Here is a 57,671-nt window from a genome sequence, read left to right as displayed (position 1 = left end):
CTTCAATGTGGACAAGGCGGGCTGCATCGAGATTGCTACCCAGGCAACTCGGGAGATCAAGCAGCACATGGACGCGAACCCCGATACGCAGTGGACGTTCCAGTATTCCCCGGAAACCTTTTGCTTCACCGAGCTGGATTTTGCATTGCAGGTGTGTGAAGCGGTGACGGATACGTTCGGGCCGACCCCGAGCAACAAGATGATCCTGAATCTGCCCACCACCGTGGAGGTGTCTACCGCCAATGTCTTCGCCGACCAGATCGAATGGTTCTGCCGGCACTTCAGTCGCCGTGACAGTGTGGTCATCAGCGTGCATCCGCACAATGATCGGGGCACTGGAGTTTCCACCGCGGAGCAGGCGTGCCTGGCCGGTGCCGAGCGTGTCGAGGGCACGTTGTTCGGTAACGGTGAGCGTACCGGCAACGTCGATATCCTCACATTGGCGATGAACCTCTACACCAGCGGCATCGATCCGCAGTTGGATTTCTCCGACATCCTGCACGTCCAGCGTGAGGTGGAGTTCTGCAATCAGTTGCCGACCCATCCTCGTCACCCTTACGCCGGTGAGTTGGTGTTTACCGCGTTCTCCGGCTCGCACCAGGACGCGATCAAAAAAGGCTTTGCGGCGCGCCAGGCCAATCCGCAAGGCATGTGGGAAGTGCCGTATCTGCCTATCGATCCTGCCGATATGGGCCGTAGCTATGAAGCGGTGATTCGCGTGAACAGCCAGTCGGGCAAGGGGGGCGTGGCCTATCTGTTGGAGCAGCACGGCATTGTGATGCCGCGTCGCTTGCAGATGGAGTTCAGCAGCCTGGTACAACAGGAAGCCGATGGCTCCGGCCAGGAAATCAGTGGCGAGATGATCCTTGCCTGCTTCACCCGGCATTACCTGGAGCAGGGCAAGCCGTACGCGTTACGAGCCCCCAAACTGGTGAGCGAGGGCGATGTGACTTACCTGGAGGCCACCCTTGAACAAGGTACACAGCGCATCGACTTGAGTGGCGAGGGCAACGGCCCGCTGGCGGCGCTGGTCGATGCGTTTGCCCAGCGTGGCATTCATTTTGATATCGCCGATTACCACGAACATGCCACCCGTGACGGTGCCCAGGCTGAGGCGTTGGCCTATGTGGAAATTCGCGTGGGTAACCAGTTGCTGTTCGGCGCCGCTCGCGATGGCAGTAGCCTGCTCGCTTCCCTCAAAGCGGTCACCAGTGCGGTCAATCGTGCATCGCGCCTGGGCCTGCTCAGCGTGGTGAATGCTGCGGTGCCGTCCTGAGATGAACGCGCATACCGCATTGGCGGCACTTGCCGGTAATTATGGCCACGGTGACATCGTGGCCTCGCATCGACATGACGAAGGCCAACTGGTCTACGCCATCAACGGCGTGATGCTTGTGTCGGTGGAGGAGACCACCTGGGTGGTACCTTCCGGGCATGCCCTGTGGGTGCCTTCAGGTTTGGAACATCAGATCCGCATGACCGGCGAAGTGCGCATGCGCACTTTGTTGATCTCGCCGGGAGCGCACCGTCGTTTGACGGAGGAGTGCGAGGTCATCAGGGTTTCACCCTTGCTGCGCGAGCTGATTGTGGCCGCCGGCGATGAGCCTGACAGCCACCCGGTGTCGTTGCGTCATGTACAGATTGTCGAGCTGATTTTCTCGGAACTTGACCGTGCGCAAAGGGTGCTGGCTCACGTGCCGATACCGGACGAGCCGAGGCTCAAGTCTCTGTGTGCGGACTTTATCGACAACCCTTCTCAGGAGTCGAAACTGGAGAGTTGGGCGGTGCAACTCAATATGAGTTCACGCACCTTGGCTCGGCTGTTCCAGAAAGAGTTGGGCATGAGTTACGGAGAGTGGCGCAAGCGCACGCGGCTGCTGCTCAGCATGCAGCGGCTGGCCAGTGGTGCCTCCATCCTTGAAGTGGCATTGGAGCATGGTTATCAGAGTCCGAGTGCATTTACCGCGATGTTCAAACGCACCATGGGCTACACCCCGAGTAACTGTCGCTTGGTCTGAATCTGACTGGCGATAGCACCACCTCCTTTTGAACATGGCCCCGCCTCCAGGCAGGGCCATGTTTACCTGTGCCTGGTGTATGGAGCCTGCGGCGCAGAGGGCGCGCCGGCACATTGTCCCAATCGAAACGATGGTTGTCTGGAACGCGGGAGATGCGCAACCCGTTGCTCTCTTACCCTGCGTCTCTACTTGGCATTCTGGATTTCTTCGATGGGTTCGCCTTCTCTTTTCCCACGGCATTGCCGTCTTTCGCTGCTTGGCATGGCGGTGGCGTTGTTGGCGGGTTGTTCGTCCTGGGTCGCCCATACACCGGCACAGCCACATCCGGAACGCATCAATGCCCTGAGCCACCTGCCCCAAGGTGTCTCGGACCAAGCGTTACCTGAGCGCTGGTGGCAGTTGTATAACGATCCGCAACTCGATGCGCTGGTGCAACAGGCGTTGCTGCACAACCGCGACCTGGCGGCGGCCCAGGCCCATGTGCAAGCGATGCTGGCCGGGATCCAGCAGGCCGATGCCGAGCGCTGGCCGTCCACCCAGGCGTCGCTGGGGGCCGCTTATGGCAAGACGGCCGATGACCAGACGCTGGCCAAGGCCACCGATAGCCATGCGCCGTCAGAGTGGGCATTCAACCCAGGCTTCGAGCTGGCTTATCAAGTGGATGTGTGGGGCCAGGTTCAGCGCAGCATTGAACGTGCCCAAGTGCAAACCGCAGCGGCGCAGGATGCCGAGGACTTGCTGCGCATCACGGTCGTGGCGCAAACCACTCGCGCCTATGTGAATGCCTGCGCCCTGGGGGCGCGTGCCAAGGTACAGCGCCATTCGTTGGACGTGGTCGGGCATAGCCTGGCGTTGACCGATCGCCAGCGCCAGGCCGGTGTGGTGACTGACCTTGAGTACAACCGCATGCAAGCCCTGCAAGGCGAAACCCAGGCCCTGTTGCCGATGCTGGAGGCGCGCCGACAAGCCGCGCTCTACGAATTGGCCATGCTGACCGGCGTCGCTGAACTGGACCAAGGCTCTGGCGCCGCAACGTGTGAAGTGGTGCCCCAACTCAATGCCGAGTTGCCGGTGGGTGATGGCTGGCAACTATTGGTGCGCCGCCCCGACATACGTCAGGCCGAGCGCGCGTTGCAGGCGGCTACGCTGCAAGTGGATATCGTCCAGGCCGACCTGTACCCCAAGGTGACCTTCGGCGCTTCAGTGTCCTCCTCGGCCAACAAACCCCATGAGCTGGGGGACAGCAGTGCGGTGATGTTCGGCATCGGCCCACTGATTACCTGGCAGTTCCCTAATTGGCAGGCCAACCGCGCGCGGGTCAAGCAGGCACGGGCACTCGAGCAGGTGGAGGTCGCGCAGTTCGAGGCCAGCGTCCTCAAGGCCCTCAAGGAGGTGCGCCAGGCCCTGGCGTTGTACGACGGCGAACGGCAGCGCCACGCGGCCTTGAGCCGGGCGCTGGACAGCAGCCGCCAAGCCTACAAGTTGGCCCAATTCAACTACGACGCCGGTTCTATCGACTTTCTCGACGTGCTGGACAGTGAGCGTGAACTGATCCGCTTGCAGGCCACGCGCGCCGACGCCGATGGCCAGTTACTGCAACGCCAGATCGGCCTATTCCGTGCCCTTGGCGGCGGTTGGCAGTCCGGCGCCGTCGATACCCCGGCCGCTGCGCCCACCCACGCGTCTATCCCTTCTTCCGGTACCCAGCCATGAATATCGCCGTTGATGAAAAAACTGCTGTCCAGGACGAGCAGGAGAATGTGCTCGAGCAACTCATGCATGCGCGTAAGCAACGGCGCAAAAGAAACCTGATCCTGCTGGGCGGCGCCGGGTTGTTGATCGCGGCGGTGGTGTTCGGCGTGTACTGGATGACCGTCGGCCGCTACCTGGAGCAGACCGATGATGCGTATGTGCGGGCCGACTGGATCCCCATCAGCCCGAAAGTCTCAGGCTACGTGGCCCAGGTTATGGTAGAGGACGATCAGCCGGTCAAGGCGGGGGACGTGCTGGTACGCATCGAGGACCGTGACTACCAGGCCCGCTTGGCACAAGCCCGCGCAGAACTGGCCGAGACCCAGGCCTCGGTGGCAGCGCAAGAGGCTAACTTGAAAGTCACGGACAGCCTGATCGCCCAGCAAAAGGCCGGGGTTGCCCAGGCTGAGGCCCATGCTCGCAGTGTGGCCGCTGAGTTACGCCGCGCAAGCCTCGACCAGCGTCGCTACGAAGGCTTGGTGCGCGAACATGCTGCCAGCGCGCAGCGTCTGGAAACGGCCGCCGCCAGTTACACCCAGGCCAATGCTGCGGTGGAAATTGCCAAGGCGATGCAACGCCAGCAGGAAACCCGCTTGACCGTGGCCATCACCCGCCGTCAACTGGCCCAGGCTTCGCTCCAGCAGCAGATAGCCCGGCGCAGCCAGGCCGAGGCGCAGTTGAACCTGGCGACGCATGCGTTGGAGGACACCTTGATCCGCTCACCCATCGACGGCGTGGTGGGACAGCGCAAAGTTCGTACCCGCCAATACGTCGCGCCAGGGTTGCCACTGCTGGCGGTGGTGCCTTTGCAGCAGGCTTACGTCGTGGCCAACTACAAAGAAACTCAATTGCGCGATATGCGTGCCGGCCAACCGGTGGATATCAGCGTCGACAGTTATTCGGGGCGCAAGCTCAAAGGCCATGTGGTGAGCTTCTCGCCAGGCTCCGGGGCGGTGTTTGCACTGTTGCCGTCGGACAACGCCACCGGCAACTTCACCAAGATCGTGCAACGCTTTCCAGTCAAGATCGTCATTGATGAGCATGACGAAGGCGGGCCCATCCTGCCGGGCATGTCGGTGATCACCACGGTGGACACCCGCCCGGCTGAGCAGGGCGCTGCACATGACTGAAGCGGCTGAAAAGAGCGTCTCCTTTCGCGCCTGGGTGGCGGTGATCGGGGGGCTGTTCGGCTGTTTCATGGCCGGCATGAACGTGCACGTGACCAGCGCCGCGCTGCCGGAGATCGAAGGCTCCCTGGGGGCGACGTTCGAAGAAGGCTCGTGGATTTCCACCGCCTACCTGGTCGCGGAAATCGTGATGATCCCGCTGACCGCCTGGTTGGTGCAGGTGTTCTCCCTGCGGCGAGTGATGCTCGTGGGCTCGTTTGTATTTTTGGTGGCGTCCATTGCCTGCTCCTGGGCGCCCAACCTGGAAGTGATGATCATCATTCGGGTAATCCAGGGCGCTGCCGGCGCAGTGCTGATTCCCTTGTCATTCCAGCTGATCATCACTGAACTGCCGCCCAGCAAGATCGCGATGGGCATGGCCCTGTTCGCGTTGTCCAACAGCGTCGCCCAGGCCGCCGGGCCGTCCATTGGCGGCTGGCTGACCGATGCCTATTCCTGGCGCTGGATCTTCTACCTGCAACTGGCCCCCGGCATTCTCTTGCTGCTGGCGGTAGCATGGTCGATCGATGCCAAGCCCATGCAGCTAAGCCTGCTCAAGCGCGGCGACTGGGGCGGGATCATCGCCATGATCGTCGGCCTGGGTGGCTTGCAGATCGTGCTCGAAGAAGGTGGCCGCAAGGACTGGTTCGGCTCCGATTTCATTGTATGGATGTCACTGATTGCCGGCGTTGCCTTGGTGTACTTCGTGCTGTCGCAGTTGTATGGCAGTCGCTCCTTCATCAACCTGCGCCTGCTCAAGAGCTACAACTTCGGCGTGGCCAGCGCAGCGATGTTCATCTTTGGCGCGGCCACCTTCGGCCTGGTGTTCCTGGTGCCTAATTACCTGTCTCAGTTGCAGGGCTACAACGCCCGGGAGATTGGCATCAGCCTGATCGCCTACGGCATGGTGCAACTGGTACTGGCGCCGTTCATGCCGCGCCTGATGAAGTGGCTCAACCCGAAACTGATGGTCGCCAGTGGCTTTTTCATCATGGCCCTGGGGTGCTACCTCGGCGCGCACCTGGACGTGGACAGCGCCGCCAACGTGATTATTCCGTCCACCGTGGTACGGGGCATCGGGCAGCCGCTGATCATGGTGGCGCTTTCCGTACTGGCGGTGTCTGGCCTGGCCAAAGATGAAGCCGGCTCGGCCTCGGCCTTGTTCTCCATGCTGCGCAACCTGGGTGGTGCCGTGGGCACTGCGGGCCTGACGCAGATCGTGGCCATGCGCGAGCGTTTTCACTCTGAGCGGGTAGGGGAGTCGATCACCCTGTTTTCCCCGTCCTTTCAGGAGCGCCTGCGCGCCAGCATGGCCGACAGCGAGGCTTTTATCTTCAACCAGCTATTACCCGCTCAGCAGCAGGTCCTTGAGGGCTTGATCCACACCGTGCGTCGTGAGGCGTACCTGATGGCCTACAGCGATGCGTTCTATGTGTCCTGTATTGCTTTGATCTTGTGCGGTGTGGCGGCCCTGGCATTGCGCCAATCAGCAAAGAACTGAACTCGTTACTGCCCGCAGGTAATACGCGGGCGCTTATCAGCGCTAGAGGGAACTTGAATGGTAAAAAGGCGAATGGCCGCGTTCATAGACTAGTTAATTGCTAACTTAGCAATTCCGTACAGTTTGTTTGCACTCCCTTGAGGGGTGTTAGCCAACTATTGCCTGGCGAAGTTGATCTTATTAACTTCGGTCGGGCTTCTGTTGTTGTAGGTTTTATAACTTTGAAATAAATTGTATTAATTTTCCAAAAAACACTTGCTGATCATCATGAACTTCCTCTAAGTTTCGTCTTGCTTCGACGGCTGACCTTCGGGTCACGGAAGCATAACCGTACAACTTAATTGAATAAGACTCTAGCACTGGCCAAGAACGGCGAGACAGGCCTGCTTATGCCTGAAAAAAGGTAAGCGGGTATCTCTCGAGTGGTCAGCGTTAACTAAAGCCTGATAAGGAGCGCAACATGGAAGATAAAAAGACGCTGTTGAACGCCAAGAAAGTAGAGCTGGGCAATCATCGGATCTTTGCTGAAATCAATTCGCTGCCGGTCCTGCGCGCCTTTATGGAAACCCATGTGTTTGCGGTGTGGGATTTCATGTCCCTGGCCAAGCGCCTGCAACAGGACCTCACCTGTACTCGCCTGCCTTGGCTGCCCCCCGTGGACCCGGCGGCCGCGCACCTGATCAACGAAATCATCCTGGGCGAAGAGTCCGACCAGAACTTGCAAGGCGGTCACTACAGCCACTTCGAACTCTACCTGCATGCCATGCGCGAAGTCGGCGCCAGCACCGACAAGATCGAACACTTTGTCAAATTGATGCGCGAAGGCGTCGATCTGAAAACGGCCTTGAGCCGTTGCGGTGCAGGCCTGGCAGCGTCGGCTTTCGTCACTGACACCATCGAAACCGCCATCAACGCTTCCACCCACAGTGTGGCTGCTGCGTTTTTGCATGGCCGTGAAAGTGTCATCCCGCAGATGTTCCAGCGCATTCTGGACGATTGGGATATCACCGCAGACGACGCGCCAACCTTTCGCTATTACCTGCAGCGCCACATCGAAGTCGACTCGGAAGACCACGGCCCGGCGGCAGAAAGCCTGTTGGCGCGCCTGGTCAATGGCGATGCGCAGCGTCAGGAAGAGGTCTACGTATCGGCTATCGCGGCGGTACAAAGCCGCCTGGCGTTGTGGGACAACCTGCGCGTGGCCATGGGCGAAACGGTCAGTGAGTGCGTGGCATGAACTTCGAAGTGATCGAGGCCGACCAGGCCCAATGGTTTGAGGTGACCTCTGAACGCGGTATCACGCTGACCGTCTTCAAAGACACATTGGACCCTGTTACGAAAACCGGAGTGCGTACACGTCTGGTACGTTTTCACCCTGGGGGCGGCACCCGTGAAATCTATACCCATGATTATCACGAAGAAGTGTATTTGATTGAAGGCGACCAGACAGAGCAGGCCAGTGAGGGGCGCCCGGAGAAAACTTACCGCGACGGTAGTTACTTCTTCAGGGCCGCACACACGGAGCACGGGCCGTTTAATTCGAAAGACGGATGCCTGTTGTTTGAAGTGCACTACTACTGAGTATCATGAATAAAGGAAGTAGTCATGAGAGCTGAAGCATATCAATCGTTTTCCGAGTCGTGGGAGGAAAGGGCGACCATTCGGACGCGCCCGAGACGACGCTTGGAAGATGACGAAAAGTTAATATTTCCGGCCAGTCGTCAACCATTGGTCATGAGCGCTACCTTTATGCAGGAGTGTAGTCACTTACAGCATTTTGTTCTCGTTCAGAGCTTGTATAAGTTCATTAATGATGTGGTGATTTTCGAAACCGAAATTGTCGACAAGACCGCCAGGAGCATTGCGAAAGATAACTTCGCTATCCGCTTTCCGTTTGCGTGCCGTTACGACGCGATGACCGTGGTCGTCGATGAGGACTATCACGCGCTAGTGGCGATGGACTACATGCAACAGACCATCGAGTTGACGGGCATCGAACCCATCACCTTGCCAGCGGAAATCGAGCTCAGCCGTTCAATCCCCAAGGCATTGGCCATGGCGCCCGCGCACCTCAAGGCTGCTGTGGAGCTGATCTGCGTGGCCATTGCGGAAAACACCCTGACCAACGATGTTGCCGCGTTTGCCCGCGACGACTCGGTCAAGGCATCGGTCAAGGGGTTGATGGCCGATCACTTGGCGGATGAGGGTCGACATTCGGGCTTTTGGGCCAAGTTGACGCGCATTTACTGGAATACCGCGAGCGAAGAGGACAAGCGTGTGCTGGCCTCGATCATGCCGGTGTTCCTGGGTGAGTACCTGACCAACGAGATCCAGCAGGGGTTTGATTTCGCGCTGATCGAGCAACTGCCGGTGAGCCCCAGCGTCAAGGCGGCGTTGCGTGAAGAGGTCGAAGGCATGAGTTTTCCGATCACGCCGTCTCACCCGCTGGTAGGCAACATCGTCCGATTCTTCAAACACAGCGGCCTGCTCGACGCTCCCTGCATGCAGGAAGCGCTCGCCGATTATCTGCGCTAGAGGACAACTTCGATGAGACATCTTGATATCGTTTTGTGCGGGCGCAGCCATGCGCTCGCCTGCCTTACGCAAGAGTTGGAACAGATGGGGCACACCGCCCGCTTGTTGACCAGCGATAACGCCGTTGAGCTTTGCCAGTTGTCGGCGCCGGACGTGCTGATAGACGACGCCAGCACGGCGCAACTCCCGCACTATCCGTCGTGTCATCGCCTATCTTTGCGGGCGCAGGCTGACGATGACAGTGATGTTCTCGCGCCACTGCGGGTGGACTGCCTGTGGCGTCCTGGCGATGGCGACTGGATGCTGCTGGGGCGTCGTGAAGTCAGCGCCTCCCTCGCCGGCAACGGTGCCGACCGGGCACGTGAAGCGATCGCGCAAGTGGTAGAGATGGCCAGTGTGCACATCGGGCGTTTCTCACGCAGTGCTGACTATCTTGAGGCGCCCCGTGAGCCGGTGCAGGCGATTGATCGCTTGTCGAGCCTGACCCTGTTGGATGGCCTGGCCTGGCGTCATCGCCACAATGCGAGCGCTAATACCGGCATTCTGGAGGAGGCCAGGCGCCCCTTTGTGCAGCGCTTGGCCGATAGCCTGTTGGCCAACGCCGAGCGCAACGCTCTGAAAGTGCAAGGGCGGGGTATGTCCTATGCGCAACTGCACGCTTATAGCGTTGCGATCCAGGAACGCTTGCAACCCTTGCTTGAAACCTCGACCCCAGGGTTGACGGTGGTCGGCATCTCGTTGCCCAAAGGCACTGCGCTCTATGCAGCGATCCTGGCGGTGATTGGTTGCGGTGCGGTGTACCTGCCGTTGGACCCGAACCATCCTGTCGACCGCCGTGCGGCCATCCTCAAGCATGCCGGTGCCAGCCTGCTGATCCAGGACACCGAGGCAGACAACCCGCTACCGGGCCTGGCTACCCTGGATATTGGCCATCTGGACTTCTTCCACCACGGCGCCAAGGGCTACAGCCGTGTCGCCCTGGCCCCGGATCAGAGCCTGTTGCGCGTAGCGCTGCACGGTTCGGCACCCTGTGTGGCGATCTACACGTCCGGTACCACCGGCCAACCCAAAGGCGTGTTGCTCACAGTCGACAACTTGAGCCACTTCTGTGCGTGGTATGCCCGTTACGTGGAACTGGACCGCCATAGCCGCGCCCTGCAGTTCTCGACCATCAATTTCGATGCATCGCTGCTGGATATCTTCCCGACGCTGATCCAGGGGGGCGAGTTGATCGTGCCCACCGAAGACCAGCGCCGCGACCCGGTGGCGCTTGCTGAATTGATCCAACAGGAGCAGGTCACCCACGCCTTTTTGCCGCCGGCTTTGCTCAGCATCATCCAGCTTGAATCGCTGTACGGCATGCAGCACTTGGTGACGGGCGGCGATGTGTGCGAACCCCACGTGATCGAACAACTGGTGGGCCATTGTGCACTGCACAACATCTATGGCCCCACCGAGACCACGGTGCTCGCCACCTGCCGTACCTTCCAACGGGGGGACAACAATCGCAACCTGGGCGTACCGATTGCCAATACCGCGATTTACCTGCTGGATGAGCACGGCCAACCGGTAGGCGAAAATGACAGCGGTGAAATCCACATCGCCGGGCCAGGGGTAGGCGCCGGTTACCTGGGCGCCTTGCAAATGACGGCCGAACGCTATCGGCTGCACGAGTTACCCGATGGCCAGTGGGTGCGCCTCTACCGTACCGGTGACCTGGCGCGTTGGACCGAGGAGGGCATCCAGATCATCGGGCGCCTGGATAACCAGGTGAAGATCCGCGGTTTTCGGGTGGAGCCGGAAGAGATCGAACACCTGCTGCAATCGAGCCAGTTGTTCCGGCAACTGGCGGTGGTCATCGATCACCAGCGCCGCATCCTGGCGTTTTTCTCTCAGCCTCAAGAGGGCGAGGGCCAGGCGGCCAGTGAGCAGTTGCAGGCCTATGCGCTCAAACATTTGCCCGACTACATGCGCCCCAGCGCCTATTGCCTGCTGGACCGGTTGCCGGCCACGGCCAATGGCAAGGTCGACCGCAAGGCCCTGAGAGACCTGCCGGTCAACTACAAGACCCAAGGGCCGCGCCTGGCGCCCCAGAACGCCACCCAGGTGCAGTTGCTGGAGCTGTGGTCCAGGCTGCTCGACTTGCCAGGGCCGGACATTTCCGTAGATGACAGTTTCTTCAATCTGGGTGGCCATTCGATCCTGTTGTCGCAGATGCTCATGGGGATTCGCGAGGCGTTCGGCAAAGGAGTCTCGATCAACCGCTTTATTGAGCAACCCACCTTGGTCAACCTCGCCAACCTGATCGAGCAGGACGTCGAGGCCACTGCTACGGTCAGTCCGCAGGCGCTGCAAGACGCCATGATCCGGCCTGAGCTGGAGGTACTGCCCATCAGTCGATTGGGCAACGTACATAAAGTCATCGTGACCGGCTCCAACGGGTTCCTGGGTGTGCATATCGTCGAGGCCCTGCTGGAACTGGGCAGCACCGAAGTGGCGTGCCTGGTGCGCGAGTCCGGCGGCATGAGCGCGCAACAGCGCTTCGAGGATGCGCTGATCCAGAACCGCCTCGAACATCTGGACCTGAGCCGGGTCAAGGTCCTGGCGGCGGATATCAGTAAGCCGCGCCTGGGGTTGTCCGAGCAGGACTATGAATGGCTGGATCGTGAATACGGCGTGTTGATCTACAACGCGGCCAACGTCAACCACGTGCTCGACTACGAGTCGCTGGTCAAGGACAACGTCACGCCGGTGCTGGAATGCCTGCAATTGTGTGAAGGGCGCAGCAAGAAAATTTTCAACTTCATTTCCACCCTGTCGGCCTCCAGCACGGTGGACGAGCAGGGCCGGGTATTGGAAGAACCGCCTGCCTTCACGCCGCCCATCTACATCCGCAATGGTTACAACCTCTCCAAATGGGTGGCTGAGCGCATCTTGTGGAACGCCAGTGAGTCGGGGGTGTGGGTCAATCTCTATCGCCCTGGAAACATCGCGTTCAATACGCGAACCGGCGTGTGCCAGCCTCATCAGAACCGTTTGATGCTGATGCTCAAAGGCTCTTTGCAGCTTAAGCAAGTGCCCGAACTGGCGCTCAACTTCGACCTGATGCCGGTGGACTTCCTCGCACGCTTCATTGCGTTTCACGCCAGCCGTCATAACCGCACCAAAGCGGTGTTCAACTTGCACAACCCGCTGCCTTTGACATGGGCTCACTATCTGGAGGCGTTCCGCGCGGCCGGTCACGATTTCCAGATGGTCCCGGTGACACAATGGCAGCAACGCCTGTCGGCCATCGACAGTGATAACGCGTTGTTCGGCGTGGTCGGTTTTTACCTCAATGGGTTTGAAGAAGACATTGGCGATATCTCGATGATCGAGTACCGCAATGCACTCTCAGGCATCCAGAGCATGGGCGAAGACTACCCAGCCAAGAACAGTGAGTTGCTGCAAAAAGGCTGTGACTACCTCAAGCAAATCGATTTCATCTGAACAAAAAAAGGAGCTTACCCATGCAACATTTTGAACCCGATACCCTGGTCCGTAATCCAGTCGGCAACCCTGTCGTCGCCCGCGTCAGCGTGAATGGCGATGCTCGCAGTGTGTGGAATGTCGTCGGAGATTTCGCCGGTTTCGCGAAGTTTATTCCGGCCTTGTCCCATATCGAGATGACGGGCGAGGGCGTGCGCTCGGTACGCAAGAAGCTGTTCAAGGACGGCAATGTCGTGATTGAGCAACTCAACAGCCATGACGATCAAGCCATGACCATGACCTGGTCGCTGATCTACACCTCGCTGAACATCGGTAACCTGTGGGCGCTGATGGAGGTGGTGCCACAAGGCCCGAACCAGAGCCTGGCGACCTGGACCATCATTGGCCAGCCCTACACGGGCGGCAAGGAAGACGTACCGGCGTTTGAAGCTTTCCTGCAAGGCTTTGCCGATGACGCGATGAAGAACGTACAGGCGCTCTTCAACTGACATAGAAAGAGCAGGCGGAGGCTGATTCCGTGGCGAGGGAGCTTGCTCCCGTTGGGGCGCGAAGCGACCCTGAGAATAGGACTGCTGCGCAGTCCAGCGGGAGCAAGCTCCCTCGCCACAGAAGCATTCTGCTGTTTTAAGCGTTAGTTGATGGCCTGATCAATCCCCGCCTGCAAGGCCTGGCTTTCACTGTGCCCACCCGCTCGCAGCGGGCCCAGGTTGAAGGCTTGGTCCTTGCGCGTGGCGTCGTCGTGTTTCTGGGTCAGTTCGTCCTTGGCACCCAGGACCAGGTTGACCGGCGACTTCGAAACGTTCAGCCCGACATCGGCGCGGTAGTCGCTGCCGGCCAGTGTGGTTGCCGTCACCTTGGAGCCACCCAGCTCAACCTTGCCATTGGTTGCACTGATCCGCGCGCCCGTGAGCTGCGTATGCCCCTTTACCTGCACGTTGACGCCATGGCTGCTGCGAATACCTGACGCCTGGGCGACGCTGTCCTTGGCCACATGGCTGACATCCAGATACAGAGTCGGGGTGTAGCTGGTGTTGCCGCTCTTGTCGCCGAACAACACGCTTTCGGCGGTATTGGCCACCTTGCTGCCGGTGGTGTCTTTGCCACTGACGGTGTAGCTGTCGCTGGTTTTTGGCCAGACCTTATCCTTGAAGCCAGACAAGCGCGTGCCCAGGGCATCGGTCTTGTCTGCCAGGTATGCCTTGGCCTTGTCCACGCGGGTACCGAAGGCGCCACGGGGTTCCGGGTTCACATCGTAGCTGCCACTGCAAGTGAGTTTTTCGCCCAAGCGTTCCTTGGCATTGACCACGCTGTTGACCACGCTGTCCTTGGCCGAAGCCAGGTGCCCGGTGCCTTTGTCGACGACGTTCTCCAGCTTGTCGCGATGCTTGTCGAACGCGCCTTCAGCCTTGGCTTGTACCTTGTCCTTCAATGGGCCGCTGGCTTTGGCCAGCTTATCCACCACCCCCGGCTGGTTTTTCTCGACATCCAGCCTGGCGTCGACATTCACCTGGGTGCTGTTGACCTGGTCCTTGCGGCTTTCGACGACGAGGTCGCCGCCCACCGTGCCGTACACCTGATCGGCGTCGATACGTGCACCGGCCAGATGGGTATCGCCAGCACTGTTGAGGGTGACGTTACCCGCCGTGATTACGCTGTTGTGCTGGGTGGTGCCTTGCAAGTGATCCACATCGACCTTGACCCGCGCATTGATGCCGCGCTGGGTCTTGGGTGTCTCATGTTCACCGGCGTCAGCCAAGGTGGTTTTGCCGACGCTGCCCCCTGCGCCCAGGGTGACGCCCCAGTTGCCACGGGCCTGGCTCGATTGCGCAGACTCTTGCAGGATGCCGCCGTTTTGCGCATCCAGGCTAACGCTGGCTGCGCTGACCTGAGTGCCCTGCAAGTGGATGGCATCGGTTGCCTCAGCGCCGCTGGCGAGGCTGACCTTGCCCGTGCTGTGCAACTGCCCGACGACGGCGCTCTGGTCGTTTTCCGCTACTTTGCCAATGTTGAAGTTGGCGCTGAGGCTGCCGGTCTTGCTGCTGCTTTCGGCGCTGCTGGTCTTGCCGGCACCGAGGGTCAGGCCACCGCCCAGGTTACTGCCGTTGCTGACGTGGCTATCGGAGGCGGCTTGCAGGTTTAGCTTGCCGCCGGCATTGAGGCTGATATCGCCAGCCTTCGCGCCCGTGCTGCCGATCTGCGTGCCTTGCAGGGTCATGTCAGCGCCGCTGCTGAGCTGCACGGGGCCGCTGCCCTGGATGGTCGCGACCTGGGCCTGGCTGTCCTGGGTGTCCAAGCGTTTGTTATCCAACTGCACGCCGACACCGAGGTTGACGTTGCTGCCATTGGCGCCGGGTGCGGTGCCCACCGTCAGTGAGCCATTGCCGCGCAGCGTGCTGCTGTTTTTGCTCTGGGTGTTGGTGGCATGGTTGAGCGCCAGCTCACCGCCGGTCTTGAGGTTGACCCCAGCCTGGCCGCCGTCGAACTGGCTGCCTTCATAACGGGCATCCCCCTTGGCCTCGATGCTCACGCCTTGGCTGGCCACATAGCTGCCGACCACCGCCGTGCTGGTGGATTCGCGCACATCGCTGCTGCCGCCCAGGCCGCTGCCGCGTACATTCAGGTCTTCACCGGTGGTGGTATAAACCCGCACGCCAGCCTTGGCGTCCACGCCTTGCTTGCTGCTGCTGTGGGTGTTGGCCGCTGCGGTAGCAACCTGCTCGCCCGCCTTGATGTTCAGCCCGCCCTCGGTGGCGCGGTACTGGGTGCCCTCGTCCTGCAAGGTGCCGGCTGCATTGATCTGCACCGTGGCGCCGCTGAACTGGCTGACCACGGCGGTGCTGTCCTGCGTTGTGCCGGTTTTGTTCGTGTGGCCGACTTCCACATCCAGGCCGACATTGGGTTGCTCGAACGCGTCCAGCAAACCGGGCTGATGGAACTTGGCCTGGGCCACGCCCTCGACGGCTTTTTCGATCGGGCGGGTAATGCCTTTGTATTCCACATTGGCGCCGACATCGGCGGTCCAGCCGTTTTCCTTGTGGGTGCTGGTCTCGGTGGAATGGGCAGCCTGGTTGTCGATCTGGCCAGCGTTGACCTGCAGCCCGGCGCTGGCCTTGGCCTGTGCACCCTCGCTGGTGAAGGTGTTGCCAGCGTTGATGGTCAGCTTGCCGGCCGCGGCCACGGTGCTGGTTTGCGCAGTGGTTTTTTCAGCGGTGTCTTGGCTGCTTTGGTGGCTGAACTGAGCGCCACTGCCTGCCCGATCAATGCCGCCGGTGTAGTAGAAACTGCCGCCGGTGGTGGTTTTGTCGACGGCTTCGGTGCGCTTGTCGTGGGCGGCCAACAGTTCGACGTTTTTGCCGCTCAGGGTGGCATCGCCTTCGGTGGCCTGGAGGTTGGATCCGGTGATGCTGACATCGCCTGCGGCGTTAACCGTCACACTGGCGCCTTTAAGGCTGGAAGCCTGTTGTTGCGTGGTGTCGGTCTGGCGGGTTTGCTGCTGGTCTTCATAACTCAGGCCCGCACGGTACTGGCGGCTGACACCCTCGGTTTCCTTGGCGTAGCCATCGAAGCCACGGCTATGGGTGCGGGTGGTGTCGTGAGTGGTGTTCTCGGCGGCAACGACCTTGATATCGCCCTTGGCATCCGCTTGCAGTTCACCCGCGGCGGACACCTGGGAGCCACTGACGGTGATGTCCTTGGCACTTTGCAGCTTGAGGTTGCTGTCCGAGCGCAGGTTGCTGGCAACCACGGTGCTGTCCTTGAGGTTCTTGCGGCTTTCATCCTTGGAGATGCCGAAGAACTTGCTGTCATTGCTGTAGCGGTTGTCGTGGGAGGTGTCCTGGACGCCGTCGATCACCAGCGAGCCTTTGTCGCTGATGACACTGGCCTGTTTGCCGCCACGGGCCTGGCTGCCGCTGATGCGCACGTCGTCGGCCTTGACGATCAGCTTGCCGTCGGCGTTGACCTTGCTACCGGTGTTCGACGTCTTGCCCTGGTTACCGTCGCCTTGCTTGCCGAAGAAGCTGCCACCGGTGAGGTCGCCGGAGTAGGCATTGTCGCGGCTGCTTTGGGTACGGCTGGCGCTGGCGATTTCCACGTGCCGGGCGGCCAGTTGAATATCGCCTGGGGTTTTCAGCTCGGCGCCTTGCAATTGCAGCTTCTGTTGGCTGGTCAGCTCCAGTGTCTTTCCGGCCTTGAGGCTGCTGGTGATGCTGCGTTGTTCGCTGCTGGATTTATCCCAGTTGGCTTTCCACAGGTGTTTGCGATGGTTGCCCTGGTCGCGGGTTTCATGGGTTTCGGTGGCGGCGTTAACGTGCAGGTCGGCACCGCTGTCGACGCGCAGAGTGTTGCCCGCTTCCACATGGCTGGCTTTGATCTCGGTGTTGGCGCCGGAAGACAGCGCCGCATCCTGTTGCGCCACAACCTTGTTGCCGTGCTGGCGCGAGTCTTTGTCGGTGGTGGTGCGGTCGTAGGTTTCGTAGGTGAACAGGAAGTTGCTGTTGTCCCACTGTTCACGCTTTTCCTGGAGCTTGCGGCTTTCCAGGCTGCTGAGGGTCAGGTTGCGGCTGGCGTCGAGTTTGACGTTGCGCCCGCTCACGTCGGTGGCGGCCAGGTTCAGGTCCTTGGCGCTGTGCAAGTCGACATCGCCCTGGCGGCTGTGCACGCCAGCGCGAGTGGCGTCGAGGCTGTCGGCACGCACCTGGCCGCTGATGTCGAGGTCGCCGGCCGAACTGATCTTCACCCCGTCAGTGCCTTGCACCTCTACGCCGCCCACGCGTACACCGGCGCCTTCGGCGGTGCTGATGATGTTGATGCGCCCGGCCTGCATTGCGCCGAACAGGCGTGCGTCGATGCGTTGGTCCTGGGTCTTGCTGGCCGGGTCCACCTGGCGTACCTGCCCGCTGGCGAAATCGACCTGGTTGCGGCCGACGGTGAGGTTCAATTGATCGCGGGCACTGAGGCGACCTTCGCTGTCGATGCGTGGCGCGATCAGGTTGATGGAGCCTTCACGGTTTTGCAGGCCTTGGCCCTGGATCGTCAGTTGGCCGTTGGCATCGCGGGTGCTCAAGGCTTGCAGCTTGCCGTCGTTGAGTTCAGGGCGGCCCACCACCAGGTTGGCATTGGGCGTGTTGATGAAACTGCCGCCATTTACCGAGATACCGTTAGGGTTGGCCAGCACGTAATCGGCCGCCTGGCCAAAAATCTCCTGGGCGCCGTTGAGGGTCGAGGCGTTGCGGCTGATCACTTCGTTGAGGATCACGCTCGCCGCCTGGCCCTGGAACTGCGGGTTGGCCGCCAGCTGCCCGGCAAGTTGGGACTGGCCGGCCTGCAAGGCGTTGTTCAACACCAGGCCCTGGCGGTCGACGTTGTAATCCAGGAACTGGTTATGGGACAGGCCACCGGCGTTCGGCGCGACGATATTGACGATGGGGACGCCGCTCTGGTTTTGCAGTTGCGGCGTACCGCCAGGACCTTCGACGACGGTCAAGCCTGCGGCGAGCGCAAGCTGCGGTAGCAGAAACAGGCTGGCGATGGCCCAGCGCAGTTTGCCCTGGGGTGAAAGGTGGAAGCTATGTGAAGTAGTCGGCATAAATAATCTCGCTCTGTGTTGGCTGATCCACGACGCGCGTTGTTCGTTGCAACGCTGCTGGGGTGGTCAGGTACGGCGGTGACTCAGGCTAAAAACAGGTGTTGACTCATCGGTGCACATTCATATCTGCACGCTAAGGCGCGTCAGCCAGACCTCCGGCTCCTGGCGAAAACCTGTGGGGGTGTTGAGGTTGCGTTGGTAGTCGATGTCGAGCTGTACGTTCTTCCAGCTCAGGTTGAGCCCCGCGCTGGCGCCGCTCAGGCGTTGGCTCTGGGCGCCGTGTTCGTGCTTGACCCAGCCGTTGTCCAGGCCCAGGCGCGGGGTGAGCTTCACCGGCAAGTCCGTGTTGAGCGGCAGGCGCAAGGTATTGCGCCATACCGCGCCAATGGCACCGGAACTACTGTTTTCGCGGTAGCCGCGCACGGCCGAGTCGTCGGTGATCAGCAGCTGTTCGATGGCGGGCAATGCATCCGGGCTGTACTGCACCGACAACTGGCTCTGCCACTGCCATGGCTGCGCTGCCCATTGGCCGTTGCGCCATTGGGTGAGGTTGGCGCGGTACTTTTGAAACTGCGCCTTGGGCCGGTTTTTCTGCACCTGGTCGGCATCGCGATCGGCGCCGAACCAGGTCAGGCCCTGGGCGTAATTGACGTCCAGGTTCCACACCGCGCTGTTGAGCCAGAACAGGTTCAGGCCCGCTTCGGCTACGGTCAGCGTCGGGCTCTGGATGTCCAGGTGTACCTTCTGTAGGTAGCTGTCGACGTCTTTGTAGGCCAGTTGCAGGTTGGCGCTGAGTTGGTGGCCCTGGTCGCGCCACAACACACGGTCGCTACGCAGGCTGACCTGATCGGTGCGGCCACTGTTGTAAAACGTGGTGCGGCTGAGTTTGAACGGCGAGCGGTATTCGGCATGGCTGGCGAACAGGCTGTAGGTCCAGTAACCGTAGGGGATCGAGTAGAACAGGCTGTGGCTGCGGCTGTAGCGCGGCCCATGGTTGAGCGTGTCGCTGAAGCTCAGGTTGAGCGAGTCGTTGATTTGCAGCGGGCTGTCCAGGCTCAAGTTGATCGCATTGCGATCACGCCCGGTGCCGGCGCTGCCGAGGTTATCCACCCCCAGGCCCAGGGCCCAGCGCGAGGCACTGCTGCGCGAGCGCAGGATGATGCGCGACGCGCCCGCTGTGCTGCCTGGGGCGACGTCGGCGGTGAGGTCCACCGAGCGCAGGCGGTTGAGCTGGTCCAGGCCCTGCTCCAGGTCTCGCAGGTTCAGTGGTTTGCCGAGCATCCCGGGGAATGCCCCGCCCAATGACACCGGCAGGCTCTGGTCGGCCAGTTCGATAGCCTCCAGGTAGCCTTCTTCGACGTGAATATCCAGCGGTTGCCCGGCGGCGGGCGCGCTGATCAGGTAGGGGCGGCTGGCGATATAACCGGCCTCGACATACAGCCGCGTAATCTCGGCCAGCAGGCGGTTGATCTGGGTGACGCCCATGCAAGGCGCCACGTAGGGCTCGATGTGTTTATCCAACTCGGCACGGCTGAACAGCGTGACCCCGGCCAGGCGCGTACCGCTCAAGGGCCAGCAGCGTTCGTCCTTGGCGATGTCTGTTGGCAAGGCCGGTGTGGCCGCTGGCGTACCGAAACTGCCACGTTGCATCTGGCGTTGGCGTTGCTCCAATTGTAATTGCTGCAGGTCGCGTTGCTGTTGCTGCTGCAAGCGCAGGGCTTCCTGGCCTGGCTGCGGCGCCTCGGCGCCAGCCACGGGCAGCGCCCACAGGCAGAGCAGGGCGATGCCCAGGTTCCGGGTACAACTCAAGTGTCCGGTTGAGAGCTGATTTGGCACTCGACATCCTTAACGTAGAAATACACACGATCCACACCGCACGAGCTAAACCTTGAACTCAGCGCAGACTTGCCCCACTTGAGTGAGTGCTGAACGGTTTGTTACATCGCCGTAGGATTTATTGCACATTCTGTAAGAAAAATCGTGTGATGCAGTGCTCAAATGCACAAATTCAGTGCGCGAATGGGCATCTCAGCCCAAGAATCCTGATTTTTAAGGAGGCGGGAGGGGGCGGCGCGGTTTTGATTGTTGTTTGGGCTTCACCTAATCGGCGTGCCGCGGCGAGGAACTGAACACCTTGCCCGGTTGCCAGATTAGGCTTTTGAATCCATTGGATATTCTGTAGCCTTGCGCAGCTTTAAGCTGTACCCGTGCTTGATGAACAAAAACACTTCGTCCGGCGGTGCCCGAAGGGCTCCTGAGCCGGTGGTACACTCGACTTTCGCGCTACTGCGCCTGCAGGTCTTGCGAACATGACGCACATTTCCGAACGCCTACTGGTTCAAGCTCACCTCGACGCCAAGCAGCCCAAGGTCCTCAGCGCTGCCGAAGAGGCGAGCCTGCGAACCGCCATCGCCGCCGAGCTCAAGGCTCAGGACGCGGTGCTGGTTGCCCACTTTTATTGCGACCCGGTGATTCAGGCCCTGGCCGAAGAAACCGGTGGCTGTGTGTCCGATTCCCTAGAGATGGCGCGCTTCGGCGCCGCTCACCCGGCCAAAACCGTACTGGTGGCTGGCGTGCGCTTCATGGGCGAGACCGCCAAGATCCTTACGCCTGAAAAACGCATCCTGATGCCTACCCTGGAAGCCACGTGCTCCCTGGACCTGGGTTGCCCGGTGGATGAGTTTTCCGCGTTCTGCGATCAGCACCCCGAGCGCACCGTGGTGGTCTATGCCAACACCTCGGCGGCGGTCAAAGCTCGGGCCGATTGGGTGGTGACTTCCAGCTGCGCGCTGGAAATCGTCGAAAGCCTGATGGATAACGGCGAGACCATTATCTGGGGGCCGGACAAACACCTGGGCACCTACATCCAGCGCCAGACCGGTGCCGATATGCTGCTGTGGGACGGTGCCTGCATCGTCCACGAAGAATTCAAGTCCAAGCAGCTCGAAGACATGAAGGCGCTGTACCCGGATGCGGCAATCCTGGTGCACCCGGAGTCACCGACTTCGGTGATCGAATTGGCTGACGCGGTGGGTTCCACCAGCCAACTGATCGCTGCGGCGCAACGCTTGCCGAACAAGACCTTTATCGTCGCGACCGACCGCGGCATCTTCTACAAGATGCAGCAGTTGTGCCCGGACAAAGTCTTTGTCGAAGCGCCTACCGCCGGTAACGGTGCAGCCTGCCGCAGTTGCGCGCACTGCCCGTGGATGGCAATGAACACACTGGAGCGTACGTTGCAGTGTTTGCGTGAGGGCAGTAATGAGATCTTCGTGGAGCCGGCGGTGATTCCGCAGGCGGTACGACCGCTCAAGCGTATGCTCGACTTTACCCAGGCAGCACGGTTGAAACTGGCCGGCAACGCCTGAACACAAATCAAAATGTGGGAGCTGGCTTGCCTGCGATAGCGGTGTAACAGTCACAGGTGTTTTGACTGCAACACCGCTATCGCAGGCAAGCCAGCTCCCACACTCGAGTTACTTCTTTTGCTTCGGGATCCGCACCAACTGCGTATCCGAATAGATGTCATGCCAGCTGCGTTTGTGTTTATCGAACAACGACCAGATAAATCCCAACCCCACGCACAGCCATGACGCAATCGACACCACAAAACGCAGCAGTGCCTGCCACAGGCTGATGCGCGAGCCGTCAGCGTTCTGCACGCGCACGCCCCACACCTGCATGCCCAGGGTTTGCCCCGAATGGGTCCAGAACTTGGCGAAGAACCCGAACAGCACGAACAGCAGGATCGTGGACAGCAACGGGTCACCGTCCAGCGCGCCGGATTCGGTGAGCGTGCGCATCTTCGCTTCGCCCACGAAGGCGATCCACACCAGCTTGTAGATAAACGCGGTGACGATCAGCAGGGCAGTGCACAACAGGAAATCGTAGAACATCGCTGCCAGGCGGCGGCCCAGGCCAACGGCGGGGAATTCGCCCTGGGGGCTCAACAGGGGTTTGGACATGGCAGGGCTCTCTGGAGAAAGCACGCAGTTTACGCAATGGCGCCCATAAAAAAGCCCCTGATGTCATATCAGGGGCTTTTTGTCGCAGGTATGGATCAGGCTTCTGCTAGGACTTCGTCAGCCTGCATGCCTTTCTGGCCTTGCACGGCAACGAAAGTCACTTTCTGGCCTTCCTTCAGGCTCTTGAAACCATTGCCCTGAATTGCGCGGAAATGCACGAACAGATCCGGACCGCTTTCAGGAGTGATAAAACCAAAGCCTTTTTCGTCGTTGAACCACTTGACGGTACCGCTCTGACGCTCAGCCATTTTCTTCTTTCCTTTGACGCTAAAAATTAATGACAGCCCCTTTCACGCGAAAGAGTACTGGGCTGGGTTGCAGGAAAGTAAGAGACGTCGAACGGGTTGTAGCAAACTACTTGAGCTACTGCCCAGGTCCAGGTTCCAAGCGACCCATGCAAACACAGTGGGCAAACTCTACGCCAACTAATATGAAAAAAACAAGCCCTTGTGCAGGCCCTGATTTTACTGGGGCTCATGACACTTTGTTGAATGTTCTGATACCCGCTTATTCGATAGAGTTATTCACTTGTTATAGAGCGTCAGCTATAAAAATCCTATCGTGAATGCACTGTTTTATGGCGGTTGCGTTACAGTTTAGTGCACATTAACGCAACCGCGTTACTTATAGAAACAGTCAATCAGCCACGGTAGTAACGTTGCGGAACAAATGGCATTTTACTTACACGCAGTGGCACCTTTTTCCCACGTACCATTGCGCAAACTTCGGTATCCAGTGCGACAAATGCGCTGTCCAGGTAACCCATCGCCAGAGGGCCACCCAAGGTTGGACCAAAGCCCCCGCTGCAGACGCTGCCGATAACCGTACCTTGTGCATCGACAATTTCAGCGCCTTCACGCACCGGGGTACGCTCCTGCGGCAGCAGGCCTACGCGTTTGCGCGCCACACCGGTTTGCTGCTGAGTGAAGATGCGGTCGGCGCCAGGGAAGCCGCCGGCCCGTGCGCCATCGGCACGCCGAGCCTTGGAAATCGCCCACAGCAGGCTGGCTTCGATTGGTGTGGTGTCGGTGTTCATGTCGTGGCCGTACAGGCACAGGCCGGCTTCCAGGCGTAGCGAATCGCGGGCACCGAGGCCGATGGCCTGCACTTCGGTTTCGGCCAGCAGGCTGCGGGCCAGGCTCTCGGCATTGGCCGCCGGCACGGAAATTTCAAAGCCGTCTTCACCGGTGTAGCCGGAGCGGCTGACGTAGCAGTCCACGCCCAGCAAACGCAGGGTGGCAAATTGCATGAAGGTCATCTGGGTGACTTCAGGGGCCAGGCGCGCCAATACTTTCACTGCCGCCGGGCCTTGCAGGGCCAGCAGGGCGCGTTCTTCGAACAGCGGTTCGATGGTGCATTGGTCGCCGATATGTGTGCGCAGGTGCGCCAGGTCCTGGTCCTTGCAGGCGGCGTTGACCACCAGGAACAATTCGTCGTTGCCCAGGTTGGCGACCATCAGGTCGTCGAGGATGCCGCCTTGCTCATTGGTGAACATCGCATAGCGCTGCATGCCTACTGGCAGGTCGATGATATCGACGGGCACCAGGGTCTCCAGAGCCTTGGCGGCATTTGCGCCGGTGAGGCGGATCTGGCCCATGTGGGACACGTCGAACAACCCGGCGTGTTCACGGGTATGCAGGTGTTCCTTCATCACGCCCAATGGATACTGCACCGGCATGTCGTAGCCGGCGAAGGGCACCATGCGTGCGCCCAGTTCCAGGTGCAGGGCATGCAATGGGGTTTGCAACAGGGTTTCGGTGGACATATTCAGCTCCTGAAAAACGTGCCGACGCGCTTGTGGGCGTCAGCACTCGATAATGTTGACCGCCAAACCGCCACGGGCGGTTTCCTTGTATTTGCTTTTCATGTCGGCGCCCGTCTGGCGCATGGTGCGGATGACCTTGTCGAGGGACACAAAGTGCTGCCCGTCGCCACGCAGGGCCATGCGCACCGCATTGATCGCCTTCACCGAGCCCATGGCATTGCGCTCGATGCAGGGCACCTGCACCAGCCCGCCAATTGGGTCGCAGGTCAAGCCGAGGTTGTGTTCCATGCCGATCTCGGCGGCGTTTTCCACTTGGGACACGCTGCCGCCCAGCACTTCGCAGAGTGCGCCTGCGGCCATGGAACAGGCCACGCCGACTTCGCCCTGGCAACCGACTTCGGCGCCTGAGATCGAAGCGTTTTCCTTGTACAAAATGCCGATGGCGGCGGCTGTGAGCAAAAAGCGCACCACGCCGTCTTCGTTCGCACCGGGGATAAAACGCATGTAGTAATGCAGCACGGCAGGAATGATCCCGGCCGCGCCGTTGGTGGGCGCGGTGACCACGCGCCCGCCATTGGCGTTTTCTTCGTTGACCGCCAGCGCATACAGGTTGACCCAATCGAGCACCGACAGCGGGTCGCGCAGCGCCGACTCCGGGTTCTTGCACAACTGCCTGTGCAAGGCCGCTGCCCGGCGCTTGACCTTCAAGCCTCCGGGCAAGATGCCTTCGTTGCGACAGCCGGCATCGACGCAATCCTGCATGACTTGCCAGATCTTCAACAAACCGCTGCGGGTTTCCGCTTCCGGGCGCCAGGCGCTTTCATTGGTCAGCATCACCTGGCTGATAGACAGGCCATAGGTGGTGCAGTGGCCGAGCAAGTCCTTGGCGTGTTTGAACGGGAAGGTCAGAGGTGTGGCGTCTTCGACGATACGGTCGGCACCCGCCGCGTCTTCATCCACCACGAAACCGCCACCGACCGAGTAGTACTCGCGGCTGCGGGTCTGGATGCCGGCGGCGTCAAAGGCACGAAAGATCATGCCGTTGGGATGATAGGCAAGGGGCTTGCGGATCATCGCCAGGTGTTCTTTCTCGTTGAACGCAATGCTGTGTTCGCCGAGCAGGTTGAGGCGCCCGTCACTGCGCATCTGCGCCAGGCGTGCAGCCACGGTTTCGGTATTCACGGTGTCCGGGTGTTCGCCTTCCAGGCCCAGCAACACAGCCTTGTCGCTGCCGTGGCCTTTGCCGGTGGCACCCAGCGATCCGTAGAGTTCCACCTTGATGCCGGTGGTGGCCGCCAGCAGGTTGTCACGCTTGAGCCCCTCGACGAATCGAGCGGCGGCACGCATCGGGCCGACGGTGTGGGAGCTGGAGGGGCCGATGCCAATCTTGAACAGGTCGAACACGCTAAGGGACATGGTTGTTCTCCGGTTTCTTATTATTTTCTGAAAGCCGACTCGGTCAAATGTGGGAGCCGGGCTTGCCCGCGATAACGGTGGGCCAGGCAACATCACTGTCGGCTGATTGATACACCGCTATCGCAGGCAAGCCAGCTCCCACACTGGCCGCGTATCTCCCGTCAGATCAGGCGTAGCTCTCGATAGAAGGGCACGCACACACCAGGTTGCGATCGCCAAACACGTTGTCGACCCGGCCAACCGGTGGCCAGTACTTGCTTTCGATCAACGACGCCACTGGGTACACCGCTTGTTCACGGCTGTATGGGTGGCTCCATTCGCCCACCAGTTCCGCAGCCGTGTGCGGCGCGTTCTTGAGGGGGTTGTCGTCTTTGTCGAGGGTGCCGTTTTCCACTGCGCGAATCTCTTCGCGGATGGCGATCATGGCGTCGCAGAAGCGGTCCAGTTCTTCCTTGGATTCACTTTCGGTCGGCTCGATCATCAAGGTGCCGGCCACCGGGAACGACATGGTCGGCGCATGGAAACCAAAATCGATCAGGCGCTTGGCCACGTCGTCCACGCTGATGCCGCTGCTGTCTTTCAACGGGCGCAGGTCCAGGATGCATTCGTGGGCCACCAGGCCATTGCTGCCGGTGTACAGCACCGGGTAGTGCTCTTCCAGGCGACGGGAAATGTAGTTGGCATTCAAGATCGCCAACTGCGACGCACGCTTGAGGCCGGCGCCGCCCATCATGCTGATGTACATCCAGGTGATCGGCAGAATGCTTGCGCTGCCGAACGGCGCAGCGCACACCGCGCCTTCCTTGCGTTCCATGGCGGCGTGGCCGGGCAGGAATGGCGTGAGGTGCGACTTGACGCCAATCGGGCCAACGCCCGGGCCGCCACCGCCGTGGGGAATGCAGAAGGTTTTGTGCAGGTTCAGGTGGGACACATCGCCGCCGAACTTGCCCGGTGCGCACAGGCCGACCATGGCGTTCATGTTGGCGCCGTCGATGTACACCTGGCCGCCGTTGTCATGAATGATCCCGCAGATTTCGCGAATACCTTCCTCGAACACGCCGTGGGTAGAGGGGTAGGTGATCATCAGTGCTGCGAGGTGCTCGCGGTGCTCGATGGCCTTGGCGCGCAGGTCTTCGATGTCGACGTTGCCGCGTGCATCGCAAGCGGTCACCACCACGCGCATGCCGGCCATGTTGGCGGTCGCAGGGTTGGTACCATGGGCTGACGACGGGATCAGGCAGATGTCGCGACGTTCTTCGCCACGGCTCTGGTGATAGGCACGGATGGCCAAGAGGCCGGCGTACTCACCTTGGGAGCCGGCGTTGGGTTGCAGGGAGATCGCGTCGTAACCGGTGGCCGCGCAGAGCATGGCTTCCAGTTCGGTGGTCAGTTGCAGGTAGCCGGCGCTTTGCGCGGCGGGGGCGAACGGGTGCAGGGCACCGAATTCGGCCCAGGTCACCGGGATCATTTCGCTGGCGGCGTTGAGCTTCATGGTGCACGAGCCCAGCGGGATCATGGTGCGGTCCAGGGCCAGGTCCTTGTCGGCCAGCTTGCGCAGGTAGCGCATCAGCTCGGTTTCCGAGTGATAACGGTTGAACACCGGGTGGCTGAGGATCGGCGACTGGCGCAGCAATGCGCTCGGCAGCGTGCTTTCGGTTGCAGCAAAGGCTGGCAGGGTTTTGCCGTCGGCGAAGATGGCCCACAAGGCTTGGATATCGGCCTGGGTGGTGGTTTCGTCGACCGACAGGCCAACGCGTTCGCCATCCACCACACGCAAGTTGATGCGCTGGGCGCGGGCCTTGTCGTGCAGGGCTGCGGTGTGGGCGCCGGTGTGGATTGTCAGGGTGTCGAAGAAGTGTGCCTGCTCGACTTTCTGGCCCAGGGCAGTCAAACCCTTGGCCAGGATCGCGGTCAGTTGGTGAATGCGCTGGGCGATCTGCGTCAGGCCCTTGGGGCCGTGGTAAACGGCGTACATGCTGGCGATGTTGGCCAGCAGCACTTGCGCGGTGCAGATGTTGCTGGTGGCTTTCTCGCGGCGGATATGTTGCTCGCGGGTTTGCATGGCCAGGCGCAGGGCCGGCTTGCCGAAGCGGTCGACGGAAACGCCGACCAGACGGCCTGGCATGTCGCGCTTGAACGCATCCTTGGTGGAGAAGTACGCCGCGTGCGGGCCACCGAAGCCCAGTGGCACGCCAAAGCGTTGTGCGCTGCCAATGGCGACGTCGGCGCCGAATTCACCCGGCGGCGTCAGCAGGGTCAGGGCCAGCAAGTCGGCGGCCACGGCGACCAGTGCGTTGGCGGCGTGGAAGCGTTCGGTCAGTTCGCGATAGTCGAACACATCGCCGTTGCTGGCCGGGTATTGCAGCAGGGCGCCGAAGAACGGGCTGACGTCGGTCAGTTCGCGCTCATCGCCCACCACTACATCGATGCCCAGTGGCTCGGCACGGGTACGCAGGACGTCGAGGGTTTGTGGGTGGCTGTGCACCGAAGCGAAGAACGCGTGGCTGCTCTTGTTCTTGCTCAGGCGCTTGCAGAAGGTCATGGCTTCGGCGGCGGCCGTGGCTTCGTCGAGCAAGGAGGCGTTGGCGATCGGCAGGCCGGTGAGGTCGCTGATCAGGGTCTGGAAATTCAGCAGGGCTTCCAGGCGGCCTTGGGAAATCTCGGGTTGATACGGCGTGTAGGCGGTGTACCAGGCCGGGTTTTCCAGCAGGTTGCGCAGGATCGGCGACGGCGTATGGCAGTTGTAGTAGCCCTGGCCGATGTAGGTCTTGAACAGTTGGTTCTGGCTGGCGATGGCCTTGATCTTGGCCAGGGCCTCGGCTTCGCTCAGGCCGTCTTCCAGGCCGAGCACGCTGGTGCCCTTGATGCTTTCCGGGATGACGCTGGCGCTCAGGGCTTCGAGGGAATCAAACCCCAGGCTGGCGAGCATTTGCTGCTCATCTTCCTGGCGCGGGCCGATGTGGCGGGCGATGAATTCGTTGGCGGTGGTCAGATTAACGGTCATGGCGCGCTCCTCAAGCTTCAGCGTTGGCTTTGATCAGGCGGTCGTACGCATCCTGATCCAACAGCTTAGCCACTGCATCGGCATCGGCGGGTTTAAAGCGGAAGAACCAGCCTTCGCCCATCGGGTCTTCGTTGACCAGTTCCGGGCTGCCATCGAGCTTATCGTTGACTTCGAGGACTTCACCGTCCAACGGCATGTACACACCACTGGCGGCCTTGACCGACTCCACGGTGGAGGCTTCGGCGCCCTTGGTATAAGCCTGCAACTCTGGCAGTTGCACGAAAACCACATCACCCAGCGCATTCTGCGCAAAAGCGGTGATACCCACGGTGACGCTGCCATCGGCTTCGGCGCGCAGCCATTCGTGATCTTCAGTGAAACGCAACTCGCTCATGGAAACTCCTCAGGGCCAGAATCGTCTGGCGGACGGGATTGGAATAATGAGGAGTTGCTTAGCAATATCGCGGCCAATGTTATTAAGTCTTTATAGATCAACAGGTTAATAAATTTCGCGAGAAGGTTGGCTGAGTACGCTGTAGCGATTTCGCTACAGTCCGGTGCGTGAAAAAAAGCCTATGTGGATCAAAGCCTTGCATGGCGCGCAAAAAACAGGGTTGTATCGATATCGTTACGCTGTAGCGCTTTCAGTACACTGGATGTCGTTCTCAGACCAAATCTGTAATGCGGTCTCTGTGGGAGCTGGCTTGCCTGCGATAGCGGTCTACCTGTCACTAAGAAGTTGGATGACCCAACGCTATCGCAGGCAAGCCAGCTCCCACAGTTGAACCGCGTTTATTCCGTCAGGGTTTGTTGGGAATGCCGTATTTGCGCAGGCGATGGGCGATAGCCGTGTGGGAGGTTTGTAGCCGGCTGGCCAGTTGGCGGGTCGAGGGGTAGCGGCTGTAGAGGCTTTCCAGCAGGCTGCGCTCGAAATCTTCCACGGCCTGTTCCAGGCTGTCGACTTCACCATCGCTCTGGCGCGCCACGGAGGTGCCGGCGATGTCCAGGTCGCCGATGTCCACCAGGCTGCTTTCGCAGATGGCGGCAGCGCGGAAGATCACGTTTTGCAACTGCCGCACGTTGCCCGGCCAGTGGTTGCCCAGCAGGGCTGGATAGGTGCCCGGCGCCAGGCGGCAGACCGGGCGCTGGATCTGCGCGCAGGCTTGCTGCATGAAGTAGCGCGCCAGCAACAGGATGTCCTGGCCGCGTTCACGCAAGGGCGGTACGGCGACATTGAGCACGTTGAGGCGGTAGAACAAGTCTTCGCGAAAGGTGCCTTCGCTGACCATCTTTTCCAGGTCGCGGTGGGTGGCGCTGAGGATGCGCACATTGACCTTCACCTCGCGGTCACCGCCCACGCGGCGAAAGCTGCCGTCATTGAGAAAGCGCAGCAGCTTGGCTTGCAGGTACGGCGACATCTCACCGATCTCATCAAGGAACACCGTGCCCTGGTTGGCCAGCTCCATCAGCCCTGGTTTGCCACCGCGTTGCGCGCCGGTAAAGGCGCCAGGGGCATAGCCGAACAATTCACTTTCGGCGAGATTTTCCGGCAGTGCCGCGCAGTTCAATGCCAGAAACGGCGCACTGTGACGCGCACTGATGGCGTGGCAGGCGCGGGCCACCAGCTCTTTGCCGGTACCGGTTTCGCCCTGGATCAGCAGCGGTGCATCCAGCGCCGCCACCCGTTGCGCCCGAGCCTTGAGCGTGCGGATCGCCGGGGACTCGCCCAGCAGCGCATCAAACCCTTCGGCATGGTCATGGTGCAGCGCTGACAGTTGTTCGCCGATGCGGTTGGGCTGGTAGAGGGTGAGCAGGGCGCCGGCGTCGGTGATCGGCGTGGCGCCCAGCAGCAAGGTCTGGCCGTTCACGCTGATCTCGCGCAACGGCAATCGAAAGCCCTGGTCCAGCAAGGTTTCCAGCAATGCCGGATCATCGAACAGCTCGGCGATGCTCTCACCAGCCGGTTCACGCCCGTACAAGGCGATCAGCGCCGGATTGGCCAGCAGGATCTTGCCTGCACTGTCCAGGGCCAGCACCGGGTCGGTCATGGCCGCCAGCAGGGCGTCGAGTTGCAAGTGGCGACGCTGGCCCGGAAGGATGTCGACGACCTTTACCGCTTGCACGCCGTGCACGCTGAACAACGCGTCGCGCAGTTCTTCGAGCACTTCGGCGCTGAGGGTCGGCGCATCGATATAGACATTGGGCGGCACCATCTCCACCGCATCCAGATTGAGATTGCGCCCACCGAGCAAGGCCAGGACTTCCTGGGTGATGCCGACGCGGTCGATGAAGCTGACGTGGATACGCATGGGGCGGATCTTGATTCTGGAGTGCTGAGGGTGGCCAGTATGCCTTGGAGCCGGTGGAGATCAAAATGTGGGAGCTGGCTTGCCTGCGATGGCGGTGGGTCAGTTACCGAAAATATCGTCTGACACGTCGCTATCGCAGGCAAGCCAGCTCCCACATTCGATTGGGGGGAAGGTTATTCCAGGTGTTCGGGTTTGACCGGGTCGCCGGATTTCATATCCAACTGCTGGCGCACATCCTCAAACATCAGATCGTAATGTTTGTGCTGTGAACCGACGCTGCTATGGGTCTTGGGAATGCCGTATTTTTCGACAATCTTGGTCACATTGCTGGCGAAGTTATAGGCCTGGTCCTTGGTCAGGAAAAAGGTTTCCTTCATGTCCTTGCCCTGGATGCTGCCATGCAGGGTGAACTGCATGCCTTTGCCTTCGCGGTCATCCGTGACGACTTCGTAGTCCAGGCACAGGTCGTAGCTGACATCGTCCTTGTTCAGCGCGTGTCGCTCGATATGCAAGTGGCCGGGTTCAAAGATAGCCATAGGCGTTTCTCCTCAACTTCACAGGTAGGTGATGCCAGGTTTTGCCGTGCTGATGCGCGTGCCGGCGCTGCCCTGGACGATGGCTTCGATGTCCGAGAGTGAACCGATCACCGCGGTTTTGCCAGTCTGACGGGCGAACTCGCAGGCGGCTTGTACCTTGGGGCCCATGGAGCCGGCGGCGAAGCCGAGTTTTTCCATATCGTCGGGGTGGGCCTGGCCGATGGCCTTCTGGGTGGGCTTGCCGAAGTCGATAAAGGCGGCGTTGACGTCGGTGGCGATCACCAGCAAATCGGCCTCCAGTTGCGTGGCCAGCAAGGAGGAACACAAGTCTTTGTCGATCACCGCTTCAATGCCGCGCAGCTTGCCATCTTCGCCATACATGGTGGGGATGCCGCCGCCACCGGCGCAGATCACAATGGCTTTTTTCTCCAGCAGCCACTTGATCGGGCGAATTTCAAAGATGCGTTTGGGACGCGGGCTGGCGACTACACGTCGGTATTTGTCGCCGTCGGGCGCGATGACCCAACCTTTCTCGGCGGCGAGTTTCTCGGCTTCGGCTTTGGCATACACCGGGCCGATGGGCTTGGTGGGGTTCTGGAAGGCCGGGTCCTGGGCGTCGACTTCGACCTGGGTGAGCAGGGTGGCGAACGGCACTTCGAAGTCCAGCAGGTTGCCCAGTTCCTGTTCAATGATGTAGCCGATCATGCCCTCGGTCTCGGCGCCCAGCACGTCCAGTGGGTAAGGCGAGACGCTGGTGTAGGCCGCCGCCTGCAATGACAGCAGGCCGACTTGCGGGCCATTGCCGTGGGCGATCACCAGCTCGTTGCCGGGGTGGATCTTGGCGATCTGTTCGGTGGCGATGCGGATATTGGCGCGTTGGTTGTCTGCGGTCATGGGTTCACCACGACGCAGGAGGGCGTTGCCGCCCAGGGCTACGACGATGCGCATAAAGAAAATCCTTTCAGGGAACGCATGAACACCTCGGTCAATGTGGGAGCTGGCTTGCCTGCGATGAGGGCCTGGCAGGCGACCTGCTGTTGCCAGACCCACCGCTATCGCAGGCAAGCCAGCTCCCACACTGACGGTGTTCACACCGTGGAAATTAAATGTCCGCCAACGCCGACACCAGAATCGCCTTGATGGTATGCATGCGGTTTTCCGCTTGCTCGAAGGCAATATTGGCCGGCGACTCGAACACCTCTTCGGTCACTTCCACGCCATTGGCCAGGTGCGGATAGCGCGCCGCGATGTCCTTGCCGACCTTGGTTTCACTGTTGTGGAACGCCGGCAGGCAATGCATGAATTTCACCCGAGGGTTGCCCGAGGCTTTCATCATCTTGGCGTTGACCTGGTACGGCAGCAGTTGCTCGATGCGCTCGTCCCACGCTTCCACCGGTTCGCCCATGGACACCCAGATATCGGTGTGGATGAAGTCCACGCCCTTCACGGCTTCTTTCGGGTCTTCGGTGATGGTGATGCGTGCACCGCTTTCCTCGGCAAAGGCCTGGCACTGTTTGATGAAGTCTTCATGGGGCCACAGCGCTTTCGGCGCACCGATGCGCACGTCCATGCCCAGCTTGGCGCCGATCATCAGCAGCGAGTTGCCCATGTTGTAGCGGGCGTCCCCGAGGTAGGCGTAGCTGATGTCATGCAGCGGCTTGTCGCTGTGTTCGCGCATGGTGAGGGTGTCGGCGATCATCTGGGTCGGGTGGAATTCGGCGGTGAGGCCGTTGAACACCGGCACGCCGGCGAACTTGGCCAGCTCTTCGACGATTTCCTGCTCAAAGCCACGGTATTCAATGGCATCGAACATCCGGCCCAGGACGCGGGCGGTGTCTTTCATGCTTTCTTTGTGGCCGATCTGCGACGACACCGGGTCGATATAGGTGACGTGGGCGCCCTGGTCATGGGCCGCAACTTCGAAAGCGCAACGGGTGCGGGTCGAGGTTTTTTCGAAGATCAACGCGATGTTTTTGCCTTGCAGGTGCGGACGCTCGGTACCGGTGTACTTGGCGCGCTTGAGGTCGCGGGACAGGTCCAGCAGGTAGTTCAGCTCACGAGTGGTGTGGTGCATCAGCGACAGCAGGCTGCGGTTGCGCATATTGAAAGCCATGATGGAATCTCCTTAATAGTCGATAGGGTCGCGGATGATCGGGCAGGTCATGCAGTGGCCGCCGCCACGACCACGGCCGAGCTCGCCGGCGCTGATGGTGATGACTTCCACACCGGCCTTGCGCAGCAAGGTGTTGGTGTAGGTGTTGCGGTCGTAGCCAATCACCACGCCCGGTTCCACGGCCACCACGTTGTTGCCGTCATCCCATTGCTCGCGTTCGGCGGCGAAGCTGTTGCCGCCGGTCTCGACCACGCGCAGGGCCTTGAGATTGAGCGCTGCAGCCACGGTTTCGAGGAAGTTAGTTTTCTCGCGCTGGATGTCGATGCCGTGGGGCTTGCTCTCGTCAGGGCGCAGGGTGAAAGGCACGATCTGGTTGACCACTTCCGGGAAGACGGTGACCAGGTCGCGGTCGCAGAAGCTGAACACGGTGTCCAGGTGCATCGCGGCGCGGGATTTGGGCAGGCCGGCAACGATGACCTTTTCCACGGCTTTGTTCTTGAACAGGTTGCGCGCCAGTTGGCCGATGGCCTGGTGGGACGAGCGCTCCCCCATGCCGATCAACACCACGCCGTTGCCAATCGGCATCACGTCGCCGCCTTCCAGCGTGGCAGCGCCGTGTTCCTGGTCGGGGTCGCCGTACCAGATCTGGAAGTCGGCGTTGGTGAACTCGGGGTGGAATTTATAGATGGCGCTGGCCAGCAGGGTTTCCTGGCGTCGTGCCGGCCAGTACATCGGGTTAAGCGTCACGCCGCCGTAGATCCAGCAGGTGGTGTCGCGGGTGAACTGGGTGTTGGGCAGTGGCGGCAAGATGAAACTGGCGTGGCCGAGAAAATCGCGGAACATCTCGATGGTCTTGCCACCGAAGCTGCTCGGCAGGTCGTCGGCCGATACGCCGCCAATCAGGTATTCGCTGATTTTGCGCGGCTCCAGGCTGCGCAGCCACGAGCCGACTTCATCGACCAGGCCCAGGCCTACCGTGTTGGCGGTGATCTTGCGTTCCAGAATCCAGTCCAGCGCTTCGGGGTTGGCGACGATGTCGGTGAGCAGGTTGTGCATTTCCAGCACATCAATGTCCCGCTCGCGCATCTTGGTCACGAAGTCGAAGTGGTCGCGCTTGGCCTGGGCCACCCACAGCACGTCATCAAACAGCAGCTCGTCGCAGTTGTTGGGGGTCAGCCGCTGGTGGGCCAAACCTGGGGAGCACACCATGACTTTGCGCAGTTTGCCGGCTTCGGAATGTACGCCGTACTTAACTTTTTCCGTGGTCATTACAGATCCTCCAGTGAACACACAATTACAGAGTCAGGAAGCCGTCATAGAGCCCATAGGCCGCCACCAGGGCGCCAATGACTACTGCGGCGAAGATCAGCTTCTCGACGTTGGTGAAAATCGGTTTGCCCAGTTCACGTTTGGCCTTGGCGAACAGGATCGCGCCAGGGGCGTAGAGCAGGGCGGAAAGCAGCAGGTATTTGGTGCCGCCGGCATAGAGCAGCCAGATCGCGTAGATCAGGGCGACGGCGCCGATGAACAGGTCTTTCTTGCGCTCTTTCAGGGCGTTCTCGTAGGTCTCGCCGCGCACCGCCAGCAGCAGGGCGTAGGCCGCCGACCACAGGTAAGGCACCAGAATCATTGAGGTGGCGAGGTAGATCAGTGACAGGTAGGTGCTGGCGGAAAACAGCGTGATAACCAGGAATATCTGCACCATCGCGTTGGTCAGCCACAGTGCGTTGACCGGCACATGGTTGGCGTTCTCCTTGCGCAAGAACTCCGGCATGGTGTGGTCCTTGGCGGCGGCGAACATGATCTCTGCACACAACAGCACCCACGACAGCAACGCGCCCAGCAGCGAGATGATCAAGCCGACGCTGATCAGCACCGCCCCCCAGTGGCCGACCACATGCTCCAGCACGGCGGCCATCGACGGGTTCTGCAACTTGGCCAATTCCGGCTGGGTCATGATCCCCAGGGACAGCACGTTCACCAGCATCAGGAACAGCAGCACAGTGATAAAACCGATCACGGTGGCCTTGCCCACGTCGCTGCGTTTTTCGGCACGGGACGAGAAGATGCTCGCGCCTTCGATGCCGATAAACACCCACACGGTAACCAGCATCATGTTGCGCACCTGGTTCATCACACTGCCCAGGTCCGGGTTTTTCACGCCCCAGATGTCAGCGGTGAAGATGTCCAGCTTGAACGCAAACAGGGCAATCAGCACAAACAGCAGCAGCGGCACGACCTTGGCGACGGTGGTCACCAGGTTGATGAACGCCGCTTCCTTGATCCCGCGCAGCACCAGGAAATGCACGGCCCACAGCAGCACCGACGCACCGATCACCGCCGCCGGCGTATTGCCTTCGCCAAAGATCGGGAAGAAGTAACCCAGGGTGCTGAACAGCAATACGAAGTAACCGACGTTGCCCAGCCAGGCACTGATCCAGTAGCCCCAGGCCGATGAGAAACCCATGTAGTCGCCGAAACCGGCCTTGGCGTAGGCGTACACCCCGCCGTCGAGGTCAGGCTTGCGGTTGGCGAGGGTCTGGAACACGAAGGCGAGGGTCAACATGCCGATGGCGGTAATCACCCAGCCGATCAACACTGCACCGACATCGGCGCTGGCGGCCATGTTTTGTGGCAATGAAAAAATGCCGCCGCCAATCATCGAGCCGACGACAAGTGCGACCAGGGCGCCTAATCGAAGTTTTCCGGGAGTTTCAGACATTGCATGACTCCAATGCAGGAGAAGAGAGACCACAGAATAATTCCGTGCGCTAATCAAACAGCTGACTCAGATCACTTCATTGGCACATTCCATTGTGAATTAACGACTTAGGGTGAGGTTTTGCGGGCGAAAAAATCCCGCAAAGGCGCTGGGTAGAGCGCTCTCTGCTTTATGGTTAATCAATTGGTCGGGGCATGGGTGTTGACGCTAGTTCTTATTTGCGAATGTGCAAATTTTTTGTCCGTTGTTTGGCGAATACTTCATAATCGACGTATTTAAATTCTAAATAAGCCTAAACTTCGTACCTTTACATATCCTTATGTTATGACAACGTCATTAATTTGAATTACTTGCGTGCGCAGTTGTCAGCCAACCGTTTAATTCGAGGAGCCTGCATGACCCAACCCGCCCAGAAACTTCGGCTCAGTGCCCTGATTGCCCTGGTGGTGGGCTCGATGATTGGCGGCGGCATCTTTTCATTGCCGCAGAACATGGCTGCCCGTGCCGAAGTGGGGGCCATCTTGATCGGCTGGGCGATCACCGCCATCGGCATGCTGACCCTGGCCTTTGTGTTCCAGACCTTGGCCAACCGCAAACCAGAACTGGATTCCGGGGTGTACGCCTACGCCAAGGCCGGCTTCGGCGACTACATGGGGTTCTCATCGGCCTGGGGCTATTGGATCAGCGCGTGGATGGGCAACGTCGGTTACTTCGTGTTGCTGTTCAGCACCCTTGGCTACTTTTTTCCGGCATTCGGCCAGGGCAATACACCGCTCGCCATCGGCTGCGCATCGCTGTTGCTGTGGGCCGTGCATTTTCTGGTGATGCGCGGGATCAAAGAGGCAGCGTTCATCAACCAGGTGACGACGGTGGCGAAGATCGTGCCGCTGCTGATGTTTATCGTGATCGCCGGCGTTGCGTTCAAGGCGGATATTTTTACTCGCGATATCTGGGGCCTGGGCAATCCGCAGATGGGCAGCGTGGTCGAGCAGGTGCGCCATATGATGTTGGTCACGGTGTTCGTATTTATCGGGATCGAAGGCGCCAGTGTGTACTCGGCGCGGGCGCAGAAACGCTCGGACGTGGGGCGCGCCACGGTGTTTGGTTTCGTGGGCGTGCTGGCCCTGTTGGTGCTGGTGAATGTGCTGTCCCTGGGCGTCATGAGCCAACCGGAGCTGGCGCAATTGCAGAACCCGTCCCTGGCCGGTGTGTTGGAGCATATCGTCGGGCCTTGGGGCGCGGTATTGATCAGTATCGGCCTGGCGGTTTCGCTGCTCGGCGCGTTGCTCTCCTGGGCGCTGCTGTGCGCGGAAATCCTCTATGCCACGGCCCATGACAAGACCATGCCGGCGTTCCTGAAGAAGGAAAATGCCAATCAGGTGCCGGTTAACGCGTTGTGGCTGACCAATGTGATGATCCAGGCGTTCCTGGTGATCACGCTGTTTTCAGCCAGTACCTACACCACCCTGATCTACCTGGCGTCGTCTATGATCCTGGTGCCTTACTTGTGGTCGGCGGCCTATGCGGTGCTATTGAGCGCGCGTGGCGAAACCTATGCAGGCTGGCAGCGCCGGCGCATGAAAGATCTGCTGGTGGGGCTGGTTGCCCTCGGTTATGCGATCTGGCTGCTGTATGCGGGGGGCTTGAAGTACTTGCTGCTGTCGGCGTTGCTGTACGCACCGGGTGTGATCCTGTTTGCCCTGGCCAAGCGCGAGCAGGGCCAACCCTTGTTTACCACCGTGGAAAAAGGCATTTTCAGCGGCGTGATCGCGGGCGCCGGGTTAGCCGCGTATGGGCTGTATAGCGGGGTATTGTCACTGTGAGACTGGCGTATCAACCGCCCTACGACTGGGCGGCGATGCTGGGGTTCCTATCGGCGCGGGCGATTACCGGGTTGGATACCGTGGTCGCCGGCGTGTATCGGCGCAGCATCAGTGTGGCGGGGCGACATGGCTGGGTCAGCGTCGAACCGGGCGCGGGGGATTGGCTGGAGGTGACGGTCGACTTTCCCGAGCCTGCCGCGATGCCTGAGATCGAGCGGCGCTTGCGCAGGATGTTTGATCTGGACGCGGTGCCTGAGGTGATCAACGCGCAATTGTCGCAAGACCCCCTGATGGCGCAACTGGTTGCGGCCCGCCCTGGTCTGCGGTTGCCTGGCACCTGGGATGGGTTGGAACTGGCGATTCGTGCGGTGCTGGGCCAGCAGATCACCGTGGTGGCAGCGATTCGCCTGGCGGGCAAGTTGGTGGCGCAGTATGGCCAGACCCTGCAAACCCCGCACGCCGGTATTACCCACCTGTTTCCGACACCTGAAGTGCTGGCTGCGGCGGACCTGGCCACCTTGGGCATGCCCAAGGCGCGGGGCCGCACTCTGTCCGGTGTGGCCCAGGCGCTATTGGATGATCCACAGCTTTTCGAACCCAAGGCCAGCCTCCAGGACGGCGTTGCAAGGCTAGTGGCATTGCCGGGGATTGGAGAGTGGACCGCGCAGTACATCGCCATGCGCCAGTTGCGCGAGGCGGATGCGTTTGCGTCGGGGGATATCGGGTTGATCAATGCTTTGGCAGCCTTGGAAGGTGGGCCGGTGTCGGCGCGGCAATTATTGGCGCGGGCCGAGGCGTGGCGGCCGTTGAGGGCGTATGCGGCGCAGCATTTGTGGACGTCGTTGAGCCGCGGGGATTGATAGCGACGGTGATGGCCCCATCGCGGGCAAGCCCGGCTCCCACAGTAGACCGTGTTGTTTGATCCTGTGGGAGCTGGCTTGCCTGCGATAGCGGTGCCCAGGTCACCACTGAGGTCGGTGTGACCCTAACTCCACCGCCGGCAAATCCCACTGCAACGGCGTGCCACTGATGCTCAGCGGGGCTAGCAGCCGATGGGCCTGGCCCCAGGCTGTCTGCTCCACCACCAGGCCTTGGTCATTGATGTCTTCTTCGCGCAATGCCGCTTGCAGTGGCACTTGCCCGGCCTCCACCAGCAACTTCGCCGTACGCGCCAACGACAAGCGCGCCGAACCGCCGCGTCCGGAGTCCAGGCGCTCGGCCAAAGCCCGGATCGCGCTGGCGGCCATCAAATAGCCGGTGGCGTGATCCAGCGCCTGCACCGGTAGCGGCAGCGGTTTATCCGTCTGTTTCCAAGCCATGCCGGCCTCGGCAATCCCGCTGCTCATCTGCACCAGGCTGTCAAAGCCACGACGATTACGCCATGGGCCGCTCCAGCCGTAGGCGTTGAGGCTGACGTCTATCAGTCCGGGGGCGATGTGCTGACGTTCGCCAAGGGTATAACCGAGTTGCTCCAGGGCATCGGCGCGGTAACCGTGGAACAGGATGTCGGCGTCCTTGAGCAACGCTTCGAACACTTGCCGGTCGTCGTGGTTCGTTAGATCCAGGCGGGCGCAGCGTTTACCCAGGGTCATTTCCGGGACGACGCCAGGTTCGTTCCAGGTGGGCGAGTCGATGCGCAGTACGCTGGCACCCAAGCCGGCGAGGAAACGACTGGCCACCGGGCCGGCCAGCACCCGGGTCAAATCCAGCACCTTGATGCCGGCCAGTGGGCGTGCTGCGGAACCGAGCCAGGGTTTGTCGGTGCCGGGTTCGAAGACCTGACGCTGGATCAACGCTTCGGCGTTTACCGCCAAGCCTTGGGGATGCTGCTGCCAGGCTTGCCAGCTACGCATCTGCGCCGCACAACCGCCCGCATCGACAACCGCCTGTTCCAGTTCGGCGGCTTTCCAGGTCGCGACTCTACTCGCCATGGCTGCGCGATCAGCGGCAGGCCCCAATACCCGCTCGGCCGCTGCGCGATGATGGGGCGCGTTGGTGTGCAGACGGATCCAGCCGTCGACGCTGGCGTAATCACCCGCTACCGGGTCCCACAAAGGCGGCACTTGCCACCCCACGGGGCGAATCGACGAGGAGAACCACAACGAGGCCAGGCGCCGATCCACGCTGACGCTGGGCAGGCGCCCGGTTTGTTGCTCAATCAACTGGGCGACGGCCTGGCCTGCGGCGCCGATGCTGGCGGCCGCCAGGTCTGTCACGGCGAAGGTCGAGGGCAAGGCGCCGGCCTGGGGCTGGGGCAGTGGGGCGTGCGGTAAAGCGAGTGCGGCTTGGATGGGAGTCAGCAGGTCTGTCATCAAAGGCCCTCCGTAAGAGAAGGGCCACTATAGAAGATCATCCCACCGGTGTGGCAACCCCAGGGATCAAGGGCAGTTCGATGCTGGCGATAAAGCCGCCATCGGGATGGTTGGCCAGGATCAGGTTACCGCCATGGCGCTCGGCGGCGCGACGGGCGATGGCCAGGCCCAGGCCATGGCCTTGGGCGGTCTGGCCCGGCGCCCGGTAGAACGGCTCGCCCAATTGGCTCAGGTGCTCGGCTTCAACGCCGGGTCCGTGGTCGCGTACGCTGATCAGAATGCGCCCGCCTTGATGCTGGGCCTGCAATTCAATCGGTTCGCCCACCGGGTTGAAGCGCTGGGCATTGCGCAGCAGGTTGTCCACGGCGCGTTCGATCATGGTCGGCCAGCCTTTAAGCTGCAAGTCATTGGCAGTCGTCAGTTGCACCACTTGCTCGGGGGCACTGAGTTGGGCGTCCTTTTGCAGCGTTTTAAGCAACGGCGTGAGGTCGATGTCTTCGGCGCTGGCGTTGTCGGCGTCGACCCGCGCCAATACCAGGATCTCGCTGATCAAGGCCTCCAGTCGATCGCATTCGCGGGTCAGGCGCGGCCAGAGTTTTTCCCGTTCTTCGGGGCTGGCGCGTTCGGCCAGGGCCAGGGCGATACGCAAGCGCGCCAACGGCGAGCGCAGTTCGTGGGACACGTCGCGCAGCAACTGGCGCTGGCTGCCGATCAGGCTTTGGAGGCGTGCGCCCATGCGGTTGAAGTCGTTGGCCAGCACGCCGAACTCGTCGCGCCGATTGGCCAGTTGCGCCAGGCTGTTCTGTTGATAAGTGGTTTGCCCCAGGTCATGCACCGCGCCGCGCAAACGGCTGAGTGGGCGGGTGATGGACAAGGTCACCAGCAGGCTGAACAGGGTCAGCACCACCAGGGTAATCGCCAATGCACTGAGCGGCCACAGCAGGCTGCTGCGGTGCCAGGCGTCCAGCTCCGGGTGAGGAATACGGTAGATCAATAGGTAGGTGTCGCCGGTTTTGGCGCTGGTGTACTCGGCGGTCAGGCGGCGCCACGGCAGATGGCCGTCCTGGCTGTCGTTCTGGCGGGCTTCGAAGGCGGCGGCGCGGCGCGGGAAGGTGCCGCGCACCACCGGGTCGCCGCTTTCGTTAAGCACTTGCACGTCGATGTGGTACTGGCGCTTGCGCTGCTGCAGCAACTCCTGGGCGGCGTCTTCGCCCTGGGTTTCGTAGAGCTGCGTCCACTCTTGGGCCAGGTTGTTGAGGCCAGGGTGGCGGCTGAGAATCCAGGCATCCTGGTTGAGCATGTGCCCAAGCAGGATCGACAAACCGGCAACCAGGGCGATGGCCAGCCAGAAACTCGCCAGGATACGCCAGAACAATGAACGCACAGGAAACCCTCAAACAGGAAAAGCCCAGCGGCGCGAACCACTGGGCTGGGGTGAAGCTAGGCCATTATTGCGCTTTTTGCGCTTGCTGGGCTTTCCAGGCCTGGAACTCTTTCCATTCGGCGCGGCGCTCGGCTTGTTTCTTGACGATTTCGTCGTACTTCTTCTGCTGGTCGGGCTTGAGCACGGCACGGATATCGGTCTGGGTTTTCTGCTTGCCGGCGGCGATTTCGTCCTGCATCGCCTTCTGGTCAGCGGCTGGCAGTTTGTCCAGGTACTTTTTGACCAGGTCTTTGCGGGCGTGCCATTGGTCACCCATCAGCTTGCGGATCTGCTCGCGCTGTTCCTTGCTCAAGTCCAGCTGGCTGAACGGGCCGCCTTTGCCACGCGGACCGTGTTCACCGTGGCCTGGGCCGCCCATCATGTGGCTTTCAGGACCACCCATCGGGCCTGGGCCTTCCGGCATTGCCATGGCAACGGTGGGCAGGGCAGTGGCGAACATCAAAGCGATAAGGGTCTTGCGCATGGTGATTCTCCTGTCTCTATTCCGGTGAGTCCGGATGTGAGTAGGTTACGCAGAGCAAGGTCAGCGGCGGTCAGGGTAGGGTAAAGCTTCGGTAAAGACGGGTTTGATAGGAACTGACAAAACCCTCGAGGCTGATGAGAACACTGGTGGGAGCTGGCTTGCCTGCGATAGCGGTGTGTCAGTCACCCTCATGCTAACTGGCCCACCGCTATCGCAGGCAAGCCAGCTCCCACAGGGTTGAGCGTGATGTTTAGAGGCTGTAGTAGTAACCACGACTACGCAGCGCCACGATCCGTGGCCGGCCATCGGGGTGGGGGCCGATCTTTTTACGCAGGTTGCTGACGTGCATGTCCAGGCTGCGGTCATACAGGGTCAACTTGCGGCCCAGGGCGATCTGCGCCAGTTCCTGTTTATCCAGGGGCTCGCCGGGCTGACGTAGCAATGCTTCAAGCAGGCGGCTTTCGGAGACGGTGAGGGCGAACTCCTGTTCATCGATGCTGACCACGCCGCGCACCGGGCTGAAGCACAGGTCGCCCAGTTCCAGCTGGGTCGATACCGCGGCCGGGTGGCTGCGGCGCAATACGGCGCGCAGGCGAGCCGTCAGCTCGCGCGGATCGCAGGGCTTGGCCAGGTAGTCGTCGGCGCCCAGTTCCAGGCCAAGGATGCGGTCCAGGGGCTCGCCCCGGGCCGAGAGCATCAGCACCGGCAGCTCCGGGTGGTCGTTGCGCAATTGCTTGAGTAGCTCCAGGCCGCTGCCGTCGGGCAGCATCACGTCGAGCACGACGGCCGCAGGCGCGCTGTCGGCCAGGGCTTTTCGGGCGCTCAAGCCGTCATGGCAGGCGCGTACCTGGAAACCTTCCTGGCTCAACCAACTGGTCAGCAGCTCACAGAGCTCCTGGTCATCATCTATCAGTAACAGCTCGCTCATGACTCACTCAATTTAGCCATTGTCGGCGGCGAAGGCCCCACCGGTGATGCCTCGAGCCATTAGGAGTGCGCCGAAACGATTAGGTTCGACGCAGCCGGGTTCAAGGCAAGACTTGCTTGAACGGCTTGACCACTACATCGGCGTAGACGCCTGCTGCGACATAAGGGTCAGCCTTGGCCCAGGCCTGGGCGTCGGCCAGGGAGGCGAACTCGGCGACGATCAGGCTTCCGCTGAAACCCGCGTCGCCTGGGTCGTTGCTGTCGACGGCCGGGTGCGGGCCGGCCAGTACCATGCGGCCTTCGGCTTGCAGCTGTTTGAGGCGCTCGACGTGGGCCGGGCGTACGCTCAGGCGTTTTTCCAGGGAGTTGGCAACGTCTGTGGCAATGATGGCGTAGAGCATGTCAGTCCTCGGTTTTCGGTGTGGTGTCATGCAGGTGGCGTGACAGGTAGATGCCCTGGCCGATCAAAAACAATACGGTCATGCCCAGGCTGCCAAACACTTTGAAGTCGACCCAGTAGTCCTGGAAGGTGAAGGCCACGAACAGGTTGGCGGCGCCGCAGAACAGGAAGAACACGATCCAGGCCACGTTCAGGCGCACCCACACCGGCTCCGGCAAGGTCAGCGCATGGCCCATGATCCGCTTGATCAGCAGGCGGTCACCGATGAAGTGGCTGCCGATAAACACCAGGGCGAACAGCCAGTTCACCACAGGGGCTTTCCATTTAAGGAAGGTTTCGCTGTGGAAGGCCAGGGTCAGGCCACCGAACACCAGGCAGGCGACGAGGGTGAGCCATTGGCTTTTTTCCAGCTTGCGCTGCGAGATGAAGATGGCGCCGTACACTACGATAGAGCTGATGATCAGTACGGCAGTGGCACTGTAGATGCCCCCGAACGACAGCTCGTGGCCGGCGATTTCGATGACCCTGGGGTCGAGTTTGGTAACGATGAAAAACAGCAACAGCGGGATGAAGTCGATGAATTGTTTCACAGTAAGAGCCAGAAGCTGGATGTGGCGGCATAATAACAAACATCCTTGGTTGCGATAGCGCCAGCTGACTTGAGGTTACACACCCCCGTGAATGTTGATTTGCACTGCCACAGCACGGCCTCCGACGGCGCCCTGGCGCCCGCGGTACTGGTTGCGCGTGCGTTTGAAAAAGGCGTGCGAGTTTTGGCATTGACCGACCATGACACCCTTGAAGGCCTCGACGAAGCCCGCCAGGCCGCGCACTCCCTGGGTATGCAGTTGGTCAACGGCGTGGAATTGTCCTGCACCTGGGGCGGCGCCACCATCCACGTGCTGGGCTACGGTTTTGATCAAAAGGCCCCGCCCTTGGTGGCGGCGATTGCCCAATTGCACGATGGCCGCTGGCTGCGGTCCGAAGAAATAAGCCGCAAGCTCAGCCTCAAAGGTATGCCAGGTGCCCTCGACGGTGCCCGTGCTATCCAGCAGGAATTGGGCGACAGCGGCAACGCACCGGCCCGTCCGCACTTTGCCGACTGGATGGTGCGTGAAGGCTATGTGAAGGATCGCGCCGAGGCCTTTCGCAAATGGCTGGGCGCCGGCAAGTTGGGCGATGTGAAGCTGCACTGGCCAACCCTGGAAGACACCGTCCAGACCCTGCGGGCCTCCGGGGCCTGGGTGAGCCTGGCGCATCCCTGGCATTACGATTTCACCCGCAGCAAGCGCCGCAAGCTGATCAGCGACTATATTGGAGCGGGTGGTCACGCCATCGAGGTGGTCAACGGGCATCAACCTGCCGAACAGGTCGGCAGCCTGGCGATCCTCGCCCGCGAATTTGGTCTGCTGGTCAGTGCCGGCAGTGACTTTCATGGCCCAGGCGGCTGGTCCGAGATTGGCGAATATCGCCAGGTCCCGGAAGATCTGCCGCTGTTGTGGGGGCGATTCAAGCATGACCCCATTATTGCCACCGTCTGAACAGGTAGAGCACGTGAGCCAATTCTTCCAGATTCATCCGGAAAACCCTCAGGCGCGCCTGATCAAGCAGGCCGTGGAGATCATCCGTGCCGGCGGCGTGGTGATCTATCCGACTGATTCGTCCTACGCCATTGGCTGCCAGATCGGCGACAAGGGCGCGGTGGAGCGAGTAAGGCGCCTGCGCCAGCTGGACGACAAGCACAACTTTGCGCTGATCTGCAGCGACTTGTCCCAGCTCGGGCTGTTCGCCAAGGTCGACACCGGCACCTTCCGCCTGCTCAAGGCCCACACGCCGGGGCCCTACACCTTCATCCTCAACGCCACCCGCGAAGTGCCGCGCCTGTTGCTGCACCCGAAGAAACGCACCATTGGCCTGCGCGTGCCGGAACACCCGATTGCCCTGGCGCTGCTGGCCGAGTTGGGCGAACCGCTGATGAGCGTGTCGTTGATCCTGCCCGGCGAAACCGAGCCGTTGTACGACCCTTATGAAATGCGCCGTTTGCTGGAAAAGCACGTCGACCTGATCATCGACGGCGGCTACGGTGGCAACAAGGCCTCCACGGTGATCAACCTGGCCGATGGCGAACCAGAAGTGGTGCGTGTGGGTTGTGGCGACCCGGCTCCGTTCATGGTCGAGGCCTGAATGTCAGCCGTGGAAGCCGCTGATCCCCAGGCTGGCGCCCAGCAGGAACTGCCGTTTGCTATGGTGTATGGCCAGGCGGTCATGGAAATGCCCCTGGACCTGTACATCCCGCCGGACGCCCTGGAGGTGTTCCTTGAAGCCTTCGAAGGCCCGCTGGACTTGCTGCTGTACCTGATCCGCAAGCAGAACATCAACATCCTCGACATTCCGGTGGCAGAAATCACCCGCCAGTACATGGGCTATGTCGAGCTGATGCAGTCGGTGCGCCTGGAACTGGCCGCCGAGTACCTGGTCATGGCCGCCATGCTCGCCGAGATCAAGTCGCGCATGCTGTTGCCGCGCTCGGAGACGGTGGAAGCCGAAGAGGATGACCCGCGCGCCGAGCTGATCCGCCGCCTGCAGGAGTACGAACGCTTCAAGGCCGCCGCCGAAGGCATCGACGGCCTGAGCCGTGTGGGCCGTGATGTGGTGGTGCCCAAGCTCGACGCTCCCGAGGCGCGCGCGCGCAAGTTGCTGCCGGACGTGAGTCTGGAAGAATTGCTGATGTCCATGGCCGAAGTACTGCGCCGTGGCGATATGTTCGAGAGCCACCAGGTCAGCCGTGAAGCGCTGTCCACCCGCGAGCGCATGAGCGATGTGCTGGAACGTCTCAAGGGCGGTGGGTTTGTACCCTTTGTCGAGTTGTTTACTGCCGAAGAGGGCCGACTGGGCGTGGTGGTGACTTTTATGGCGATCCTTGAGCTGGTCAAGGAGTCTTTGGTCGAGCTGGTGCAGAATGAGCCTTTTGCGGCTATCCACGTGCGGGCGCGAGCCGAATAACGAGCTGAATCGATGAATCTGACTGAACCCCGCGAACTGGCCCCTTTGCTGGAGGCCTTTCTCCTGGCCTCGGGTAAACCGCAATCTCTGGAGCGCCTGTTCGAACTCTTTGAAGAGGCCGAACGCCCGGAGCCGCCGGTCTTCAAGAAGGCCTTGGAGATCCTGCGCAAATCCTGCGAGGGCCGTGCCTTTGAACTGCGTGAAGTGGCGTCGGGTTACCGCCTGCAGATCCGTGAGAAGTTTTCACCGTGGGTCGGGCGTTTGTGGGAAGAACGCCCGCAGCGCTACTCGAGGGCGATGCTGGAGACCATGGCGCTGATCGCCTATCGCCAGCCCATCACTCGAGGCGAGATCGAAGACGTGCGTGGTGTGGCGGTCAACAGCCATATCGTCAAGACCCTGCTTGAGCGTGAGTGGATCCGCATTGTTGGCTACCGCGATGTGCCGGGCAAACCGGCCATGTTCGCCACCACCAAGGTGTTCCTCGATCATTTCAACCTGAAGAACCTCGACGACCTGCCGCCGCTGGCCGAACTGCGCGAAATGGAGGCCGAGCCGGTGCTCGATTTCGACGACGCGCCGGTGCCGCAAAGCCTGCAGGAACTGGCCGACGCCAGCGCCGAGCCGGAGGAGCCCAAGGACGAAACCAGTTTCCATACGTTGTTGCTGGAGCTGGACGACATGGAGCAGGGGATCAAGACCGACTTCGACGATTTGCTGCGTGATGGTGCGGCGGAGCCAGAAACCCAGGTGAACGTTGAATCCGCGCCTGAGGTCCAAACCGAAGAAGATATTCTCGGCGTGGCTGAAGCCCGCGAAAAGCTCTTGGCCGCCGTTGCCGCCCTCGAACAGCCGCCCCTGAGTGACGAAGAAGACGAAGCCCGGGCGCTGGCCGAAGCCATCGAAAACGAGCGCCGCCAGCTCGAAGACTGACCGGCTCTGACGTTCACCGCGCAACCCATGTGGGAGCTGGCTTGCCTGCGATGCAGACGCCTCGGTCTCTCAGATGCAAGGAGGTGATGCCATCGCAGGCAAGCCAGCTCCCACAGAGGATCGACCATGAGTGCCATGAAAGACCCGTGCATCAGCATCTGCAAATTCAACGATGACATCTGCGTCGGCTGTGGCCGCAGCAAGCGTGAAATCCGTGCCTGGAAGAAACTCGATAAAGCCGACAAGCGCATGGTTCTGGCCGAAGCCGAGCTGCGATTGCTGGCCCTGGGGGCCACCGGTCGGCGGAAAAGCAAATGAGCTGGGCGTTATCGACTAGTCTGGGATGCGCAACACGCGCCATGCGCGTATGATTCGCGACCCCTTGCCGAGCTATTTGGCCAAGGCCCCGCTTTCAATACCCTCAGGCCACGCCTGAATCGACCCACCGGGAGGTGCTTACGATGAATGACCAAGACCAGAAAGACCAGGAAATCGGCCCAGCAGGCGAAAAACTGCAAAAAGTGCTGGCGCGTATCGGCGTGGGCTCGCGCCGCGACGTCGAAGCCTGGATCACCCAGAAGCGCATCAAGGTCAACGGCGTCGAGGCAACCCTCGGCCAGCGCGTCGACCTGCACGATGCAATCACCATTGATGGCAAGGTCATCAAGCGTGAAGAGGCCGCCGAATCGGTGCGCCGCGTGATCATGTACAACAAGCCCGACGGCGAGATCTGCACCCGTGACGACCCGGAAGGCCGTCCGACCGTGTTCGACAAGATGCCCAAGCCTAAAGAAGGCCGCTGGATCAACATCGGCCGCCTGGACATCAACACCACCGGCTTGCTGATGTTCACCACTGACGGTGAGTTGGCCAACCGCCTGATGCACCCGTCCTACGAGATGGACCGTGAATACGCCGTGCGTGTACGTGGTGAAGTCGATGACGAGATGATCGAACGCCTCAAGGCGGGCGTGGTGCTCGAAGACGGCCCGGCCAAGTTCACCGACATCAAGCAGGCGCCGGGTGGCGAAGGTTTCAACCACTGGTACCACTGCGTGGTGATGGAAGGCCGTAACCGTGAAGTGCGTCGCCTGTGGGAGTCCCAGGGCCTGGTGGTCAGCCGCCTCAAGCGCGTGCGTTTTGGTCCGGTGTTCCTGAATTCCGACCTGCCGATGGGCCGCTGGCGCGAAATGAGCCAGTACGAAGTCGATATCCTCAGCGCCGAAGTGGGCCTGACGCCGGTTGCCATGCCGCAGATGAACGCCAAGAGCAAAGACAAGCTTGAGCGTATGCAGCGTAAATCGTCGCGCCCAGTGCCACGTACCGAACGTGTTGCCCGCACCCTGCGCCCGGCGCTGGATGCACCGGCCACCGGCGGTCGTATCTCGCGTCAGCCGCGCATTGAAGGTGAACGCCGCCCCACCACACCATCGCGTCAGGAAGGCGAGCGTGCGCCACGTACGCCGCGTCCTGCTCCGGCGGGTGGTCGCAGCAACCGTGGTGAAGCGGATCGCCCGGCCGACAACGCCAGCACCAAGCGTCCAGCCAAGCCAGCGGCGAACAAGCGCCCCGGCCCGAAACTGGTCGCCGATGAGCCGTCGGGCAAGCGCCGTGGCGCACCGGCCGGTTCCGGCCAGCGCCCTGGTTTTGGTCGCAAGAAGCCGCAGTGATGCGCTAAGTGCTGCGCGAAAACGCCAACCCTAGGGTTGGCGTTTTTTTTGCGATCTACATTTGAAATGCAACCAACTGTGGGAGCTGGCTTGCCTGCGATAGCGGTGGGCAAGCCCTAATGCCAGTCAGTTAAGACAGAATCGGTAACTGTGGCGAGGGAGCTTGCTCCCGCTGGGGCGCGAAGCGGCCCCAAAAAATGGGACTGCTACGCAGTCCAGCGGGAGCAAGCTCCCTCGCCACAAGTCACTGGTTGTCTGCTCTAGCTCTTAACTGACTGGCATTAGGGCAAGCCCGGCTCCCACAGGGATCTCTACACGTCTGACGGTCTTTTAAAAGGCAAAGGCGCCATCAAACACCGGCTTGTCATCCAGCGCCAACACCCCACTGGCAAAGATCAGGTCCAGGTGATGACTGCCTTTCTGCCCGCCACCCAAGCCCAGGTGCAGCCCGCAGTGACGCTCTTCAAACCCGGCATTGCGCGCATACAGGTCCTTGACCCCTTCATTGGTGCCAATCCCCAACTCCTCCACGCGACGGTTGGACGGGTTGGCGTTCAGGTACTTGTTGAAGTCATCTGCCAGCCCCGGCACTTCGCTGGCCACGCTGCACACGGTGGAGTTCTCGATCCATAACTCCAGCGGCGATTGCAGCACGCCGTATTTGCGTGCAAAGGGGATGGTACTGAGGAAGGTGCCGACAAACCGCACCTGGCCGTTGATGGCTTCGCTGTGGGTGGCGATTTCTCCGGGCGCCAGGTCGTGGTTGCCGACGCCGTTGATATTGGTCCACTTCTTGATGCTGCTCATCGGCGCTTCCAGGCGCGAACCGTGTTTGTCGGTAAAGCTCAGCACGTTGGCCTGGGCCATGCGCCGGATCAGTGTGGCGTTGAGGTCGGCGATGCGTTGGGGCTCGACGCTGAAGGTGTCGTAAAAATAGTCGCCGTAATCCTTGAACAGCAGGGATTTCTTCCAGTGCTCGGCCATCACGCCTTGCAGGGCGCGGATAAAGTCAGGGCCTTCGGCGCGTGGGTTGGGCAGCGTGGAGGAATCGTAGAGAAACAGGTACAGGTCACAGGTTTGAATGGCCTGTGCCAGGGTGTCGCTGGGCGCCAGGTCCAGGCGTTGCAGTTGGAAGTTGAAGCGGGCGGCGCTGCCGTGGGTGATCGTCTGGGCGATGGCGTCATAGCGCTCGGTATGGCCCAGCAACACGGTGGGGCGGTTCAGGCCGTTGAGGGCCGGGTGGTGAGCAAGGTAGTAGAGAAAGTGTTCGACGGCGCGGGCCTTGTCCATGACGGGTGTCCTTCGGTGCCTTGGGTAAGGGGGCAGGCGCCGTGCACAGCGCCTGCCGGATGCCTGCCGGGTATTAGAAAGGCCACATCGCGGTGCCAAAAGGCACAACGGCATCGGCTTGCATCATTTCAACGGCGGCCTCATGGGTCGGCGCTTCAAACCAATCGTCGAGTTGCAGTTCGGTTTCCAGGTCGTTTTCCAGTGCTTGCATGGTGTATCTCCTAGAGGACGTTGATTGAGAACGGCTCACCCACAGGCTTCGCGGGCAAGTGGAAAGAACCTAGAAGAGAGTGTTTCGAAATGCAAAAAATTTATTGACACGGTTTCATTTGGATTTTTTCTTCTGTTTTTTGGCGGATTTTTTTATTCAGGCAAAACAGTTAATTGGCTGAAGCGATTCTTCAGACGTGGCCTTCCGACAGAATTCCGTTGAGGGCTGCCAAAGTCTGGCTGTAACGCAGGATTTCCGTGGTGTAACGATAGATTTACGCAACTGCCCTGGCTTTGTTGGGGGGGCGCGCCGATGTAAGCATTAGCTGACAGAATTGACTGTGCACTTTCTCGGTGCGTGCCGAAGCTGTCGAGCGGTGTACAATGCGCCGCGTTTTACTGTGACCCCCCTTGCGTACCCACGCAAAAGGCCAAGACCTCAGGGTTTGATCCCCCTGATCACTCCGCCTGGCCACGAGCCGGACGGGTTCGATTTCGTCACAGATAAAAACAAACAGGTGACGCATGACCATTAGAAAGACGCTGTACTCCTGGTGCCTGCGCTGGGGTTTGAGCGGCGCTGCTTGAGTCGGTAATTCAAGGCAGCAACCTGCATTCAACTCTTCAAACCTTGCGTGAGACCCTTTTCATGAGTGGACCCCATTCCTCTTCAGGCGAGCTGAAACGCGGCCTGAAAAATCGGCATATTCAGTTGATCGCCCTCGGTGGCGCCATCGGCACCGGCCTGTTCCTGGGCTCGGCCGGGGTGCTCAAATCCGCCGGCCCGTCGATGATCCTGGGCTATGCCATCTGCGGCTTTATCGCCTTCATGATCATGCGCCAGCTTGGCGAGATGATCGTCGAGGAGCCCGTCGCCGGCTCCTTCAGCCATTTTGCCCACAAGTACTGGGGCGGTTTCGCCGGTTTTCTGTCGGGCTGGAACTGCTGGATTCTGTACATTCTGGTGGGTATGTCGGAGCTGACGGCCGTCGGCAAGTACGTGCATTACTGGTGGCCGGAGATTCCGACCTGGGTCTCTGCGGCGGCCTTCTTCGTGCTGATCAACGTGATCAACCTGGCCAACGTCAAAGTCTTCGGTGAAGCCGAGTTCTGGTTCGCCATCATCAAGGTGGTGGCGATCGTCGGCATGATTGCCCTGGGCAGCTACCTGCTGGTCAGCGGCAGCGGCGGTCCCCAAGCCTCGGTCAGCAACCTGTGGGAGCATGGTGGTTTCTTCCCCCATGGCGTCGGCGGCTTGGTGATGGCCATGGCGATCATCATGTTCTCCTTCGGCGGCCTGGAAATGCTCGGCTTTACTGCTGCCGAAGCCGACCAGCCACGTACTGTTATCCCCAAGGCGATCAATCAGGTGATCTACCGCATCCTGATTTTCTACATCGGTGCCCTGGTGGTGCTGCTGTCGCTCACACCGTGGGACAGCCTGCTGGCGACCCTCAACGCCTCCGGCGATGCCTACAGCGGTAGCCCGTTCGTGCAGGTGTTCTCGATGCTGGGCAGTAACACCGCCGCGCATATCCTCAACTTCGTGGTGCTGACCGCCGCGCTGTCGGTGTACAACAGCGGTACCTACTGCAACAGCCGCATGCTCTTGGGCATGGCCGAGCAGGGCGACGCGCCCAGGGCCCTGGCGAAGATCGACAAGCGTGGCGTGCCGGTGCGTTCGATCCTGGCCTCGGCGGCGATCACCCTGGTGGCGGTGCTGATGAACTACCTGATGCCCCATGACGCGCTGGAACTGCTGATGTCGCTGGTGGTGGCCACGTTGGTGATCAACTGGGCGATGATCAGTTTCTCCCACGTCAAGTTCCGCCAGCACATGAACCGCACCGGCCAGGTGCCGCTGTTCAAGGCGTTGTGGTATCCGTATGGAAACTACATCTGCCTGGCGTTCGTGGTGTTTATCCTGGTGATCATGCTGATGATGCCGGGGATTCAGGTGTCGGTATATGCGATCCCGGTGTGGGTAGCGTTCATGGCAGTGTGTTACTGGATCAAGAACAAGCGCACGGCGCGGTCAGCTATTGGCGCAACGGGTCCGGTTCTGGAGTAGGACTTTTCCCCTTGCAGAAAACCCGGCGCCCTGCCGGGTTTTTTGTGGGTATGGCAGGTTAGAATCGCCCCCTCTTTTTTCCGCATGCCCGGAGGCCCCGATGCAATACACCGACGTCGCCGATAGCGCCTTGCAGCGTGATGAACTGGAGGACTTGATCGGCCGGCACAGCGGCCCTTTGCGCTTGATCGGAGTAGATTTAAGTGGCGTCGACCTGTCGCGCATGGCACTGGACAACTGGGTGTTCGAGCGCTGCACCCTGGTCCAGACCTCGTTTCTCGGTTCTCGACTGGAAGGGACTCAGTGGAAAAACTGCCGAGCCAGCCTCGCCATTTTCGAAGCGGCCAACCTGCTCGAGGCGCAATTCCACAGTTGCGATCTGAACAACACTCGTTGGCAGCGCAGCAAACTGTCCCAGGCGGCTTTTACCCAGTGCAAGCTGACGGGCGCCAATTTCACCCATTGCGCGTCACTGGGGCTGAGCTTCAGCGAAACCCTGCTCAACAGTGCCTTTTTATCCGGGTTGTCGTTTGCTCGAAGTGTGCTCAAGAATCTGGATTTTTCCGACAGCGACTTGTCGGATACGGACTTTCGCAAGGCTGAACTGGTCGACTGCAGCCTCGCACATGCCCGCATCAACGGCGCTAATTTTGCGGGTGCCGACTTGCGCGGTGCAGATTTGAGCGGTTTTCGTCTCAATGATGCCAAACTGTTCAAAGGCGCCGTGATTTCCAAAGCCCAGGCGTCGATATTGTTGTCTGAGTTGGGCTTGTCCGTTGCCTAAGGTTTTGATTGATGCTGGAAATTTCCAACAATGTGCACCTGCCCGACGCCGAGATCGAGCTGACCGCCATTCGTGCCCAGGGTGCCGGTGGGCAGAACGTCAATAAAGTGTCGAGTGCGGTGCACCTGCGGTTTGATATTCCGGCCTCGTCGTTGCCGGAGTTTTACAAGGAGCGCCTGCTGGCGCTGCGTGACAGCCGGATCACCAGCGAAGGCGTGCTGGTGCTCAAGGCCCAGCAATATCGCACCCAGGAGCAGAACCGCGCCGATGCGCTGGAGCGCCTGGTGGAGTTGATCCAGAGCGCCACCAAGGTCGAGAAAAAGCGTCGTCCGACCAAGCCCACCCTGGGTTCGAAGAAACGCCGCCTGGAGTCCAAGACCAAGCGCGGCAGCATTAAGGCCGGGCGCGGCAAGGTCGACTTCTAGGCGTCGCGTGTTTCGCGGGCCTTAGGCGCCTGGCGGTACAGGTAGAAGCTCAGCAGCAAACCGGCGAAAGCTGCGAGGGCGGCGAACAAGAAGATCGAGGCAAAGCCAAAACCTGCCGCCACGGCGCCCGCCAGCGGCCCGGTGATGCCCAAGGACAAGTCGATAAACAGCGAGTAGGCCCCCACCGCCGAGCCACGGCTGGAGGCCGGCACCAGGTTGACCGCCTCTACCCCCAATGCGGGGAACACCAAGGAAAAGCCGAAACCGCTCAACGCCGCACCCGCCAACGCCAGTTGGGCATCCGGCGCCAGCCACAGCAGCAGCAGGCCCAGCACTTCCACTGACAGGCAGGCGATTGCGACGCGAAAACCGCCAATGCGGTTGATCAAATTGCCAAACAGCAAGCGTGCGCCGATAAAACTGGCACCGAACAGGCTCAAGGCCCACACCGCGTTATCCCAGTGCTGGGTGCTGTAATACAACGTGATAAAGGTGGCGATGGTGCCAAAGCCGATGGAGCCCAGCGCCAGCGCGCAACCATGCGGCAGCACGCGGCCCAGCACGTTCATGAACGGCAAACGTACGCCGGGCACAATCGGCGCCGCTTGTTTTTTCCAGGCCAACAGCACACCCAGCACGGCCAACAGAATGATGCTGACGCCCATGCTCCACAGCCCAAAATGGCTGACCAGCAGCACCCCCAACGGCGCACCCACCGCCAGCGCGCCGTAGCTGGCGATGCCGTTCCAGGAAATAACCTTGGCCGTGTTCGCCGCGCCGACACGGCCAATGCCCCAGCCAATCGCGCCCGAACCCACCAGGCTTTCAGCGCTGCCCAGCACCAGCCGCCCGACCAGCAGGCAGCCGAGGCTCAGAGCCGGCAGGCTGGAAAACCACGCCGCAAACAACATGAACACGCCACTCAAACCGCAGCCCACCAAGCCGATCAGCACGGCGCGCTTGCTGCCCAGATTGTCGATGATCTTACCGGCATAGGGGCGGCTCAGCAGGGTTGCCAGGTATTGCACGCTGATCACCAGCCCGGCGATGACGGCGCCATAGCCCAGCTGGCTATGGACATAACCCGGTAGTACGGCCAGGGGGATGCCGATATTCAGGTAGCCGATGAAGGTAAACAGCACGATGGAAACGACTTGCAGCGTGACCGTCATGGGGCGCTGGGTATCTGGCATGGGAGAGATCCACTGTCGCAGCAGGTAAAGATAGGCTGCTAATGATACCGGTGCGCAAGCCGGGCAGGGCGGCAAAAATGTAAAACGTCAGATCTAAGGCAGATCAAGCTTGGGCGGGGGCCAGCAATTGGGTGGTCACCAGGGCCGCCAGGGCGTTTTCCTGGGTGCCGAAGCGCTTGAGCAGTGCTGCTTGCTTGTCGGCACTGAGGCGGTTCCAGACTTCGACCATCTGCAAGGCAGCGTCGAGTACAGCGGCGTCCGGCGTGTCGGAAGGGGAAGTGGTCATAGTGAAGGTCTCGGATAATTCAGGCAGTGTGGAAAGCGCTCAAAGGCGCGCTTTCCACACGGTCTGGTACGGCGTCAGTCTCGGCTTTCGCGCTCGACTGGTTTTGCTTCTTTGGCCTCAGGCTGCTTGTCGCTGGCCTGCTGCGGTGTTGGCTGCTCAGTTGGGTGCAGGCTTGGGAAGGGGAGATTAGGTATCTCGTGCATCGTGGTCGCTCCTCGCAAGGTCTGTTTTTTCAATCGCAGGTGATTCCGCGCTCTCAAAAAGCCTTGGCAGGATACAGCACCGTAAATGACAAAAAGACTTTTATCTCCACAGATGCACAATTTTTAATGGTTCAGGCGCAAGTGACATGAGGTCACACCCCTAGAACGGCACCTTGCCCAGGATCATGTCGCGGTACATCACAAAATCCCCCAACAAGCTGTAGAACGGGTGTTGAAAGGTGGCGGGGCGGTTCTTTTCGAAGAAGAAGTGGCCAATCCAGGCAAAGCTGTAGCCCGCCAGGGGCAACGCCAACAGCAGAACCAATGAGCCTCTGCCGATGGCGTACGCCAGAATGCCTATTACCAGGGTGGTGCCGATAAAGTGCAGGCGTCGACAGGTGCTGTTGCCGTGTTCGCTCAGGTAGTACGGGTAGAACTCGGCAAAACTGTTGAATTTCTTGATGTTTTCCACGGTCACCGGCCCTCTGGTTGCTGTGCCGCCAACGGGTGCGCGGCGGGGAGCTTATTTGAGTCTAGAGTGATCAGTGCTAACAGCCAGTGACAATAGATGCCACTTTAGTATCCTTGGAGATAGGCGCGTAAATATCGGGCTGTAGAGGCAATGTTGTCATAACCCTGGCATTACCCCCGAAAAGAGCCTCTGCCTTGCTGCCTGCCCCGGTGTCCGCCGATGGCATCCAGCGACCATAAATCCTTGCGATCATGGTCCAGTCTTTGTGCCCCATCTGGCTCGCCACCCACATTGGATGCTCTCCCGCAGAAAGCATCATAGAGGCGTAGGTGTGGCGAGTTTGGTATGGGCGCCGGTAGCGCACTCCTGACTTCTTCATGGCCGGAAGCCAAAGTATTTTTCGGATACGGCCAGACTCCTCCCATGGTTGGCCACTATGAGGGTTCATGAATATCCGCCCGCCGGCCAAAAACGTTAGGGCCTTTTGCTGGGTCAGTGCATCCAGCGCAGGCTTCAACAACTTCACCGTCCGTCTGCCGCTCGCGGTCTTCGGAGTCTCTGGCGCATTCGCTGCTCGCGTCTTGGCGCGAACAATGCGAATAGATCCGCCAACCCAGTCAACATCCCCCCACTCCAAAGCAATAAGCTCGCTCGGCCTGAGGCCCGTCCAGAATGAGAAAATCATCTGTGCGCGCTGCTCTTTTGGCGTTGCTGCCAAAAGTGCCTGCTGCTCCTCTACAGTGAATGGATCGACGTCATCATCCTCCTTGAGCTCCTCCCTGTTCTTGTAATTCCACCCGACCATCGGGTTGATCTCCAAAACCTCATCCTCTACCGCGTCGTCAAGCGCGGATCTAAGGCAGCTCTGCAGGTTCGTCATTGTCTTGTTGCCGACCTTGTACTGGGAAAGCCTGTCACGCACATGCTTGCGCGACAGCTCACCTAGTGACAAGTGGCCGAACATTGGTATAAGCCGGCCATCTATCATTTCCCGATAGTGTTCGGCAGTGCTCGACTTGAGCTGAGCCTTTTTCTTGTCCAGCCACTCAACCAGGTAAACGCCCAGGCTCTGGCGATCTTCCGGAGTCTTGAAAGCCAAAGCCTTCTTGGAGTTAGGAAAGGTTAGAGCGTAATCGAATGTACCCGCGAGAATGGCGTGCTCAATCGCAGCCTTGTGCAGTTCTGCTTTCTTTAGGTTAGCGGCGCTGGGCTTGAGCTGGACGCGCTCACGGCACCGGACGCCCTGGTATTGGAACGTGATCTCGATACTACTTGCAGACGCGGCGCGGACGCCTCCCCCATCTCTACCCATGAGTAATACCCCTCAACATCTATAAGGACGCGACCGTCTGGAGCTTTTTTCCATACGGTGTGCTTCGGCCAAATGCCGTCGCGGATTTTGGTTCGGATGGCATCTGGTGTATAGCCAGACTCCCTGGAGAACTGCTCAATGGTTTTGTATCTGACCGGTCCGCTCATGGATTTAGCACCTTAATCCAGAGTCTCCCTATTTTTAGAACCCTCACGTATCCAGCTCGTTCGCTAAACAGCGGAACGTATCCTGGGCCTACCCAGCGAAAGTGAAGGCCGTAGCCTCCGAAGACGCGGAACCACCAATAGCGCGTACAAAATCCTTTATCAGTCATGCCTTCCTCCCCGACTTCCGCGCCCAGCGCTCAGTCGTCACAGTGATAAAGTTGCGGATGCCGGTCAGTACCTGGAACATCTCGCCGTCGAATTCGATGAACAGTCCGGATTTCATGCGCTCCGGTACGCGGTCGATCACGTCGAGCAGGCGACCTACGCCGCCATCCTCCCGTCGTT

General features: G+C 60.6%; 49 protein-coding genes and 1 pseudogene (1 of these 50 running past the window's edge). 23 read left to right on the top strand and 27 right to left on the bottom strand.

What is annotated here, in order from left to right; all coding sequences use genetic code 11:
• From leuA to JJD66_RS18115, 10 genes are all read left to right on the top strand, one after another.
• Positions 1-1,276, top strand: the 3' portion of a protein-coding gene (leuA, locus tag JJD66_RS18160; protein ID WP_200648704.1) for a 2-isopropylmalate synthase. Its footprint begins 419 nt before the window's first position; 1,276 of the gene's 1,695 nt are visible here — the last part of the coding sequence; its start codon lies beyond the left edge, outside the window; it ends in the stop codon at positions 1,274-1,276.
• Position 1,277: 1 nt separating this feature from the next.
• Positions 1,278-2,018, top strand: coding sequence for an AraC family transcriptional regulator (locus JJD66_RS18155; RefSeq protein WP_200648703.1), 741 nt, complete (start codon positions 1,278-1,280; stop codon positions 2,016-2,018).
• Positions 2,019-2,228: 210 nt separating this feature from the next.
• Positions 2,229-3,731 (top strand): efflux transporter outer membrane subunit, encoded by a 1,503-nt coding sequence (locus JJD66_RS18150; protein WP_200648702.1) that lies wholly within the window; start codon positions 2,229-2,231, stop codon positions 3,729-3,731.
• A complete protein-coding gene (locus tag JJD66_RS18145; RefSeq protein ID WP_200648701.1) occupies positions 3,728-4,900 on the top strand; it encodes an HlyD family secretion protein in 1,173 nt (390 codons plus the stop codon). The genes JJD66_RS18150 and JJD66_RS18145 overlap by 4 nt, the downstream gene beginning before the upstream one ends.
• Positions 4,893-6,437: an MDR family MFS transporter gene (locus tag JJD66_RS18140; RefSeq protein WP_034128563.1), complete on the top strand. Its 1,545-nt coding sequence runs from the start codon at positions 4,893-4,895 to the stop codon at positions 6,435-6,437. The genes JJD66_RS18145 and JJD66_RS18140 overlap by 8 nt, the downstream gene beginning before the upstream one ends.
• Before the next feature lie 460 nt (positions 6,438-6,897).
• Positions 6,898-7,674, top strand: a complete 777-nt coding sequence (locus tag JJD66_RS18135) for a DUF3050 domain-containing protein (RefSeq protein WP_054898387.1) — start codon at positions 6,898-6,900, stop codon at positions 7,672-7,674.
• Complete coding sequence (locus tag JJD66_RS18130; protein ID WP_034128561.1) at positions 7,671-8,018, top strand: DUF4437 domain-containing protein; 348 nt, start codon at positions 7,671-7,673, stop codon at positions 8,016-8,018. The genes JJD66_RS18135 and JJD66_RS18130 overlap by 4 nt, the downstream gene beginning before the upstream one ends.
• A gap of 24 nt (positions 8,019-8,042) precedes the next feature.
• Positions 8,043-8,972 carry a diiron oxygenase gene (locus tag JJD66_RS18125; RefSeq protein ID WP_105228178.1) on the top strand — a complete coding sequence of 310 codons (930 nt, stop codon included), beginning with the start codon at positions 8,043-8,045 and terminating at the stop codon, positions 8,970-8,972.
• A gap of 12 nt (positions 8,973-8,984) precedes the next feature.
• A complete protein-coding gene (locus JJD66_RS18120) occupies positions 8,985-12,461 on the top strand; it encodes an amino acid adenylation domain-containing protein (RefSeq protein ID WP_200648700.1) in 3,477 nt (1,158 codons plus the stop codon).
• A 20-nt stretch (positions 12,462-12,481) separates the two neighbouring features.
• A complete protein-coding gene (locus tag JJD66_RS18115) occupies positions 12,482-12,949 on the top strand; it encodes an SRPBCC family protein (RefSeq protein WP_200648699.1) in 468 nt (155 codons plus the stop codon).
• Between the two features lie 143 nt (positions 12,950-13,092).
• Here the strand turns inward: JJD66_RS18115 and JJD66_RS18110 are convergent, their stop codons facing one another.
• Both JJD66_RS18110 and JJD66_RS18105 read right to left on the bottom strand, forming a co-directional pair.
• Positions 13,093-18,048: a hemagglutinin repeat-containing protein gene (locus JJD66_RS18110; protein WP_200648698.1), complete on the bottom strand. Its 4,956-nt coding sequence runs from the start codon at positions 18,046-18,048 to the stop codon at positions 13,093-13,095.
• A gap of 120 nt (positions 18,049-18,168) precedes the next feature.
• Entirely contained in the window at positions 18,169-19,884 is a 1,716-nt protein-coding gene (locus JJD66_RS18105; protein ID WP_200648697.1) for a ShlB/FhaC/HecB family hemolysin secretion/activation protein, read from the bottom strand.
• Between the two features lie 473 nt (positions 19,885-20,357).
• On the opposite strand from JJD66_RS18105, the gene nadA reads away from it, so the two are divergent.
• On the top strand, positions 20,358-21,416 hold the full coding sequence (gene nadA, locus JJD66_RS18100) for a quinolinate synthase NadA (protein WP_003193840.1): 1,059 nt from the start codon (positions 20,358-20,360) through the stop codon (positions 21,414-21,416).
• A 108-nt stretch (positions 21,417-21,524) separates the two neighbouring features.
• Here the strand turns inward: nadA and JJD66_RS18095 are convergent, their stop codons facing one another.
• The 12 genes from JJD66_RS18095 to arcD (JJD66_RS18040) all read right to left on the bottom strand — a co-directional run bounded on the left by JJD66_RS18095 (position 21,525) and on the right by arcD (JJD66_RS18040) (position 35,938).
• The gene (locus JJD66_RS18095) at positions 21,525-22,013 is read right to left on the bottom strand and encodes an RDD family protein (protein WP_034128556.1); all 489 of its coding nucleotides are present in this window, start codon (positions 22,011-22,013) and stop codon (positions 21,525-21,527) included.
• A 95-nt stretch (positions 22,014-22,108) separates the two neighbouring features.
• Complete coding sequence (locus JJD66_RS18090; protein ID WP_105228165.1) at positions 22,109-22,321, bottom strand: cold-shock protein; 213 nt, start codon at positions 22,319-22,321, stop codon at positions 22,109-22,111.
• Positions 22,322-22,713: 392 nt separating this feature from the next.
• Positions 22,714-23,838: a glycine cleavage system aminomethyltransferase GcvT gene (gene gcvT / locus JJD66_RS18085; RefSeq protein ID WP_200648696.1), complete on the bottom strand. Its 1,125-nt coding sequence runs from the start codon at positions 23,836-23,838 to the stop codon at positions 22,714-22,716.
• 39 nt (positions 23,839-23,877) lie between these two features.
• The gene (locus JJD66_RS18080) at positions 23,878-25,254 is read right to left on the bottom strand and encodes an L-serine ammonia-lyase (RefSeq protein ID WP_073522961.1); all 1,377 of its coding nucleotides are present in this window, start codon (positions 25,252-25,254) and stop codon (positions 23,878-23,880) included.
• 166 nt (positions 25,255-25,420) lie between these two features.
• Positions 25,421-28,258, bottom strand: coding sequence for an aminomethyl-transferring glycine dehydrogenase (gene gcvP, locus JJD66_RS18075; RefSeq protein WP_200648695.1), 2,838 nt, complete (start codon positions 28,256-28,258; stop codon positions 25,421-25,423).
• Positions 28,259-28,268: 10 nt separating this feature from the next.
• The gene (gene gcvH, locus JJD66_RS18070) at positions 28,269-28,652 is read right to left on the bottom strand and encodes a glycine cleavage system protein GcvH (protein WP_014719698.1); all 384 of its coding nucleotides are present in this window, start codon (positions 28,650-28,652) and stop codon (positions 28,269-28,271) included.
• Between the two features lie 406 nt (positions 28,653-29,058).
• Complete coding sequence (locus JJD66_RS18065; RefSeq protein WP_003193823.1) at positions 29,059-30,567, bottom strand: sigma-54-dependent transcriptional regulator; 1,509 nt, start codon at positions 30,565-30,567, stop codon at positions 29,059-29,061.
• Between the two features lie 173 nt (positions 30,568-30,740).
• Positions 30,741-31,103 (bottom strand): DUF5064 family protein, encoded by a 363-nt coding sequence (locus JJD66_RS18060; protein WP_105228159.1) that lies wholly within the window; start codon positions 31,101-31,103, stop codon positions 30,741-30,743.
• An 18-nt stretch (positions 31,104-31,121) separates the two neighbouring features.
• Complete coding sequence (gene arcC / locus JJD66_RS18055; protein WP_200648694.1) at positions 31,122-32,051, bottom strand: carbamate kinase; 930 nt, start codon at positions 32,049-32,051, stop codon at positions 31,122-31,124.
• A gap of 154 nt (positions 32,052-32,205) precedes the next feature.
• The gene (locus tag JJD66_RS18050) at positions 32,206-33,216 is read right to left on the bottom strand and encodes an ornithine carbamoyltransferase (protein WP_005790837.1); all 1,011 of its coding nucleotides are present in this window, start codon (positions 33,214-33,216) and stop codon (positions 32,206-32,208) included.
• 12 nt (positions 33,217-33,228) lie between these two features.
• Positions 33,229-34,485: an arginine deiminase gene (gene arcA / locus JJD66_RS18045; protein ID WP_200648693.1), complete on the bottom strand. Its 1,257-nt coding sequence runs from the start codon at positions 34,483-34,485 to the stop codon at positions 33,229-33,231.
• A gap of 25 nt (positions 34,486-34,510) precedes the next feature.
• Complete coding sequence (gene arcD, locus JJD66_RS18040) at positions 34,511-35,938, bottom strand: arginine-ornithine antiporter (protein ID WP_105228155.1); 1,428 nt, start codon at positions 35,936-35,938, stop codon at positions 34,511-34,513.
• Positions 35,939-36,333: 395 nt separating this feature from the next.
• On the opposite strand from arcD (JJD66_RS18040), the gene arcD (JJD66_RS18035) reads away from it, so the two are divergent.
• Both arcD (JJD66_RS18035) and JJD66_RS18030 read left to right on the top strand, forming a co-directional pair.
• Positions 36,334-37,761, top strand: a complete 1,428-nt coding sequence (gene arcD, locus JJD66_RS18035) for an arginine-ornithine antiporter (protein ID WP_200648692.1) — start codon at positions 36,334-36,336, stop codon at positions 37,759-37,761.
• Entirely contained in the window at positions 37,758-38,621 is an 864-nt protein-coding gene (locus JJD66_RS18030) for a DNA-3-methyladenine glycosylase family protein (protein WP_200648691.1), read from the top strand. The genes arcD (JJD66_RS18035) and JJD66_RS18030 overlap by 4 nt, the downstream gene beginning before the upstream one ends.
• Before the next feature lie 102 nt (positions 38,622-38,723).
• Here JJD66_RS18030 and JJD66_RS18025 read toward each other — a convergent pair whose 3' ends face one another.
• The 6 genes from JJD66_RS18025 to JJD66_RS18000 form a co-directional block, all read right to left on the bottom strand.
• Positions 38,724-40,073 (bottom strand): CoA transferase, encoded by a 1,350-nt coding sequence (locus JJD66_RS18025; RefSeq protein ID WP_200648690.1) that lies wholly within the window; start codon positions 40,071-40,073, stop codon positions 38,724-38,726.
• Between the two features lie 37 nt (positions 40,074-40,110).
• Complete coding sequence (locus JJD66_RS18020; RefSeq protein ID WP_054898400.1) at positions 40,111-41,457, bottom strand: sensor histidine kinase; 1,347 nt, start codon at positions 41,455-41,457, stop codon at positions 40,111-40,113.
• A gap of 64 nt (positions 41,458-41,521) precedes the next feature.
• Entirely contained in the window at positions 41,522-41,980 is a 459-nt protein-coding gene (locus JJD66_RS18015; RefSeq protein WP_034128544.1) for an LTXXQ domain protein, read from the bottom strand.
• Between the two features lie 250 nt (positions 41,981-42,230).
• Positions 42,231-42,908, bottom strand: a complete 678-nt coding sequence (locus tag JJD66_RS18010; RefSeq protein ID WP_003193803.1) for a response regulator transcription factor — start codon at positions 42,906-42,908, stop codon at positions 42,231-42,233.
• A gap of 100 nt (positions 42,909-43,008) precedes the next feature.
• Positions 43,009-43,308, bottom strand: a complete 300-nt coding sequence (locus JJD66_RS18005) for a YciI family protein (protein ID WP_034128543.1) — start codon at positions 43,306-43,308, stop codon at positions 43,009-43,011.
• Between the two features lies 1 nt (position 43,309).
• Positions 43,310-43,897, bottom strand: coding sequence for a septation protein A (locus JJD66_RS18000; RefSeq protein WP_034128542.1), 588 nt, complete (start codon positions 43,895-43,897; stop codon positions 43,310-43,312).
• An 87-nt stretch (positions 43,898-43,984) separates the two neighbouring features.
• Here JJD66_RS18000 and JJD66_RS17995 point away from each other — a divergent pair, with 87 nt between their 5' ends.
• The 7 genes and pseudogenes from JJD66_RS17995 to JJD66_RS28515 form a co-directional block, all read left to right on the top strand.
• Positions 43,985-44,848: a PHP domain-containing protein gene (locus JJD66_RS17995; protein WP_003193798.1), complete on the top strand. Its 864-nt coding sequence runs from the start codon at positions 43,985-43,987 to the stop codon at positions 44,846-44,848.
• 13 nt (positions 44,849-44,861) lie between these two features.
• Positions 44,862-45,491, top strand: coding sequence for an L-threonylcarbamoyladenylate synthase (locus JJD66_RS17990; RefSeq protein ID WP_003193796.1), 630 nt, complete (start codon positions 44,862-44,864; stop codon positions 45,489-45,491).
• A 120-nt stretch (positions 45,492-45,611) separates the two neighbouring features.
• On the top strand, positions 45,612-46,310 hold the full coding sequence (locus JJD66_RS17985) for a segregation and condensation protein A (protein WP_164365898.1): 699 nt from the start codon (positions 45,612-45,614) through the stop codon (positions 46,308-46,310).
• Positions 46,311-46,322: 12 nt separating this feature from the next.
• Positions 46,323-47,243: an SMC-Scp complex subunit ScpB gene (gene scpB, locus JJD66_RS17980; RefSeq protein ID WP_200648689.1), complete on the top strand. Its 921-nt coding sequence runs from the start codon at positions 46,323-46,325 to the stop codon at positions 47,241-47,243.
• A gap of 126 nt (positions 47,244-47,369) precedes the next feature.
• A complete protein-coding gene (locus JJD66_RS17975; RefSeq protein ID WP_198716243.1) occupies positions 47,370-47,561 on the top strand; it encodes a DUF1289 domain-containing protein in 192 nt (63 codons plus the stop codon).
• A 143-nt stretch (positions 47,562-47,704) separates the two neighbouring features.
• Complete coding sequence (gene rluB / locus JJD66_RS17970) at positions 47,705-48,913, top strand: 23S rRNA pseudouridine(2605) synthase RluB (protein ID WP_200648688.1); 1,209 nt, start codon at positions 47,705-47,707, stop codon at positions 48,911-48,913.
• Between the two features lie 148 nt (positions 48,914-49,061).
• A pseudogene (locus tag JJD66_RS28515) lies at positions 49,062-49,160 on the top strand (N-acetyltransferase); the annotation flags it as partial.
• An 83-nt stretch (positions 49,161-49,243) separates the two neighbouring features.
• Here JJD66_RS28515 and JJD66_RS17965 read toward each other — a convergent pair.
• Positions 49,244-50,203, bottom strand: a complete 960-nt coding sequence (locus JJD66_RS17965) for a leucyl aminopeptidase (protein WP_198716242.1) — start codon at positions 50,201-50,203, stop codon at positions 49,244-49,246.
• Between the two features lie 73 nt (positions 50,204-50,276).
• Positions 50,277-50,414, bottom strand: a complete 138-nt coding sequence (locus tag JJD66_RS17960; RefSeq protein WP_003175756.1) for a hypothetical protein — start codon at positions 50,412-50,414, stop codon at positions 50,277-50,279.
• A gap of 648 nt (positions 50,415-51,062) precedes the next feature.
• On the opposite strand from JJD66_RS17960, the gene JJD66_RS17955 reads away from it, so the two are divergent.
• The 3 genes from JJD66_RS17955 (at position 51,063) to arfB (ending at position 53,693) form a co-directional block, all read left to right on the top strand.
• On the top strand, positions 51,063-52,484 hold the full coding sequence (locus JJD66_RS17955) for an amino acid permease (RefSeq protein WP_057975120.1): 1,422 nt from the start codon (positions 51,063-51,065) through the stop codon (positions 52,482-52,484).
• A 100-nt stretch (positions 52,485-52,584) separates the two neighbouring features.
• Positions 52,585-53,268, top strand: a complete 684-nt coding sequence (locus JJD66_RS17950) for a pentapeptide repeat-containing protein (RefSeq protein ID WP_200648687.1) — start codon at positions 52,585-52,587, stop codon at positions 53,266-53,268.
• 11 nt (positions 53,269-53,279) lie between these two features.
• Positions 53,280-53,693 carry an alternative ribosome rescue aminoacyl-tRNA hydrolase ArfB gene (gene arfB / locus JJD66_RS17945; protein ID WP_034128536.1) on the top strand — a complete coding sequence of 138 codons (414 nt, stop codon included), beginning with the start codon at positions 53,280-53,282 and terminating at the stop codon, positions 53,691-53,693.
• Here the strand turns inward: arfB and JJD66_RS17940 are convergent.
• From JJD66_RS17940 to JJD66_RS17920, 5 genes are all read right to left on the bottom strand, one after another.
• Positions 53,690-54,886, bottom strand: a complete 1,197-nt coding sequence (locus JJD66_RS17940) for an MFS transporter (RefSeq protein ID WP_054896694.1) — start codon at positions 54,884-54,886, stop codon at positions 53,690-53,692. The genes arfB and JJD66_RS17940 overlap by 4 nt on opposite strands.
• Before the next feature lie 103 nt (positions 54,887-54,989).
• The gene (locus tag JJD66_RS17935; RefSeq protein WP_054918213.1) at positions 54,990-55,172 is read right to left on the bottom strand and encodes a hypothetical protein; all 183 of its coding nucleotides are present in this window, start codon (positions 55,170-55,172) and stop codon (positions 54,990-54,992) included.
• A 363-nt stretch (positions 55,173-55,535) separates the two neighbouring features.
• On the bottom strand, positions 55,536-55,847 hold the full coding sequence (locus JJD66_RS17930) for a DUF962 domain-containing protein (RefSeq protein ID WP_034128574.1): 312 nt from the start codon (positions 55,845-55,847) through the stop codon (positions 55,536-55,538).
• Positions 55,848-55,923: 76 nt separating this feature from the next.
• On the bottom strand, positions 55,924-57,159 hold the full coding sequence (locus JJD66_RS17925; protein ID WP_200648686.1) for an Arm DNA-binding domain-containing protein: 1,236 nt from the start codon (positions 57,157-57,159) through the stop codon (positions 55,924-55,926).
• Between the two features lie 330 nt (positions 57,160-57,489).
• Positions 57,490-57,671 (bottom strand): hypothetical protein (locus JJD66_RS17920; protein WP_200648685.1); only part of this gene is annotated, 182 nt, incomplete at its 5' end.

Source organism: Pseudomonas sp. MF6751 (assembly GCF_016613265.1).
GTDB classification, from domain to species: Bacteria; Pseudomonadota; Gammaproteobacteria; order Pseudomonadales; family Pseudomonadaceae; genus Aquipseudomonas; species Aquipseudomonas fluorescens_BV.
Note: the sequence above shows the minus strand (reverse complement) of the source record. Positions and strands in the feature narration are given on the sequence as shown.

Excerpts from the sequence above, each read along its gene's own strand:
- JJD66_RS18050 (WP_005790837.1), bottom strand. The coding sequence starts at position 33,216 with ATGGCTTTCAATATGCGCAACCGCAGCCTGCTGTCGCTGATGCACCAC.
- JJD66_RS17975 (WP_198716243.1), top strand. The coding sequence starts at position 47,370 with ATGAGTGCCATGAAAGACCCGTGCATCAGCATCTGCAAATTCAACGAT.
- JJD66_RS18140 (WP_034128563.1), top strand. The coding sequence starts at position 4,893 with ATGACTGAAGCGGCTGAAAAGAGCGTCTCCTTTCGCGCCTGGGTGGCG.
- arcD (WP_200648692.1), top strand. The coding sequence starts at position 36,334 with ATGACCCAACCCGCCCAGAAACTTCGGCTCAGTGCCCTGATTGCCCTG.
- JJD66_RS18135 (WP_054898387.1), top strand. The coding sequence starts at position 6,898 with ATGGAAGATAAAAAGACGCTGTTGAACGCCAAGAAAGTAGAGCTGGGC.
- arcA (WP_200648693.1), bottom strand. The coding sequence starts at position 34,485 with ATGACCACGGAAAAAGTTAAGTACGGCGTACATTCCGAAGCCGGCAAA.
- arcC (WP_200648694.1), bottom strand. The coding sequence starts at position 32,051 with ATGCGCATCGTCGTAGCCCTGGGCGGCAACGCCCTCCTGCGTCGTGGT.
- JJD66_RS17950 (WP_200648687.1), top strand. The coding sequence starts at position 52,585 with ATGCAATACACCGACGTCGCCGATAGCGCCTTGCAGCGTGATGAACTG.
- JJD66_RS18110 (WP_200648698.1), bottom strand. The coding sequence starts at position 18,048 with ATGCCGACTACTTCACATAGCTTCCACCTTTCACCCCAGGGCAAACTG.
- JJD66_RS18090 (WP_105228165.1), bottom strand. The coding sequence starts at position 22,321 with ATGGCTGAGCGTCAGAGCGGTACCGTCAAGTGGTTCAACGACGAAAAA.
- JJD66_RS18150 (WP_200648702.1), top strand. The coding sequence starts at position 2,229 with ATGGGTTCGCCTTCTCTTTTCCCACGGCATTGCCGTCTTTCGCTGCTT.
- JJD66_RS18065 (WP_003193823.1), bottom strand. The coding sequence starts at position 30,567 with ATGCGTATCCACGTCAGCTTCATCGACCGCGTCGGCATCACCCAGGAA.
- JJD66_RS18010 (WP_003193803.1), bottom strand. The coding sequence starts at position 42,908 with ATGAGCGAGCTGTTACTGATAGATGATGACCAGGAGCTCTGTGAGCTG.
- JJD66_RS18115 (WP_200648699.1), top strand. The coding sequence starts at position 12,482 with ATGCAACATTTTGAACCCGATACCCTGGTCCGTAATCCAGTCGGCAAC.
- JJD66_RS18145 (WP_200648701.1), top strand. The coding sequence starts at position 3,728 with ATGAATATCGCCGTTGATGAAAAAACTGCTGTCCAGGACGAGCAGGAG.
- JJD66_RS18155 (WP_200648703.1), top strand. The coding sequence starts at position 1,278 with ATGAACGCGCATACCGCATTGGCGGCACTTGCCGGTAATTATGGCCAC.
- JJD66_RS18125 (WP_105228178.1), top strand. The coding sequence starts at position 8,043 with ATGAGAGCTGAAGCATATCAATCGTTTTCCGAGTCGTGGGAGGAAAGG.
- JJD66_RS17955 (WP_057975120.1), top strand. The coding sequence starts at position 51,063 with ATGAGTGGACCCCATTCCTCTTCAGGCGAGCTGAAACGCGGCCTGAAA.
- arcD (WP_105228155.1), bottom strand. The coding sequence starts at position 35,938 with ATGTCTGAAACTCCCGGAAAACTTCGATTAGGCGCCCTGGTCGCACTT.
- JJD66_RS17940 (WP_054896694.1), bottom strand. The coding sequence starts at position 54,886 with ATGCCAGATACCCAGCGCCCCATGACGGTCACGCTGCAAGTCGTTTCC.
- JJD66_RS17960 (WP_003175756.1), bottom strand. The coding sequence starts at position 50,414 with ATGCAAGCACTGGAAAACGACCTGGAAACCGAACTGCAACTCGACGAT.
- JJD66_RS18015 (WP_034128544.1), bottom strand. The coding sequence starts at position 41,980 with ATGCGCAAGACCCTTATCGCTTTGATGTTCGCCACTGCCCTGCCCACC.
- rluB (WP_200648688.1), top strand. The coding sequence starts at position 47,705 with ATGAATGACCAAGACCAGAAAGACCAGGAAATCGGCCCAGCAGGCGAA.
- arfB (WP_034128536.1), top strand. The coding sequence starts at position 53,280 with ATGCTGGAAATTTCCAACAATGTGCACCTGCCCGACGCCGAGATCGAG.
- JJD66_RS18005 (WP_034128543.1), bottom strand. The coding sequence starts at position 43,308 with ATGCTCTACGCCATCATTGCCACAGACGTTGCCAACTCCCTGGAAAAA.
- gcvP (WP_200648695.1), bottom strand. The coding sequence starts at position 28,258 with ATGACCGTTAATCTGACCACCGCCAACGAATTCATCGCCCGCCACATC.
- JJD66_RS18080 (WP_073522961.1), bottom strand. The coding sequence starts at position 25,254 with ATGTCCCTTAGCGTGTTCGACCTGTTCAAGATTGGCATCGGCCCCTCC.
- gcvT (WP_200648696.1), bottom strand. The coding sequence starts at position 23,838 with ATGTCCACCGAAACCCTGTTGCAAACCCCATTGCATGCCCTGCACCTG.
- JJD66_RS18130 (WP_034128561.1), top strand. The coding sequence starts at position 7,671 with ATGAACTTCGAAGTGATCGAGGCCGACCAGGCCCAATGGTTTGAGGTG.
- JJD66_RS17965 (WP_198716242.1), bottom strand. The coding sequence starts at position 50,203 with ATGGACAAGGCCCGCGCCGTCGAACACTTTCTCTACTACCTTGCTCAC.
- JJD66_RS17935 (WP_054918213.1), bottom strand. The coding sequence starts at position 55,172 with ATGACCACTTCCCCTTCCGACACGCCGGACGCCGCTGTACTCGACGCT.
- JJD66_RS18095 (WP_034128556.1), bottom strand. The coding sequence starts at position 22,013 with ATGTCCAAACCCCTGTTGAGCCCCCAGGGCGAATTCCCCGCCGTTGGC.
- JJD66_RS18060 (WP_105228159.1), bottom strand. The coding sequence starts at position 31,103 with ATGGCTATCTTTGAACCCGGCCACTTGCATATCGAGCGACACGCGCTG.
- JJD66_RS18025 (WP_200648690.1), bottom strand. The coding sequence starts at position 40,073 with ATGACAGACCTGCTGACTCCCATCCAAGCCGCACTCGCTTTACCGCAC.
- JJD66_RS17925 (WP_200648686.1), bottom strand. The coding sequence starts at position 57,159 with ATGGGTAGAGATGGGGGAGGCGTCCGCGCCGCGTCTGCAAGTAGTATC.
- nadA (WP_003193840.1), top strand. The coding sequence starts at position 20,358 with ATGACGCACATTTCCGAACGCCTACTGGTTCAAGCTCACCTCGACGCC.
- scpB (WP_200648689.1), top strand. The coding sequence starts at position 46,323 with ATGAATCTGACTGAACCCCGCGAACTGGCCCCTTTGCTGGAGGCCTTT.
- gcvH (WP_014719698.1), bottom strand. The coding sequence starts at position 28,652 with ATGAGCGAGTTGCGTTTCACTGAAGATCACGAATGGCTGCGCGCCGAA.
- JJD66_RS18120 (WP_200648700.1), top strand. The coding sequence starts at position 8,985 with ATGAGACATCTTGATATCGTTTTGTGCGGGCGCAGCCATGCGCTCGCC.